We start from the raw sequence: 57,671 nt of genomic DNA on the forward strand, positions 1-57,671 counted from the left end.
GCGGCCTTCCTGGCCTGCTCCGGGGCGCCGGCCCAGGCGGCTCGGGTGGTGAGGGAACTGGTGACGGTCCCCACGCCCCCGAGGGCGGATCCGACGAATCCGGTGCGGTCCAGGGCCAGGGAGAGCGCGCGGCGGACGCGGACGTCGCCGAGCGGGCCCTTCATGTCGGTGATGTTGACGTTGACCGTGCTCAGTCCCTCGCCGAAGTACAGGGTGCCGGTCTTGCTGTCGCGCAGCCGGTCGTAGCTCTCGGTGGGGATCAGGTAGCCGCCGTCGGCCTCTCCGCTGAGAAAGGCGTTGGTGCGGGCGGAAGGGTCGGTCAGGAAGCGGAAGACGACCTTGCCGGACCTGGCCCTGGTGCCCCAGTAGCCGTCGAAGCGGTCGAGTTCGATCGACTCGCCCTTGTTCCAGGTGCCGAGCTCGAACGGGCCGGTGCAGTCGAGCCCGCCGGAGGTGCCGTAGTTCTTGCCCGCCGCCTCGACGCCGGCCTTGGAGGCCACCACGCCGGCGGCGGTCGCCATGTACTGGGGGAACTGGGAGTCGGGCTTCCTGAGCCTGACGGTGACCTGGAGCGGACCGGTCTTCTTGACCGAGGTGACGTTCTTGAACACGTCGGCCCACGCGGCGGCGTTGTGCGGGTCCAGTTGCCGGCTCAGGCTGAAGACCACGTCGTCGGCGGTCATCACCCCGCCGTTGTGGAAGCGCACGTGCGGACGGAGGTCGTAGACCCAGGTGGTGGGGTCGGGATTCGTCGCCTTCCGCGCCAGGCCGGGTTCGGTGGTGAGTCCGGGCGTCCAGCGCATCAGGCTCTCGCACACGTTGGAGAGGATCGTGTTCTGCGGATAGTCGAACGCCACGGTGTAGTCGAGTGTGGGCGGCTCGGCGTAGGTGGCCCAGGTGAAGGAGTCGATGTCCCCCTTGGCCTTGGGCGTCTGCCGGGAGAGGGTGAAGTCGCCGGAGGCGCCCCCGCCGTTCCTGGGCGGTCCGGAGCAGGCCGCGAGCAGAGCCACGCAGGACAGGACGGCCGTCGCGGCGGCGATCCGGCCGGTCATGACACGTGTGCGTCTGCCGGCGCGGGGTGGGGGTGTGGTCATCGTCGCGCTCTCTTTCCGTACGTGGTGGCCGTACGTGGATACGGGAGGCCGCCGGACCGCGGAGACGGTCCGGCAGGAGCGGGCGGTACGGTCAGGGGCCGGGCCTAGGCGAGGGGGCGGGCGGTGGGGATCTGCTGGGTGATGCAGTGGACTCCGCCACCGCCGAACGCGACCACAGGTGTCCGCACCCCGACGACCTTGCGGCCGGGATAGGCGGCGGCGATCACCGCGAGTGCGTCCTCGTCCTGCGGCACCCCGGCGACGGGGACGACGACGCCGCCGTTGGCGACGTAGTAGTTCAGGTACGACACCTCGACCTCGTCACCGGCCACCTCGGCGAAGGCCACCTGCGGGACGTCGATGATCTCCAGCGGCCGGCCCTGGGCGTCGGTGGCGGCCTCGAGCACGGCGCGGTTGGCGCGCATCCGCGCGTGGTCCGGGTGGCCGGGGTCCTCGGGCAGGGAGACCACGACCTTGCCGGGCGCCGCGAAGGCACACACCCCGTCGACGTGTCCGTCCGTCTCGGTGTCGAGCAGGCCGCCGTAAGGCAGCCAGACGATCTTGCTGACCCCGAGCCGGGACTTCAGCTCGGCCTCGATCTCGTCCCGGCTCAGGCCCGGGTTGCGGTTGGGGTGGAGCAGGCACTGCTCGGTGGTGATCAGGGTCCCCTCGCCGTCGACGGTGATCGCTCCGCCTTCGAGGATCATGTCGGAGTGGATGCGCTCCACGCCGAGGTGCTCCAGGAGCAGGGCACTGACCCGGTCGTCCGCGTCGTACGGGTGGTGCTTTCCGCCCCAGGCGTTGAAGCGGAAGTCGACTCCGGCGCGGCGGCCGTCGCCGTCGAGGACGAACAGCGGGGCGGAGTCACGGAACCAGGAGTCGTCCACCGGCAGTTCCACCACGGTGATCTCCGGGCCGCACCAGGTCCGGGCGTCGTCGCCGTGGCCGGGAGGGGCGACCATCGTGACCGGTTCGAACCCGGCGATGGCACGGGCGACGTTCGCGTACTCCTCCTTGACCTCGTCCAGCACGCTGCCCCACAGGTCCGGGCGGGTGGGCCAGGCCATCAGGCACCCCTCGTGCTCGGACCACTCGGCGGGCATACGGAATGCAGTCATCACGTCTCATTTCTTCTCGCCGGACGTACTCGTCGGCAGTCGACGACCGAGCACAAGGCCGGTTCAAGCCATGGGGCGAGTACGGGGGGTGTGGGGAATCCTCCTCTCAACTGAAAATTCAGTCAAGAGAAGCGGTGTGCGAAATCGCCGCCGGATCGACGACGCGGACCAGGCGTACGCACAGAGCGCGCCCGCTGCGCACACCGCTGTCAGCTCCGGCGCTCCGGCAGGGGCGCGGTCCTCATCGGCCATGATGAGGACCTGAGCGTGTATCCGTGAGGCGCCGAGGTCTGGCTCAGCGTGTGCCGGTGCTTCGTCGGCCGGCCGCGAGCCGTGGGGTGCGCGGCGGCTCCGTGCGGCGTCGCCCGGTCGCCTCGAAGGCTGCGGCGAGCCGGAGCAGCGTGTTGTCGTCGTAGGCGCGGCCCGCGAATGTCAGCCCGGCGGGCATGCCGGTGTCGGCCATGGTGCCCATCGGCACGGTCACGGTCGGGATGCCGAGGTGGCGCGGTACGAGGTTGCCGTTCGCGACCCACACGCCGTTGCGCCAGCCGAGGTCGGCGGAGGTCTCGTTCACGTCCATGTCGGCCGGGCCGACATCGGCGACCGCGGGGAACACCACGGCGTCCAGGCGCAGTTCGTCCATCCACGTCTCCAGGTCGATCCTGCGGGTCTCCTCAAGTCCGCGCAGCCCCTGCTCGACGTGCGGGATCTCGGTGAGCGACCCGTACGGCCGGTCGCGCACCAGCCGGGGGTAGTCGGCGATCACATCGTCGAAGCCGTCGTAGCGATCCGGTAGTTCGCCGGGATGCTTGGGCCAGATCCGTGCGCCGTCCACGTCGGCGAGGGACGGGAGCGCGGGGTCGGCGTTGGCGCGCAGGAAGTCGTCCCAGGCCCAGGCCGACAGGTCGAGGGCCTCGCAGGCGAGGAAGTCCTGCCCGACCAGGCCCCGGGTCAGGAGGGACGGCGCTCCGGGCCGGTCGGACTCGTAGTTGGTCACCACGGGGAAGTCGACCTCGACGACCTCGGCGCCGGCGGTCTCCAGGTCACGGCGGGCGTCCTCCCACAGGGCCATGACCGAGGCGCGTGTGTCGATCCGCTGCCCGGTCCGGCCGCCGATGCCGCCGTCGGGATTGGTCCCGGCCTCGGGGTCGGCGTTGATGTACATCCTGGGCACGCCGACGCGCTTGCCGGTGAGCGTCGCGCGCGCCGATGCCGCGTCCGCGGGGGCCAGCGCCGGATACGAGGCCGGGCGCACCCGGGACGGTGCGGGGAGCGGCACCCAGGGCTGGGACCGCCACAGGTCGCCGCGCGTCTCCGGGTCGTCGGCGACGATGACGTCGAGGAGTTCGAGGAGGTCGGCCATGGTGCGGGTGTGGGGGACCACGACGTCCATGGTCGGCACGAGCGGCCAGTTGCCGCGCACCGAGATCACGCCGCGGCTGGGGGTGTAGGCGCACAGCGCGTTGTTCGACGCGGGCGCCCGGCCCGAGGACCAGGTCTCCTCGCCGAGGCCGAACGCGGCGAAGGAGGCGGCGGTGGCGGTGCCCGAGCCGTTGGACGAGCCGGAGCCGTAGGCGCTGGTGAGCCAGTCGGCGTTGTACGGGCTTTCGGCGCGGCCGTAGACGCCGCGCTGCATGCCGCCGTTCGCCATGGGGGGCATGTTGGTCAGGCCGATGAGCACGGCCCCGGCGGCGCGCAGCCGCTCGATGGCGAAGGCGTCGCGGCGGGCGACGAGGTGCTCGAACGCGGGGGAGCCGGCGGCGGCGGTCAGCCCCTTGGCGAGGTAGCTGTCCTTGGCGGTGTAGGGGATGCCGTCGAGGGGGCCGAGGACCCGGCCGCGCGCGCGGCGGGCGTCGGAGGCCTCGGCGTCGGCGCGGGCGTCGGGATTCATCACGACGAGCGAGTTGAGCGCGGTGGCGGTGCCGGGCCGGTCATAGGCCTCGATCCGGGCGAGGTAGGCGTCGAGCAGGCCGACGGCGGTGGTCTCGCCCTTCTCCAGTGCCGAGCGCAGGCCGGCGATGCCTGTCTCGACGACGTCGAATGCGCGTGTCATGCGGGGTGCCTCCAAGGTGGCTGGTCAGACGGTGCGGTGCGAGGCGTGGGCCTCGAAGGGTGCGGTGCCGGGGCGGCGTCCGTGTCCGGCCGGTCCGGCGGGTTTCCCGGTGCGAGGCAGGCAGGAGGTCAGGGGGGCGAGAGCGAGGGGGGTGCCGTCCTGACGGGCCCGTGCGAGCCCGGCGGCGCTGAACAGCGACAGCCGGTCGCGGTCGCGCTCGGTGGGAGTCAGGGGCATGCCGGCCTCCGACCCACGTCACCGACGGACGCGTCGGTCCGAACCATGGTCTTCAGTCTCTCTCAGCGGTCCGTGTGGCCTGAAACAGCTTGGGCCCGGTGGAATCACTGTGACACTGACTGAAAAGTCAGTCAATAGACACGGCATGAAGACGCCGGGGCTCGCCGGGGCTCACCCACACCACGGACCTTCCGGGATCTGCTGCTCCCGGCGATCGAACGGGTGCCGTGTGCCGGGTGTCGCCAGGCGCCGGAGGGCCCCTGACGGATGCGCTAGATCTGCCCCAGGCGTGCCAGCTCGGCGTCGATGGCGCCGCGCATCAGATCACGGGCGTGGTCGATCCGGATCCCGCCGCTCAGCCAGCGCATGCTCAGGCCCTCCAGGAGGGCGGTGAGCCGCTCGGCGGCCGCGGCCAGCGACGAGGCGGACGCCATCGGCTGCACCTGGCCCAGCAGCGCGGCCACGTCCTGCACCCATGTCAGGGTCGCCCGGGCGAGGTCCTCGCGCAGCTCCGTGTCGAAGACGGCGCTGGCCCGCAGCTCACCCCAGGCCGAGCTGTTCTCCCGCACCTCGACGGTGTCCTGGAGTTCCAGCAGGAGTGTGTCGTCGAGTTCCTCGCGGGGGCTGGGCGGCGGGGCGTCCGGGTCGCGGCTCGTGGTGTAACGCTCGGCGCGGTTGTTGATGAACTCGAGTGTCTGGCGCAGGATCCCGGTGCGGTCCTTGAAGTGGTAGTAGATCAGCGCGGTGGACACACCCGCCTCGGCTGCGAGCTCCTCCACGCGCAGCCCGCGGACCCCGCGCCGGGCGATCACCCGGGCGGCCGCTTCGAGGATCTGAGTACTGCGTGAGGCCATGACGCGAACCCTACCGGCCCCTTGACGGCCTCACGTTGGCGGCCCGGGGGCCGGACGTTCGGGACGGGCCCCGGTTCCGGGCGGACGGCGACCGGGCATGCCGTGGAAGGCGTGCGGGCAGATCGGAGCAGTTCACCGCCGGTGTCGGTCCGAGCCGGAGGGCGGCGGGCGCGGACACGGTTCACTGCGTTCGGTAGTGATCCACCGCGACGGTGACGGCCCCGCTGCCGGTCGGGCCTTCGACGAGTCGCACGACGGCGATGTCCTTCCGGTCCGCGCCGCGGATGCAGAAGGGCCGCTCGTCGCCCAGGTCGCTGAACGGCAGTCTGGTCACCGGCTCGGTCTCGATGCCGCGGATGCAGTCGGCGAGGCTCAGATCGTCACCGGTCGAGATGAAGGCGTCGCTGTCGTCGGGCTGGACGAACCCTGTGGCGTCGCGCCCCAGGTACCAGGAAGACGACTCGGCGGGGACCACCTTTCCGGCCTTGAGATCGAATTCATACGAACTGTCCGGGAGGGTGAGTTCGGCGTCCGTGTAGTCGGACGTGTAGGCGGATGAAGGTGAGGGGGCGGTCGACCGGGACGGCCCGCCGGACGACCGGCCGGTGTCCCCGGGCGAACCTGCTCCCGTCTCGGGCGGGTGGTCCAGGCAGTACAGCATGGTGCCTGCCGACGCGAGTGCTGCGGCCGCCGCCACAGCCATCACGAGCAGGCGGCGGCCGCGCCGCCGGCGGACGGGCTTCGTCCGGACGCCGTCTTCCGGCCGCGGCCTCGCGACAGCCGGGGCCGTGAGGGTGGCCGCCCGGGAGTGGGACAGCACCGTCCGTGCATGGTCGGACATCTCGCTGCTGACCGGTCGGGGGAGCCAGCCGTCGGTGAATTCCGGACGCGGACCCACGAGGGGATGGTCGTGCACGGCCGCGATCAGATCCTCGGGTGCGGGCCGGCCCCCGGGGTCCTTGGCCAGGCACCGCGACAGCAGGTCGTGCAGGTCCTGCGGTACGCGGACGAGGTCGGGCTGCTCGTGGACCACTCGGTACAGCGCGGCGGATTCGGGTCCGGGCCCGAAGGGCGGCGCGCCGCCTGCCACGTACACGGCGAGCGCCCCGAGCGCGAAGACATCGGTCGCCGGTGTCACCGGCAGGCCCATCGCCTGCTCGGGCGCCATGAACGCCGCGGTGCCGATCCGCAGTCCCGTACCGGTCAGCGCGGTGGTGTCCGTCGCACGCGCGATACCGAAATCGATCACGCGAGGACCGTCGTCGGCGATCAGTACGTTGGCGGGCTTGAGGTCCCGGTGGACGACGCCCGCGCGGTGGATCGCCTGGAGGGCCTCCGCGATGCCCGCCACCAGCAGCAGCACCGTACGCAGGGGAAGCGGGCCGTGGCGCTGGACCACCTGTTGCAGCGACGGGCCGGGAACGTAGGCCGTGGCGAGCCACGGGGTGGGGTCGTGCACACCCGAGTCGACCACCTGTGCCGTGAACAGACCGTGGATGCGTCGAGCGCTGTCCACTTCCTGGGCGAAACGCCGCCGGAACTCCGGATCCCCCGCGAGCTCCTGGCGCACCGCCTTTAGGGCGACGGGGCGGCCGGCCGGTGTACGGGCCAGATACACCACACCCATGCCACCCGAGCCCAGCCGGGCGTCGAGACGGTAGCCCCCGATCTCGCGAGGGTCATCGGCAGACAGGGGCGCCTGAGCGGGCTGCCCACCGGGGGACTGAGCGGACATGCGGGGGCTCTTTCGGCGCGAGGGGGACGGGAGGGGGAGACCGACTGCTTCCGCGGGGCACGGACGAGACGACGGGCGACGGGCCGGCGGAGCGTCCGTGTGTCGAGCGGCTGCCGCCCTCCTCTTACTAACTAAAACTTCAGTCAATATATGGCACCATGGCCACGCACACCAACAGGGGGGATCGAGTGGCGACGGACCGCAGAACGGCAATCCTGGAAGGGGCTGCCCGGCTCATAGCCCGCCGCGGGGTGCGCGGCCTGCGGGTGGAGGAGCTGGCGACGGAGGCCGGCGTCTCCGCCGCACTGATCTACTACCACTTCAAGGACCGGGCCGGCATCCTGCTGCGCACCCTGGAGTTCATCGGTGACCGGGCGGAACGCTACACCGCCGAGCGATGCGACGGCAGCACGCCCGACCGTCGCAGGCGCGAGCTGGAGCAGTCCTTCCTGCTGGAGCTCCAGGACCTGCCCGAGGTGCGCGAGAACAGCATCGCCTGGGGCGAGCTGCGGGCCAGCGCGGTCTTCGACCCCGCGCTGCGGGGCGACCTGGCCCAAGCCGGTACGGCCTGGGCCCATGAGGTCGCGGGGCTTCTCGGCGCGGTGCTCCCTGTGGCCTCGGCGACGGCCCTCGCCGAGTCGGCCGAACGGCTCACCGCGCTGCTGGAAGGGCTCAGCATGCGCTGGCTGAGCGGCGTCTTGTCGCTGGAGCACGCCCAGGAGCTCATCGTGGAGGCGATAGCGGTGGAAACGGAGCGGCCGTCGGAGGGGGAAAATTGACTGAAATTCTAGTCAATGACACTGTGGTGGTCCGTGAGGGCTCGTATGCGAGCCCTCACGCCCTACCGCCTCGTGCCCCCCACCGGCCGGATGCCTTCGTCCCGCCGACCCACGATCGGAGTCCCCTGTGACGGCACTTCCTCCCTCCCGCCGTTCCGCCCTGCTGACGTTTGCCGGAGTCGGCGCGGCCGTTCTCGGCGTCTCGGCCTGCGATCCCGGCGAACTCGCGCAGAAGGGCGATGCTTCCGGCGTCCCGAGCAAGGATGCCGGGAGCGACGGTGTGCGGCACATGGGCGCCGAGTGGGAGAGCCACACGCGGACCTTCATGTCGTGGCCCGCGCTGGAGTCGGTCTGGGGAGAAGACCTGCCCTACGTACGGGAGGACATCGCGCGGGTGGCGCGTGCGATCGCCGCATACGAAGAGGTCGTCCTGATGGCCCGGCCCTCGCAGCAGGCCGCGGCCCAGAAGGCGTGCGGTTCCCAGGTCGAGGTCATCCCCCTGGAGGTCGACGACCTGTGGGCCCGTGACATCGTGCCCGTCTTCGTGAAGGACAGCGGCAAGGTCACAGGCGTCGACTTCAACTTCAACGGGTGGGGCAACAAGCAGGTGCACAGGAACGACGCCCGCGTCGGCCGCACCCTGTCGCAGAAGTACGGGATCCCCCGTGTCCAGGCGCCGCTGGTCGCCGAGGGAGGATCCTTCGAGAGCGACGGTGAGGGGACCCTGCTCGTCACCGAGAGCTCGATCGTCAACAAGAACCGCAACCCCGGCAGGACCCGGGACCAGATCGAGGCCGAACTCAAGCGGACCCTGGGCCTGCAGAAGGTGATCTGGCTGGCCGGAGTGCGCGGCGAGGACATCACCGACGCCCACGTCGACAGCCTCGTGCGGTTCGCCGCACCCGGTGTGGTCCTCTTGGACAAGGCGTTCCCCGGGATGCCCGCCGACTCCTGGTCGCGCTCCTCCGACCAGGCGAGGTCCGTGCTCTCCGAGGCCACCGACGCCCGGGGGCGGCGATTCCGGATCATCGACCTGCCGCAGCCCGACCTGGACAAGATCACGGGCCGGGGCGACAACTTCGTGTCGAGCTACGCCAACTTCTACGTCGCCAACGGCGCTGTGTTCATGCCCAGGTTCGGAGACCGCGCAGCCGACGACCGCGCCCGCGGGATCCTCCAGGAGCAGTACCCCGACCGCGACATCGTGCAAGTCGAGATCGACACCATCGCCTCCGGCGGCGGCGGTATCCACTGCTCGACCCACGACCAGCCCGGCAAACCCGCCGCCTGACAGGGCGACCCGCCGACGTCGCTTCACCAGGGGGAGGAACAGGCCAGGGCGGTGCGGCTGTCGGCACGGCAGCGGTGAGCAGCGGTCACCGCTGCTGGGGGGTGACCGCCCGGACCACGGCGAGTCCCAGCCCGGAGCCGCTGTCGCGGCGCTCCGTGCCTCGCTGGAACGGCTCGAATCGGCCGGCCGCAGGCCGAGGCCCGCCCGGGTACGGACGGCAGCGCCGCCACCATCTACCTCTAGCCGTCCCCCCGACCTGCTCACGGCACGCGCCGAGGCGAAGAACACCCTCACCGGCCTGGTCCTCGCCCTCGCTGCGGTCGCCGTGCTCGTCGGTGGCGTCGGCATCGCCGACACCATGGTGGTGGGTGTGATGGAGCGCCGCCGCGGCGACATCGGGCGGGCTGCGCCGCGCACCGGGCGCACGCGGCGGTCAGATCGCCGTCCAGTTCCTCCTGAAGGCCGTACTCATGGGTTTCATCGGCGGGATCGGCGGCCTGATCGTCGGCGCTCTCACCGTCTACGGCCACCCCCTCGCCGAGGGCCGGCCTGCTGGCAAGCACTGCTTCCAACTGGTCGTCAAGCGCCGCACGGTATGGGGCCGAGTGCGGTGGGTTCCCACGATGTCGTCCCACGCGGATCCGCCGAGCCACAAGCCGACGACGAGCAGGATGTCCACGGTGGTTCTCCCGAGGTGGGGGCGGATCGGGTTGCCGATCGACCGGAGCGCGACGGCGCTGGGCGTAGGCGGAGATCTCCTCCCCGCACTGCGCGCTGTTCCACGGCACGGACCACAGGAACCGCAGCCGAGTGTCCGTGCGGCGGGGGCAGGGCTGTGGAACGCCGCGTCGGGCTGCTGGCCGCCCGCGGGCGGGGAAGTGGCCGGGAAGAGGGGCGAACCGATGCGGCTCTGGACTTCGAGGAGGCGGGTCCGGTCCACGGTCCCGGCCGTATTCCGTCCGAAACCGGGACGGCCGGGCGCGCGGGGTCTAGCGTTCTCTCTCAGTGATCAGAGGGGGCGCCGGAATGCGGACGATGGCGTTGCGCAAGGGTGAGAACACGGGGCTGTCGGCGGAGCCGGTGGTGCTGACGGTGGCGGTGGCGGGGCTCGCCGCGGACGTCTCGGCGCTGCTGCTGGGCGCGGGCGGCACCGTACGGTCCGACGACGACCTGGTCTTCTACAACCATCCCGTGCAGGACGGCGTGTCGGTCGACGGGCCCGTGGTCACCGCCGACCTGGGGCGGACACCCGCGGACGTCGACCGTGTGCTGGTCGTGGCCAGCGCCGATCCGTTGCAGCCCGGGGCGGCCTTCACCCGGGCCCCGCGCCTGGTGATCACACAGCCCAGGACGCCTGTCCTGTCCTTCACCGCACCGGACTTCACGTCCGGGGAGACGGTCGTGGTGCTGGCCGAGCTGTACCGGCGGGACGGCGGATGGAAGGTGCGCGCCGTCGGCCAGGGCTACGCCTCGGGCCTGGCCGGGCTCGCCACCGACTACGGGGTCGACGTCGATCCCGAGCCGGAGGCGCCCATGGCCCCGGTGCCCGCGCGAGGACACCGGCACACGGGGGCCGCGGGCGGCCTGTCGACCGTCGAGCGAGTGGCACCCGGTCTGATGTCCACGGCACGCCGGGCGGCCGAGGCCCTCGCGGAACGGGGGCTCGCGCACCGGTCCGCCGCCGTGTACCTGATCCTCGACCACGACTGGTACATGGAGGAGCTGTACGAGTCGTTCGCCGTGCAGGCCTTCGCCGAGCGGGTGCTGGCGCTGTCGGCGAACCTCGACGACGACGGCACGGTGCCCGTGATCTTCACCGGCGGGGACCGGCCGTTCCTCCAGGAGATCGGCCTGGACAACTACCGGGGCCGTATCGGTCAGCTGCACACCCGGGTGGACTGGGGCTGGGGCAATGTCGCCGACGCCATGCGGCGCGCGGTGCGGCACTACCAGGAGTCCGGGGCCACCGACCCGGCCTTCGTGGTGACCCAGGTGGGCGACGAGCCCTGGGACAAGGCCGAGGTCCGCGCCCTGCTCCGCAACAGCGCGGCACTGGGGGTGTTCTGGCTGTTCGTCGGATTCGGCCGCGGGAAACTCGCCTTCTACAAGAATCTCGACACCTCCGCCTCGGCCGCTTTCCCCAACGTCGCCTTCTTCGACGCGGGCAAGAACCCGGGATCGCTGCCCGACGAGCACTTCTACTCCGGACTCGTCGACGCCTTCGCCGCCTGGCTCCGCCCGTGAACCGGCGCGGCGGGCATGACCGATGCCCGCCGGACACCCTCGGAGCACAGCTATGACCTCGGACGATCTGCGCCTGCGGCTGCGTGGCCTGATGGACCCGGACCTAGCGGTACGGGACCTGCGCGACTACTTCGGTGTCGGCGGAGCACCCGGAGCCGTCCGGTACACCGGGAGCCGTTTCGAGAGTCTCGGCGGCGGGGGTGACCGTCCGGAGACGGCGGACACCGTGACCGCCGAGGATCTGATCGCGGTGCAGACCCTGTCGGTCCGGGTCCCGGCGCCGGTCGCTCTCGATCTGCTGGAGGGCGAGCTGGGCGTGCGGATGTCCGGACTGCTGCGTGCGATCCCCGCCGGCCTCGACATGGCCGACGCCGGGACCACCCACCTGGCGGAGGGCTCACCGGCGGACGCGGCCTGGAAGCTGCTTTGCGAGCAGCCCCGGATCGGCTGGGTGACCGCGGGCAAGCTCCTCGCCCGCAAGCGCCCCCGGCTCCTGCCCGTGTACGACCAGGTCGTGCGATGTGTCCTGGGCGGGCCCGAGTCCGTCTGGCTCGGGCTGTGCGCCGCGCTCCAGGCCGACGAACGGGCGCTGCACCACGCATTGGCGGAGCTGCGGCAGCGCGCCGGACTGCCGGAACACATCAGCGTGCTGCGGGTCTGTGACGTGGTCCTGTGGATGCGGCACCGCAAGGAGCACCGGCGGACCGGCTGCACGGCGGTCTGACGTCCGGACGGCGACCGGACACGGAAGGACCGCCGCCTCCGGAGGGGGCGGCGGTCCGGTGTCTGGGGTGTTCTGCCTTGCGGGCGGAGCCGGGGTGCGGGTCAGGTTCCGTTCGAGTGGGACGGGCCGAGGAACTCGATCTCGGCGATGGAGACCTGCTTGTCGGGGCCGGGCTGGTAGGCGGACTCGATGGTGAAGCGGACGGCGATGACCTTGCCGAAGCGGAAGGCGCGGGGCTGGGGGCCCGGACCCTGGTCGAGGACGAGGTCGCGGGTGGTGGTCTTGCCGTCGGCCGTGGTGATCAGGGCCTGGACGCGGTGCGGGAGCGCGGACTTGGAGAGCTGGTCGGCGCGGGTGGACTGGCCCGGGGTGATGATGATGTTCAGCAGGCGCGTCGGCTCGTTGAAGTGCGCCTCGACCCACTGGCCCTGGCCCGAGTCGGCGACGCCCGGACCCCACCAAGTGTTGTTGATCTTGTCGAAGACCAGGTCGGGCTTGTGGCCCGGGTACGAGCGGGAGGCGCGGTAGCTGTCGGGGGCGACCGGGGCGCGCTTGGCGAAGTGGTCGCGGGTCGCCTGGACACCGCTGGGGATGTTCACGGCCGCCACGATCAGCAGGGTCACCACGATCGCCGCGCCCACCCAGGTCAGTACGCGGTCGAAGGCGCGGCGCAGCCGGGGACGGTCGCCCGCCCACGGCGCCTCACGGTCGCCGGCCCGCGCCAGCCGCCGCCACCAGGGCAGCCGTCCCGGGGACTGCCGGTCACCGGCCATGGGCATCGCGCAGCGCGTGCAGTAGTGCCGTTCGGGCCGGTTCCGGGTGCCGCACCAGGGGCAGGGGAGACCGCCGCCCAGGCCGAGGTCCTCGCCCGGGGCGCGGACGGCCTGCGGGCGCTGCGGGGCGGGGCGGCCGGGCAGTACCGGCGCCACGGCGGGCTCCGGGGCGGCCGGGGCCTGCGGGTCGGAGACCGGGATGAGCAGGCGGCGGGCCCGCTCCGCCGGGTCCTCGGGGGCGCCGTCGGGGAACTGCGCGGCGGGCGGCTGCGGGACGGTCGCCGCCGGGTCGCCCGCGAAGGGGGCGCCCTGGGGTGCGTAGGGCGCGGCCGGCTGGTGGTACGGGTCGTGCGAGGGCGGCGCGGCCGCCGGGTCCGGGATGATCCGCAGGCCCGGGAGCGTGTCGTCCTCCTCGGACCGGTCGGGACCGGGAGCGGCGCCCTGGGCGGGCAGCGGCCGCGGCTCCGGCGCGGTGCCCACGGCACCCTCCGAGGCCGAGGCCGAGGCCGAGGCCGGGGCCGGGGCGGCTGTGGCAGGGGCCGCGGACGGTCCGGACGGAGCGGGGTCGCGGACGGAGGTGTCCGCCGGAGCGTGACCGGAGCCGCCGGAGGACGCCGCCGGTGCCGCCGGTGCCGCGTCGGACGCGTCCTCGGCGCGGCCCCGCCGCGCCTCCGCCGACCCGGCGGGCGCGGGCACGCGGGACGCCGCGGGACCCGTCCAGCTCAGGACCGCCCCGCAGGCGTCGCAGAACGACTGGCCCGGCTCCGCGCGGGTGCCGCATTCGGCGCAGTTCTGGGGGGTCGTCATCTCTCGGGGATCCTTTCGGCGGGTTCGGCGGGTACGGCGGACTCGGCCGCGGACACCTGGACCGTGTACGGCATGTGGGCGGGGCGGGCGGCGGCGACCAGGGAGTCCAGGCGGTGCCGGTCCGCGGGGGTCGGGTCGGGCAGCCGCACGTGCACGTGCAGCCGGGGGCGCGGCTCGCCGGGGACCGGGCCCAGCGGGCGGGCGCTCCAGTCGGCGGCCCCGCTCTCGGTGATCTCCGGTTCCACGCCGAAGGCGAGCCGCACCGCCTGGGCGAGACCGCGCCGGGTGCCGCGGATCCGGTGCAGATGCGCGGCGGCGGCGACCGCGGCCCGCAGCAGCGGCTCGGCTTCGGTGCCGTCCGTCTCCGCGCCCACCCAGCCGGCCAGCCACTGGGTGAAGTCCTGCGGGGCGAGCGACGGCCGGAAGTAGGAGTCCAGGCAGTCGAGGACGCTCAGGATCGGCGCGATCACCTCGTCGAGACCGCCGACGAACCGCTGCGCGAGATCGTCGTCGGCGAAGACCGCGGGCAGCATCATGCCGATCGGCGCCGACGACCCCAGACCGTCGATGGAACCGCGCATCAGGCACCGTCCCCGATCACACGCACCCGGTGGTCGAAGGAGAAGACGAGGGACGGCGCGGACAGGTCGATGCGGTCGGTGGCCTCGCCGCGCTTGCCGGTCAGCGGGTCGGCCGCGTGCAGGACCACCTGGTCGACCAGTTCCACGCCCGGCACCCGCTGGAGCACGGCGAACACCTCGCCGGACTGCACGGGACGCCCGAACGGCCAGCCCGTGCCGTTCGCCCCGCCGGTCAGCGGATCCAGGTGCCGGTACAGGGCGTCGTGCGTCTCGCGCCGCACCCGGTCGGTGTCCACCCCGCGGAACGCGTGCACCGTCGCCACCACGGTCACCCCCTGGTAGTACGGCGGACCGACCGCCAGCCGGGTCCCGATCAGGCGCCGTTCGTCCAGGTGCCGGGTGATGCGATCCAGCAGCGCGTCGCCGGGCACGAGCTGCTCGAAGCGCAGCCGGCCGCCCGGGTCGGGCACCGCCTGCGGCACCACCAGCACCCGTACCGCGTACGCCCCGTGCTCGCCCTCCTCGCCCTCCAGGCAGGTGATCCGCGCCGTCTCCGGAGCGGCGCGGCGGGCCAGCTCCTCGTAGTCCCGCAGGGTCACCGCGCGCTCCTGGGCGCGCAGCGTGATCGGCGCCCTGACCTTCGCCTCCTCCACGGTCTCCCCGTCCACACCGCCGCGCGCCGCCTCGCGGTTGACGACCTCGGAGACGTACGGGATGGAGGTGCGCAGGATCTGCACCGCGCCGCGCGCCACGTTGCCCGCCCGGCCGCCGCCGGTGCGGTAGCGGCGGGCGCGGATCGGGGAGCCCTTGGGCGCGACCGTCCCGTACTGGCGCAGCGAGCCGTCCGGTTCGCGCACCGCCGGGCCGAAGGAGATCTCGCCGGTCGCGGCGTCCAGGGTGATGTGCCGGTCGCCGGGGCCGGAGGCCGCGAAGTTCGGCACCACCCGCCAGTCCGTCCAGCCGTCGTGCTCGGCGGTCTGGAGCAGCACCGGCGGATCGTCCCCGACGACCGGCGCGTGCGCGAGCCGCAGCCGCTGTCCGGGCAGCCCGGTGGACTCGCCGAGCGCCTCGTCGTAGACCGTCTCGGCGTGCACGGTGGCGGTGGTCCCGCCGATGGTGAACGCCTCGGCGGCGCGCACCGTGGGGGACGTGGTGTAGAAGGGCTGTCCGGGCTGCGGCTCGGTGACCCGGCAGCGCAGCCAGCCCGCCTCCTGGCCGGCGTTGCGGGACAGCACGTGCCCGCCGGGGATGTGCAGCACCACCTCACCGGGCCGGTTCAGACCACCGGTGCCGTCCCGGTCGACCTCGCACGGCTGCCAGCCGTCCGCCGTCCACGCCTCCCACACCAGCGGCGGCTGCCGCGGGTCCACGCCGACACCGTCGACCCGGCTGTCCAGGTCCAGGGCGAGCGCGTTGTGCGGCACCGCGGCCGACAGACCCAGCAGCATGCAGTCGCCCGGGTCCGGGGACTCCGCGAAGCAGAGCAGGTCCTTGTCCTCGGCGGCGAGGTCATGGGTGCGGTCGACCGCCGCCTCGCCCTGGTGCTGCACCAGGATGTGCCGCAACGAGCAGGGCACGACGGACAGTTCGCGCTCGGTGGCGAAGACCACCGCCTCCTCGCTCTCGGTGCGCACGGTCGCCACCTCGGTGCCGACCGGCACCGCCACCGGCTCCTCCTGCGGCGCGGACAGCCAGAACGTGACGTCCGTACGGGCCGCCGACGGCGGGAACAGCGTGATCCCGACCAGGTCGAGGAAGGCCAGGTGGTTCTTCTCCGGTACCCGGTTGAGCCGGTAGACGATCTGGTCGGCCATGTGGGCGACCGTCTCGACCAGGGTGACGCCCGGGTCGGAGACGTTGTGGTCGGTCCACTCCGGGGCGCGCTGCTGGATGTAGCGCTTGGCGTCGTCGACGAACTGCTGGAAGCGGCGGTCGTCGAGGTTGGGGGAGGGCAGGGCCATCAGCGATCGCTTTCCGGAGCCGGGGCGGTGTCCCCCGGCTCGTCGTGGGACGGAATGACGTAGAACGGGAAGACGAGGCTGCGCGGGTTGTTGGTGCCGCGGATCGCGTAGCGCACGTCGATGTAGAGGACGCCCTGGTCGCCGCCCGCGGTCACCTCGACGTCGGTGACCTCGATCCGCGGCTCCCAGCGGTCCAGGCTGATGTACACCTCGTGCTGGATGCGGCCCGCGGTCTGCTCGTTGACCGGGGCGAACACCAGGTCGTGGATGGCGCAGCCGAAGTCGGGGCGCATCGGCCGCTCGCCCGGTGACGTGGACAGCACCAGGCGGATCGCCTCCTCGATCTCGCGTTCCCCGCTGACCAGCGCGATCCCGCCGGTGGGCCCGATGCGCAACGGGAACGACCAGCCGGACCCGACGAACTGCTCCGCCATCACCACCACCCCCGCGTTCCCCGCACACTGCCCGCGCCCTCGGCGCCCTTCGCGTCGCGCACCCCGCTCGCGCCGAACACACCCATCACACCGCTCACACCGATCACGCCGGAATCACCATCACCGGCATGCCGTTGGAGGTGAGGACGCCCATGATGGGCACGGTGACGGCCCGGATGCCCACGTTGGCCACGGCGTTGATCTGCACACTGGCGAGCGCGCTCAGGTTCACGGCGGCCGCGGCCTTCATGTTCAGGGCGGCGCCCGCGTCCACCGACAGCACGCCCGTCGACTTGATGCCGACCACGGCGCCGCCGCGGATGTCGAGGGTGCCGCCGCTGTGGATGGACAGGTTGCGCCGGGCGCTCAGCTTCAGATCGGTGCCCGCCTCCACGCTCACCGAGCGGCTGCCCTTGATGCTGACCGAGCCCTTGCTGTCCACGATGATCTCGGTGTTCGTCCGGTCCAGGTTCACGGTGAGCTGCTTGTCGCCGGTCACCAGCCGCACGCCCTGCTTGCGCCCGCTCGTCTTCTGGCTGAGCAGGTCCATGCGGTTGCCGTCCCGGTCGGAGACGGTGTGCCGGCTGGCCTTCTTGCGCACGGTGTCGTGCAGCGGCACGTCACCGACCGTTGTCGGCTTGTCCCGCCCGTTGTAGAGCCCGCCGATGACGAACGGATGGTCCAGCGCGCCCCGGTCGAAGGCGACCAGCACCTCGTCGTTGACGTCCATCGGGAACACCCCGCCGCCGCCGAGGCCGCCCATCTGCACCGTACGCGTCCAGTCGCTGACATAGCTGTCGTCGAGCCACGGGAACTGCAACCGCACCCGGCCCTGCTTCAGCGGGTCGTTGACGTCGGTGACCAGCGCGTTGGCCACACTGGGCAGCCGGGGCGCGGTCTCCGTGCCGCCCGAGGCGAGCCCGTACAGCGAACGCCACTGCCGCCCGCTGACCGTCACCCACACCTCGTAGTGCTTGCCGTCGCCGAAGACGTGCCGCACCGACGTCACCGTGTACTTGCCCTCGAAGGGCACCCCGACGTCGGAGAGCGCCACCGGAACTCCCGGCCGCAGCTTGGGATTTCCGCGCGCGACGACCTCCAGCTCGGCGAACGCCCCGGTCACGTCGTCGGCCAGCGCGTCGGCCGCGAACTTCACCTCGTTCTGCTTGTCGTAGGGCGTGCCCGTCTCGACCAGCTTGGCCGTCTTGAACTTCCCGGCGGCCGCGCCCGGGGTGGTGCCGATGCTGACGGCCGGGTTGTCGACCGCGGGCGCGGTCGAGGTGAGCTTCTTCTTCGTCGTCACGTCCCAGCCGCGCGACTCGACCTTGCCGACCTGGTCGGCGGCGGTCACCGCGGCCCGCAGCCGCAGGATGTCGTGGCCCGCCTGGAGCACGAACGGGCTCTTGTCGCCCTCCGTGTGCGGCGAGGGCGCCCCCGAGGACGGCTTCGGCTTGGCGAACTGGAACTTCCCGTCCGCGTCGACCGACATCACCATCTCGTTCTCGTCGGCCAGCCGGGCGAGGAAGTCCCAGTCGGTGACGTTGGACTGGCTGATGAACTCGTACACCGTCCGCGTCGACTCGATCCGCCCGACGGGCACGCCGTCCTGGGCGGCCAGTTTGCGGGCGATGTCGGAGGCGCTCTGGTTGCGGTACGCGGCCACCCGGCGCTGGCGCAGCAGACGGTGCCCGAGGTCGTAGCCGCGGATCACGGTGAAGGTGCCGGTGCCGTCGTAGTCGGCCTCCAGGCCGGTGACCTCGCCGGTCAGCAGCGGATCCCCGGCGCCCTTGCCGTCGGAGACCGGCGCCAGCACCACCTTGGTGCCGAAGGTGATGCCCAGCTTGCCGAGCAGCTTGCGGTACGGGTCGCGGAAGGTCAGCCGGAACGCGGCCGGCACCCCGACGCCCTGGTCGACCGAGCAGTCCACCAGGGCACGGGAGAACTCGATGGGCAGTTTGGCGCCGCCGATCTTGACGTCGACGACGCTGGAGAGCGCGGGACGCACCATCAGGAACGCACCTCCTCGGCGGCGGGCAGCACCAGTTCCACACCGTTGGGCAGGGTGCCCGGGTCGTCGATGCCGTTGGCCTCGGCGATGGCCCGCCAGGCGGACGCGTTGCCGTACTCGCGCCAGGCCAGCGACTGGAGCGAGTCGCCCGCCACGACCCGGTGCACGCGCTGCGCGGTGAGCGCGCCGGAGGTCGGGTTCTGCCCCATGGTGGCGTTGGGGATCTCGTGCAGATGCAGCCGGCAGGTGGCCCGGATGGGCACACCGGTCGTCCCGAACAGCGTGTAGTTGGCCTCCACCGAGCTGACGTACGCCGCGAACCGGGCCGTCGAGAACGACCCCCAGCCGAACACCACCCACGGCGGCGACGGCTTCTTCGCGGCCCGGCTGGCGCTGGTCACCTCGCAGCAGTCCAGCAGTGACTCCACCTTCTTCAGCACCGTGTTGCTCGTCGGCTCGTCGGAGGAGTCCAGGAAGATCTCCACATTCATCTCCCGCGGCAGCGCGCCCATGAACTCCGGGAGCGGGCCGTCCCGTTCGATCTGCGCGGGGGTGGCCTTCCACTCGGCGCGCCGGGTCAGCGACAGCTGAGCGGGGTTGAAGTCGAAGTCGAACGTCTTGATGATGCCACCGGGTGACGTGCTGTCACCCACGGGGGGCTCGTGGATCGCGAGCGTGGCCCGCACCAGGCTCTTGCCCGCGCCGCTCTTGCCTTTGGCCATGTCGTCCTGTGCCCTTCAGTCCGTTCAGTCCGTGAATCCGTGGTGGGCGATCTCCAGGACCTCCGTCGCCACGGACGGGCTCGCCGGGTCGAGCGTCGGACCGGTCCAGCTCACCGGCAGCACCTCCAGCAGCCCCCAGCGCGCCACCACCGAACCGTCCGCGCGCAGCGCCGCGATGTGCGCGGTGGGCCGCTTGATCCCCGTCTGCACGGACGAGATCCACTTGGCGACCTTGGTGGTGTCGGCGGTGAGCGGACGGGTCAGCCGGATCGTGGAGAACGTGACACGGGTCGGCAGCTGCCAGACGAAGCCGTTGTTGCCGCCCTCCTGGCGGTGCTCGACCTCCACCTGGGACGACAGCCCCTCGCAGCCGTTGAAGTAGCCGAGGCTCTCGCCGTCGATGCTGAGGGTGAACCAGATGGTGGAGCCCGGGTCCTGGCGGGACATCGAGGGTGGGCCTTTCTTTCGTTGCTGTCGTGCCGGACGGTCCCGGCCGGTGGCCGCGCGAGGTGCGCCGGTCGCCGGTCAGTGGCGGGGGTCGCGGAGTCTGCCGATCCGCTCGCGGTCCATGCGGAGTTCGGTGCGGATCAGCCGGGTGATCCGGCCGATGATCCGGTGCACCAGCTCGTCCAGCTGGAAGTCGGTCAGCTCCCTCGGGTCGAACGCGCCCGCCGGGACCCCGCTGTACTCCGGGGGCGCCGACTGCGACACCGGTTCCGGTGCGGAGGCGGCGGCCGCGGTGGTGGCCGGGGGCGTGTACGGGGGCGGCGGGCCTTCGGCGCGGTGCGGCGGCGGCCTGTGCGGCAGCGTGTTCGCGACGGCGGCGGCCGCCGCCGGGGCGGAATGCGCGCTCGTGACCGAGCTGGCGGGGGCCGACGGCTTCGACGGTTTCGACGTCTTCGAAGGCTTCTTCCAGAAGCGCTGGACGACGGGCAGCGGGGCGAGGGCGGGGTCGGACGCGGTGGTGGGTATCGGTGCGGACATCGGTGCGGACATCGGCCCGGGGGTCGGTGCCGGTGCGGGTGCCGGTGCGGGTACGGGACCGAACGCCGGGGCCGGAGGTGTGGCGCCGGGCGCCGGTACCGGAGGCGGGAAGGGACGGGAGGCGAGGCGTGCCACCGGGAGGGGGCGGTCGGTGGGGACACTCGCGGGGGCCGGGGACGCGGACGCGGGCGCGGGCGCCGGTACGGCCCGGGGGGCGGCCGGTGGTGTCGGCAGCGCGACCGGGGTCGGTGCCGGTGCCGGGTGCCGGACGCTGCGCTGGACGGCGGGCGGCACGGAGCCGGGGAGGGGCGATTCCGTCGTCGGCAGCGGTACGGGCGGGAAGGGAAGGGCGGTCGCGGGCGGTGCGGGAGTGCTCGGGGCGCGCGGGGTGCTCGGGGCGCTGCTGACGGGCGCGGAGTCCGTGGGGAGCACGCTCATGGGCGCGCCGAGGGGCGAACGCCGTGCCGGTGCGGCCGGGGCCTGGGGAGCCGGGGCCGTTGCCTCGGGACCTCCGGGAGCGTCCGTCCGGGGCCGCGGGCTCGGCGGAGCGGCGGACCGTGACGACACGGGCGCGCCCAGACCCTGGCGGGCCGCACGGCGGTTGTCACCGCGCCGCTGGACGACCGGCGCGGGCGCCGGGCCACTCCCGCCCGAGGCGTCCGCCGGGCGCGGGGCGGTCACGGACGCGGTGGGCTGTGCGGCGGCCGTGGAGCCGGTGGCGGCAGGTGGCGTCGCACTCGCCGTGGTCCGCTGTACGGGGGTGTCTGTGGCTGGGGCGTGCGGGGTGCTGTCCCGGGTGGGTGCGGTGGCGGCGCGGGTCTCGTTCGCCCGGGGCGGCGCAGGGGTGTCGGCGGCCCGGGTGGGCGCCGGTGCGGGCGCGGTGGCGGACGAGGTGGCGGGGCGCTGCGGGGCGGTGGGTGCCGTCGCGGGGGCGCCGTGCAGTGGCGTACGGCCGCTCTGGGACGGCGACGTCCGGCGCTGTACGGCGCCCTGAGCACCCTGAGTTCCGCCCTGGCGCGGGGGAGTGGCCGCGCGGGTGGCCGGCGCCGAGGAGGTGGCCGACTGCTGGGCAGGGGCAGGGGCAGGGGCAGGGGCAGGGGCAGGGGTTGCGGGTGAGGACGAGCCCGATGCCGGGCCGGACGCCGCTCGCGGGCCCGTGGCGGAGGGTGAAGCGGAAGAGGAAGAGGGACCGGAAGCCGCTGCCGGACCCGGAGTCGGCGCGGATGCCGGGCCGGGAGCCGGTGCCGGACCCGGAGTCGGCGTAGGCGTAGGCGTCGAGGTTCGGTCCGGAGCCGTGGCCGAGCGCGCGACCGAGACCGGAGCGGGGCCCGAGGACGGAGCCGGGCCCGGTGTCCGGACCGCCCCCGTCGACGAGGCCGGAGCCGGAGCCGGAGCCGGAGCCGGAGCCGGAGCCGGAGCCGGAGCCGGGGCCGGGGTGTTCGCGCTGCTCGGCGCCGCGTTCGCCGCTGTCCGGCTCGGCCCGTCCGGGGCCGGTGCGGAGGCCGGTGTGCTGCCGGTGACGGGCGGGAGCGCGGGGGAGGCGGCCGACTTCTGCACCACGGGAGCGTGTCCGGCCGCCGGTGCGGGAGCCCCGGCCGTGTCACGGGCGGTGGCGCTGGAGGACGTACCGCCGGGGGAGGACGAGGACACGGAACGCCGCGCGGCCGCCGGTGCCGTGTCGTTGTGCTGGCTCGGCGCTGCGGCGGGTGCGGTCGGGTTCGGGGCGGACACCGGCGAACTGTTCCCGGCGGGCGCCCTCCGGGCCTCGGGGGCACCGCTGCCCGAAGGGGCGGTGTCCTGCCGGGCGACCGGGAGCGAGCGCCGCTGGACCGCAGGGCCGCTCCGCTGCGCCCGGGTCAGCGATCCCGGGCCGGCCGGTGCGTTCGAGGAGACGGGACGCAGCCGGGGACCGGAGACGGGCAGGGAAGGCGGCGCCGTGGCGGGTCCGGAGGACGGAGGCTGCGGCGACACCACGGGCACGGGGGCGGGCCCGGGCACGGGGGCGGAGGCGGAGGCGGAGTGCGGGGGCGCGGCAGCGGCGGGTGCGGATGCCGGAACCGAGGCCGAGGCCGGGTCGGTGGCTGCCGGTCGTCCCTCGTCGCCCGCCCGCTGCACCGCCGTAGCACCGTCGGCCGACGGCGCCCGGGACGTACCGGAGGACGCGGAAGCGGAACCGGAGGCAGCAGCAGAAGCGGCGGAAGCCGCCGGTGTCTGCGCGGCGGCCGGACGGGACCCCGCGCCGCGCCGCCGCCGTCGGCCCGGACCAGCCCGCTGCACAGCGGGCGCCGGGGCGGCGGGAGTCGCGGGCGCGGGCACGGCGGCGGAAGCCGGGCCGGAGGCGGACGCACCGGAGCCCCCCGGCGCGGAGGCCCCGGCCGAGGGGGAAGCGGAGCTGCCGGGTCGCCCCGGCACAGGAGCGCCCCGGACGGCCGAAGCCGTACGGGGAGACGTGCCGGGCGCCCCCGGCGGGGAACCGGCCGGTGCACCGGCCGAGTTGCCGCCCGGAGCAGCGCCCGGAGCACCCACCGGCGGCACGACCGGCGAGACGACCGAAGCACCGGCCGCGGACGACGGAGAAGACGGAGAAGACACAGACGCAGACGCAGAAGGAGAAGGCGACGTAGCGACGGGCACCCCCGCCGACCGCCCCGCACCGCCCGTCATGGACCCGCCGCGCGCCACGCCCCCCGGCGTGGCGCGCGCGGGCGAACCGGCCGCCGTACGCACCGCACCACCGGCCGCGACCGGCGAAGCGACGGACGCACCGGTCGTACCGGACGTACCGGGCCCACCCGGCCTGCCCGGCCCGCGCAGCCCGCCCGGCGTACGCGGCGGAAGGAACCGCAGCGGTACCGCGGGCGCCCGCTGCGCCACGGGTGACGAACCCGGGGCGGAGGCGGACGGCATGGCGGGCGCGGGGCGTTCCAGGCCGGTCACCGGAGAGGCCGGGACCGGGTGCGCCGCCGGGCCGCCGCCGAGGACGGCGCTGGTGCGGCCGTCCAGGACGGCGTGGGACACCGTCGCCGTGAACGACGGGTTCTGCCAGGTGGGCAGCCGCCCGCCGAACCCGGAGTCGGCCACGCCGCCCGGGTTCGGGCCAAGGGCTCGCTGGATCGCAGGCAGTCCGATCCAGGAGGGCGCCACCGCCGGCCGCGCGTCCGGCGCGGCCGGGGTCTTGTCGGCCGGCGGTGGCGCGGACGGTGCCGCCTGCGCCGCCGTGTCCGCCGCGGCGGTGACGCTCGGCACGCCCTTGCCCGCGCCGTCGCCGTCCGCGGCGGAACGCCGGCCGCGCAGCCGGTCCCGCCGGTCGAGCCGGTCCAGGAATCCCACGTGTCAGCCCTCCGCTCCGGCCCGCGTCACCAGGGACGCGATGGCCTCCGTGTACCGGCGGCGGTCGTGGTGTTCCAGATCCAGGATCTCCTCCAGGCTCCAGTGGAAGTGGTAGGCCACGTACGCGATCTCCTCCTGAAGCCGGTCGGTCGCGTACGTCACGATTCCCCCAGGCGGCTCCCGCCGAGTTCCACCTCGAAGGGCTCCGAGCAGTGCGGGCACCGCACGCCCGCCCTGGTGTGGCCCTCGGCGTTGATCTGCCGGTAGAAGTCCTGGAGGAACGCCAGGTCCGAGGCGAACATGTTCTCCACGATCCCGTCGTGCACCAGCGGCAGCGTGCCGAGCCGGGTGATGACCCGGCCCAGCAGCACCACCGACAGATACGCCGGGTTCTCCTGCACGCGCACGTCCCGCAGCGGGACGAGTTCGTCGCGGGCCGTCGACAGCCGCATCACACCGTCGCGGTGGACGGTGCCCGACTCGTCGACGTACCCGCGGGGCAGCTGGAAGGGGAACTCGGTGCGCAGCGGCTCCTGGAGCAGGGGCTGCTGGGGCGCGGACTGCTGCGGGGCGGGCTGCCGGTCCGGCGGCTGCTGGGCCGCCGGTTCCGGCGCGGGCTCCGCCGCGTCCTGGCCGGCCCACGCGACGGCACCGCCGGTCCGGCCGGCCGTACGCCGCATTATTCGATGACCAGTTCTTCGAACGCGATCGTCACGGTCTCGGTCAGCGCGGCGGCCTCGCCCGCCTTGACCGTGCTCGCGTCGATCTTGCTGCACCAGGCGTTGCGCAGGTGGTAGCGCTTCACCGGGTTGTTCTGGAAGTCCATCATGATGATCGAGGCGTTCTTGCGTGCCGTGGTCATCTGGCCGTTGATGGACTCGTTGATCCACTGGGTGAACGAGGCCGACTGGGTCATACCGCGGACGACCGTGCAGGTGCCGTTCTTCTTCACACCCGGCAGGTTCTTGACCACGTTCTGGCCGTTGGGGGTGTTCTGCTGGTAGGTGATGACGTCCTGCTCGATGCTCAGGCCGCTGACCTCGGCCAGGTACTCGACCATGACGCCGTCGATCTGGAGGCCGAAATTATGTGAGGTGAGGGCGTCACCCGGCTGGAGACTCATGTGTTCGCTGTCCTTGGAAGGGTGTGGAAGACGGGCTGGCGGCGGGGCGCGGGCGGTGCCGCGTCCTACTCCTCCAGCTCCCCGCTGCCGCTGGAGAACTGGGCCAGCCGGAAGATCACGAACTCGGCGGGCTTGACCGGCGCGATGCCGATCTCGCAGATGACGCGGCCGACGTCCACCGACTCCGGAGGGTTGGTCTCCTCGTCACACTTGACGTAGTAGGCCTCCTCGGGGCGCTGGCCGAACAGGGCGCCGTTGCGCCACTCGTTGACCAGGAACGCCGAGATGTTCCGCCGGATCCGGGCCCACAGGGCGTGGTCGTTCGGTTCGAACACCACCCACTGGGTGCCGATGAGGATGGACTCCTCCAGGTAGTTGAAGTACCTGCGGATGTTGAGGTAGCGCCACGCCGGGTCGGAGGAGAGGGTGCGGGCACCCCAGACGCGGATGCCCCGGCCGGGGAACGCGCGGATGCAGTTGACGCCGATCGGGTTGAGCAGGTCCTGCTCACCGCGGGTGATCTGGGTCTCCAGGTCCACCGCACCGCGCACGACCTCGTTGGCGGGCGCCTTGTGCACACCGCGCTCGGAGTCGTTGCGGGCCCAGACACCGGAGACATGGCCGCTCGGCGGGATCAGCCGGGTCTGGCCGCTGGCCGGGTCGAACGTCTTGATCCACGGGTAGTACAGGGCCGCGTACTTGGAGTCGTAACCGGCCGTCTCCTGGCGCCACACCCGGATCTGACGGGCGTTCAGGCCGGGCGGCGGGTCGATGACGGCGACGCGGTCGCCCATCAGCTCGCAGTGCGCGATCAGCCCGAGCTGGACCGCCTTGACGGCCTCCAGGTCGATCGCGCCGCGCTGGTAGGCGGCCATCAGGTCGGGCACCGCGACCATGGAGATCTCGTCGACGGCCTCCAGGCCGCCGAAGCCGGTGCGGTCGGCCGAGTCGCCGAGGTACTGGGCCGGGCCCGGGTGGGGCGCGACGGCCTCCTGGGCCTCGGGCACGACGGGAGCCGGAGCGGCCGGCGGGGCCGGGAGGGCCACCGTCTGGTTCTCCGGGCGGACCAGCTGCGCGGCCGGCGCGGCCTCGGCCACGGTGATGAGCTTGGAGCGCTCCTTCACCTGGGTGACCACGTAGTTGCGGCCGCCCTTCTTGGCGGTCACGTCGAAGGTCTCCACGGCCTTGTCGCCGTCCTTGACGACGAGCCGGAAGCGCTCGGCGGGGCCCTCGCCCTCGGGGTCGGCGACCTCGACGCTCAGGCCGCCCTTGCCGCCGGAGGCGAGGGCGGTCACGGTGAACGTGCCGAGCTGGCGCGGCTCACCGGCGGTCAGCGCGGCCGGAGCGGCGGAACCGCTCACCGCGGCGGGCACCTGGCCGTTGCGGGCCACGGCACCGCCGGAGGCGTCCTCGGCGGAACCGCCGACCCGCACGACATAGGCGGCGGTGCCGCCGTTCTGGAAGAACCCGTAGACCGAGTGGGCGAGGTAGTACCCGTCGGTGAACTCGCCGAAGGACGCGACGTACTGACTCCAGTTGGTCACCAGGGTCGGCTCGTTCAGCGGCCCGGCCGGCGCGAGGCCCACGAAGGCCGCCACCGAGGTGCCCACCCCTTCGATCGGACGGGAACCGCTGGCCACCTCCTCGACGTAGACGCCGGGCGACAGGTAGGACGGCATGCTCTGCTCTCCTCGGGGTACGAGACAGGAACGGGATCCAGCCTCACGCGCGAAGCGCGCTGGCCGAAACGTCCTGGGGTACCTCTTCGCGGGCACCCCGGTTGCCCCGACGGGCAGCCCGGCTTCCCCGCGTGCCCGCACGGCCCGGCCCGCTGCCCGCGCGACTGCCCCCATGTCCCTTCCGGCCTCCCGCGCGCGCGGGCGACGCTGGTGTCCGCCGACGGCGGAGGGGAGCGCGCGGTGCGCGTGCGTGACGTACGGGACGCGCGAGTACGGCATGTGCCGTACGGACGCGGGACGTACGGCAGGACACGACGGCGGGGCGGACCGCCGGGACCGCCTCTCCCGGAACACGGAATCCGGAACCCACCGGGTCACCGGGTCACCGGGTCACCGGACCACCGGGCCCTCCGCAGACCGGCAGCCGTGTCGTCCGCCGACGGCGCCCTCGTCGAGTACCACGCCACCGAGATCCCGGAGCAGTGACCTGACAGATGAGCCTTTGGACCTCTCTGGAACCCGCCTCCGCGACCGTCGACCCGGGTGGCAGCACACGCGTGCGGCTGCGGTTGCGCAACACCGGTGACGTCGTCGACGAGTACCGCTTCGAGCCCGTCGGCGACCTCTCGCCCTGGACGGTCGTGGAGCCGCAGACGCTCCGGCTCTACCCGGGCACGACCGGCACGGTGGAGCTGACCTTCTCGCCGCCCCGCACCCCCGACGCCACCGCGGGACCGAACCCGTACGCGGTGCGCATCACGCCCACCGAGCACCCCGAGGCGGTCACCGTCCCCGAGGGCAACCTGACCATCACGCCCTTCACGGAGGTGCGGGCCGAACTGGTCCCGGCCACCGTCAAGGGCCGCTTCCGCGGCCGCCCCCGCCTCGCCGTCGACAACCTCGGCAACACCAAGGTCACCGCCTCCGTCAGCGGCAGCGACACCGGCGACCAGCTCTCCTACGACCTGCACCCGAGCAATGTGCAGATCGAGCCGGGCCGGGCCGCGTTCGTCAAGGCCACCCTCAAGCCGCGGAAGATCATCTGGTTCGGGCCCAAGGAGCGGCGGCCCTACACCCTGGCCGTGCAGCGGTCCGGGGCGACGCCGGTGCCCGTGGAGGGCACCTACCTCCAGCGCGGTTTCCTGCCCCGCTGGCTCGCCACCTTCTTCGGGGTGCTGCTCGCGCTGAGCGTCACCTTCGTGATGCTCTGGATCGCCTACAAGCCGGCGGTGCGGAGCGGGGCCACGGAGAAGGTCGCCGAGGCGGGCACCACCCTGGCGCCCAGCCCGTCGACGGCCCCGGCCCTGTCGCCCGCGCCGCCGCCCCCGCAGCCCTCGGTGCCGCAGCAGCCGACGCAGCCCCAGGAGACCGGTGGCGCCAAGGGCGGCGACAGCGGCGGTGGCGGCGGCGCGCCGCAGAAGAAGAAGCCGAAGGGCCCGGTCCTCAAGAACGTCCTGCTGTACAACATCACGACGAAGAAGTGCGCGGACATCCCCGGCTACGACAAGGGCGAGTCGGCCGGCCCGGTGCGCGAGTACAGCTGCGACGGGACCTCGAACGACAACCAGCTGTGGGACTTCGAGATGCGGTACCCCAAGGGCGGTCCCGGCGGTGTGCCCCTCTACCAGATCCGCAACGTCAAGGACAGGTTCTGCATGGACCTGACCGGCTATGGGGCGGTCGACCTGAGGTCCCCCGTGATGGAGTACACCTGCGACGGCACCACGTCCGACAACCAGTTGTTCTGGCTGGACAAGCAGGAGGACGGGGCCTACTGGATCCGCAACGCCGCCAGCGACAACATGTGTCTCGACGTTGGCGGCTCCGGTGACGGCGGCAACGACACCCCGCTGCTGGTCTTCCGTTGCTCCCTCACCGACGACCACCTGTGGCTGATCAAGCCGCAGAAGCCGGACGGCGAGTGACGAAGAGGCAGCCAGGTACGGGGAAGGGGGGTGGACCCGCGGGTCCACCCCCCTTCCCCGTGTACGGAGCTACCAGGAGCCCTCGTCCGGCAGCAGCCGGCCCGCCTTGCGGTACTCGCGGCGGGCGCCCTCCAGCACGTCGGCCGAGGTGACCTGGCCGTCCCGGCCGGCGGCGAGATAGGCGGCGGTCACCACCGCGCTGCGGATCGAGCCGCCCGCCAGCTCGAAGTCGCCCGCCACCCGGTCGAGTTCGACGCCCTCGGCGCACGGCACGTGGGACAGGCTGTGCCGCCACAGGGCCAGACGCTGGCGCGGGTCGGGGAACGGGAAGTCGACGACCAGGTCCAGGCGGCGGGTGAACGCCTCGTCGATGTTGGCGCGCAGGTTCGTGGTGAGCAGGGCGATGCCGTCGAAGGACTCCAGCCGCTGGAGCAGATAGGCGCTCTCCATGTTGGCGTACCGGTCGTGCGAGTCCTTCACCTCGGACCGCTTGCCGAACACCGCGTCGGCCTCGTCGAAGAGCAGCACCGCGTCGGTGCGGTCGGCCTCGGCGAAGATCCGCTCCAGGTTCTTCTCCGTCTCGCCGACGAACTTGTCGACCACCGAGGACAACTGCACGACATAGAGGTCCAGGCCCAGTTCGGCGGCGACGACCTCGGCCGAGAGCGTCTTGCCGGTGCCGGACTCGCCCGCGAACAGACCGAGCACGCCCCGGCCGCGCCCGCCGCCCGCGCTGAGCCGCCAGTCCCCGAGCACCCGGTCGCGGTGCCGGGCGCGCAGGGCCAGTTCGTGCAGCTGGGTCAGCGGGCGCTCGGGCAGCACCAGGTCGGTCCAGTCGACGGCGGGCCGGATCCGGCGGGCGTGCCGCTCCAGACCGGACGCCGACTGGCGGCGCGCGGCGACCCGCAGATGCGCGGCGGTCAGCGGCGTACCGTCGAAGACGGCGAGGGCCTTCGCCGCGCGGGCCGCGCGCGCGATCCGGTCGGCCGCCAGGTGGTACGGCGCCACGGTCGCGGCCAGGTCGAAGCCCGGCTCCTCGCCCAGCGCCGCCGCCCAGGCGCGCACCGCCCCGGCCCGGTGTCCGGGCACGTCCAGGACGAGCGGGTCGGCGGCGCCGTGCTCCGACCAGTGCGGGTCGTAGGGCTGGGAGCCGGTGATCAGTACGGGTACGTCGGTGGCCGAGGTCAGCTCCCGTACCAGGTGGGCGGGGTGCTCGGGCAGCGCGGAGACCACGACAGCGGAGCCGCTGAGCCGGGCCTCGCGCAGCAGGGCGGGCACCAGGTCCTCGGGCCCGGCGAAGTGCAGGGCGGCCAGGCCCGCCGTGCTCAGGGCGGTGGCGGCGCAGGTGAGCGCCTCGCCCTCGCGGCCCTCGCGCAGATACACGGTGGGCGGCGCACCGGTGCTCAGCCGGGCGGCCAGCCGCCGGGCGAAGCCGGTGAACTCCGTGCCCTCGCCGCCCTCGCCGCCCTCACCACCCTCTATGCCCTCTTCGGCGTTGCCGTCCCGGTCGTCCCCGTCGGTGGCGGCCGGGGCCGCCGGGGGCAGCGCGCGCAACTGGCCGGCGAGCGCGGCGTCCGGGGTGTCGTCGCCCAGGAGATGGGACACCAGCCGGTCCGGCACGCGCAACGACCGGCTGAGGAAGGGGCGTTCGGGCTCCTCCACGGTGAGCAGGCCGAGCGCGGACAGCGGGGCCCCGGGGTGCAGCCGGGCCCGCGCGGACGCCGAGTGGACGGGGACACCGCACAGGTCGAGGGCGAGAGCGACGGTGGCGCGGCGGCGGCTCACGTCGTCGTTGAGGTAGCCGTAGAGCGGTTCGAAGGAGCGGTCCAGGTCGGGGGCGAGGGCGACGAGGAGCAGGGCGGTGTCCAGCTCGCCGAGCCCGAGCCGCGCGGCCAGCCGGGCCAGCCGGTCGTCCCGGCCCCCGGGGCCGGACCGGCCGCCGGGGCCGCCGGGGCCGTCCGGGCAGTAGGGACTGTCCGGGCCGCCGTCCGTGAGCGCCGGGGCGGCGGAGCCGTCGCCGTGGGCGTCCGCGGGCTCCGCCGCCGGAGGGGCCGGGTGCAGCAGGTGCCGTACCGCGTCCTGCGACAGGTACAGGCCGCGCAGCGGGTCGTCGGCCGTGGGATCGTCGGCGGAGCGCCGGCCCACCAGCAGGGCGACCCGGTCGCGCAGCGCGGCCAGCCGGGTGAGGAGCGCGTCGGCGGGAGCCACCGCCGTGAGCGTGTCCGCCGGGTCCGTCACGGTCACAGCGCGCCGCCCGTCCCGCGGCCGCGCCGGGCGGCCCGGCGCGCGTCACGGACGGCGGCGACCTGGCGCGGCCGGTGGGCGCGTTCCTCGGGCCCGGTCGGGGTGTCGTCCAGGGTGCGGACACGGACCGCGGCGCCCTCGGTGACCGGCGGCCCGGCGTCGTACTCGGGGTACGCGGGGAACGGCGCGGTGATCACCACGTCCAGGGACGGCTTGAGCTCACCGCCGAGCGCGGACCAGATCTCGGCGAGCGAGCGGGACTCGGTCTGGGTGCCGGCCACCGACACGGGGACGGACATGCCCAGGGCGCCCAGCGCGCCGGGGAGTTCGCCGGGCGCGAGCACCTCGCGCGGGATCAGGGTGGCCAGCGCCGCGGACAGCAGCCGGTGTTCGTCCTGCGGCTGCCGGGTCCACGCGGTCACCAGGTACGACAGCCGGAACCAGCGCGGCGGCTGACGCCGTTTGACGACCACGTCCCTCTCGTCGTACACCGGGACATGGCCGCGCTGACGGCGGTTCACGTCCTCCCGGATGTCGTACAGATACGCGTTGATCGTGGGCGCGTTGCGCCGGGCGGCCCAGTCCCGGGTGGGCGCGTCGAGCACCACGTCGATGCCGGAACCGGCCAGCGCGCCGCCTCCGAGCAGGGATTTGAGGACCTCGTCCACCTCGTGGATCACCGTCGTGCTCCTGCCCTGCCGTGCTCGCTCGTGCTCGGTCGCGCGTGACCCGTGCCCGGGTCCCGCCCGGGAGGCCGTTGTCCGGCCCGGCCCGCCCGGCGGCCGCCGGGGTCCGATCCTGCCGTGCGCCCCGGGCCGCGGCGCAGGCGTGCCGGGGCCGGGGCCGGGGCAGAGCGCGCTGCCCCGGGGGCCGGTCCGGGCTGCCTGTTCGGTCAGATGTAGCCTTCCCGGAGGGCATGGGCCACGGCATGCGCGCGATTGCGCAGATGCAACCGGGTGGTCAGCCCGTGGATGACGTTCTTGACGGTCCGTTCGGAGTAGGACAACTTGCCGGCGATCTCCCCGGTGTCGAGCCCCTCGGCGACCAGACGCAGTACGTCGACCTCGCGCGGTGTGAGCCCGGAGCCGGGCGCACCCGGCCGGCCGGCCGCGTTGCGGTGCAAGGTGCCCACCTGGTCGATGAGCCGGCCGAGCAGATCGGCGGGCAGGTCGCCCTCGCCGCGGGCGGCGGCCAGCACGGCCTGCACCAGGCGGTGCGCACCGGCCTCGTGGCGCCACACGATGGCGCCCACCCCGCACTCGATCACATCGAGCAGTTCGGCCTCGCGCAGCGTGCTGACGACGAGCACCGCCCGCGCGCCCTCGCTGCGCACCACCCGGCGCAGCCGGGTCAGCGCGGCCTCGTCGAGCATGTCGTCCACGAGCAGCGCCACCGTGCCGGGACCCGAACCGGCCTCGTCCCGCAACTCGACCTCGGGGAACCGGCGCAGCTGGCTCAGCACCCCCTCGCGCAGGATCGGGTCCGTGGCGTGCACGGCGACCGGGATGCGGTCTGCGGTACCGGCCGAGCCGGGGCGCGTGGTCCGCGATGAGCTGAGCAACGGTTTCCCCTATGTGCACGGGCCCGTCACCTCTGTGGGGGCGGTGGCGGGCGTGTGCTGTTCACACTCCTGCCGGGGGAGTGCCCCGCGCAATCGTGGAGCACCACGAGCCGGACCACGAGAACAGCCTTATGTACACCACGAGGGTGACCGTCCGTCCGGTTCCGTCGGCCCGCCGGACGGCCTTGGTGGGACTTGTCACGTCACCGAGGGCCCCTGGGGACCGTCCTCGTGTGCGGAGGTCGTCATGTCCGAGCGAGGAGGCAGGAATGACAGGGATGGCAGGGGTGCCGGGACCGGGGCGGGACCGTCCGTGCGGCCGGCTGCGCGCACGCCCGACCGATCACCTCGTGGAGCGCGACCGCCCCGCCGGCCTTCCGGCGGACCCCGCGACCGGTGGCGGCGGCGCGGCTCCGGCCGACCGGACGGCCGCGCGGGCCGCTGACCGTCCGGCCGCCCGGCTGCCCGAACAGCCCCCCGCGCACCTGCCCGGACAGCCCCCGGGGAATCTGCCCGGCCGGTCCCCGGCCGAGCTGCCCGGCCGTCCCCTCACGGAGCTGCCCGGCCGGTCCCCGGCCCCGTCGCCCGGCCGCGCCGTCGAGCGCGTACCCGAGCAGACGTCCGGTGACGACATGCGGTACCGGGCGGCTGACGACGCGTCGGGTCCCGTCTTCGGCCGTGCCTCGGGCCGCCCCGCCGGGCCCGCGTCCGATCCGGCCTCCGGTCCTGCGCCGGGACGGCCCGCCGACCGGGTGGCGGCGCAGTCGGCGGAGCACCTGTTCGCGCTGCTCTCGGCGCGGGTGCCCGGCCAGTACTCCTCCGGCCGCGGGGCCGAGCGGTCTCCCGGCGGCCCCGCCGCCCGGACCGGGGACCGGGGCGGCGACCGGGGCGGGGAGCACCCGTGCGCCGCGCCCTCCGGGCACCCGGCCGACCGGCCCGGCGGCCCGGCCGACCGGCCCGGCGGCCCGGCCGTCCGGCCCTCGGGGCACGTCTTCGCCGATCAGCCCGTCCGGCCGGGGTGCGAACTGCCGCCGGAGCACCGGGAGGCCGCCGCGCTGCTGGCCGACGGCGCCGAGCGGGCCCGGTCCGGGATGGGCGGCCTGGTGCTGCTGCGCGGCGCCACCGGCACCGGCCGCACCACCGTCCTGGAGGCCGCCGCCCGGGACGCGGCGGCGCACGGCATGCGGGTGCTGCGCGCCCGCTGCGCCCCCGGGGACGGCACCGTCCCGTACGCCACCGCGCTCCAGCTCCTCGGCCCCGTACCCGGACTCGGCGGTCCCGGCGAACCGGGGGCGCCCGGCGGCCCCGGCGCGGCCGGGGACGAGCGCGAGCCGGCCGAACTGCTGCGCCGCGCCCTGCACGCGTACGCCGCCCGGTCGCCGGTGCTGATCGCCGTGGACGACGTCCACCTCGCGGACGGCCACTCCCACCGCTGGCTGGTGGAGACCGCCCGGCACCTGGACCGGTTAGCCCTGCCGGTCCTGCTGGCCGTCACCGAACGCAGCCAGTACGACGTCGACACACCCCGGCCGGGCTTCACGCACACCCTCTCGCCCGCGCTGACCCGCACCCACACCCTCGCCCCGCTCACCCCGGGGGCGGCGGGTGCGCTGGTGCGTGCCAGGTTCCCGGCGGCCACCCGCACCTGGGCCGAGAACTGCGTACGGGCGGGCGCGGGCAGCCCGCTGCTGCTGCGCGCCCTCCTGGACGACCTCGGCGACCCGGCGCGGCACCCGATCGTGCCCGAGACGGCGGCGGCGCTCTACCCGGGCGCCTACCAGGCGGCCGTCTCGTGGTGGCTGGACAGCGCCGGGTCCGGCACCGCCGAGGTGGCGCGCATCCTCGCCGTCCTCGACGACGGCTGGAGCCGCCCGGGGGCGGCGGGCGGCGCGGACCGGCCGGGCCCGGGGGCCGCCGACGCGCCCGGCGTCCGGCCCGCCGCGGTGCCCGGACCGCGGGCCGCCGACGGCCCGGCCGTGCTGCTCGCCGAACTGTCCGGCGCCGACCCGGTCCGGGTGACGGGCTGGCTCACCGCCATGACCGGCCTCGGACTGCTGCGCACCGGCCCCGGCGGGCGGCCCCGCTACGCCCACCCCCTGCTGCGGGACGCGGTGCTCACCGGCGTGCCCGAGTCCCGGCGGCGGGCCACGCACCTGGCGGCGGCCCAGGCGATGCTGCACCGCGGCGCGTCCGCCGAGACGGTGGCCCGGCATCTGCTCCTGGCCGGGCCGGTCGGCGCCTCCTGGACGGCGGGCGTGCTCCAGGACGCGGCGTCGCTGGCGCTGCGCGAGGGCCGGCCGCAGGACGCCATGGCGTTCCTGCGCCGGGCCCTGGACGAGCCGCTGCCCGGCGCGCGCCGGCAGCGGCTGCTGACCGAGCTGGGCTCCCTGGAGTGCGCCGCGCACGAGTCCGCTGCCGGGATCCCCCGGCTCACCGAGGCGTTCGGCCTGCCGGGCGGCCCGCAGGACCGGGTGCGCGCCGCCGTCGCCCTGGGCACCGCGCTCGCCGGGAGCGGCCGTCCCCGGGCCGCCGTGGAGGTGCTGTGCACGGCGGTCGGGCAGCTCCCGGACCGGCCGGAGCTGGTGGCCGCCCTGCACAGCGCCTCCGCGCTGCTGTCCGACCGGGACCAGACGGTCCGCCGCGAGGTGTACCGGCTGCTGCGCGACACCGCCGAGCGCTCGTCCGAGCCGGTCGGCACCGTCGTACGGGCGCTGTTCGTGCGGCACGCGGCCACCGCCGGGCGCACCTCGGCCGCCGACGCCATGCGGCGGGTGCGCGAACTGCTGGCCGAGCCCGCCGATCCGCTGACCGAGCCGTTCCTGCTGGGCACGACCGCCGCGGTCGCCCAGTGGGCCGACGAACTCGACGAGGCGGACCGGCTGGTGGACCGCGGTCTGGCCGGGCAGCGGCCCGGACTGCTGCACCCCATGCACGAGGCGCTGCTCAACACCCGGGCCGACGTCGCGGCGGCGCGCGGCACCCACGGGCGGCTCCCGGCCGAGCCGCCCGGCGTGCATGTCACCGGGCCCGGCAACATCCACGCGCACATCCTGCTCGCCCTGGTCGAGCAGGGCCGCACGGCCGAGGCACGCCGCCTGGCGGACGGCTTCGACCTGCGGACCGTGCCCGGCTCCTGGGAGCTGAACCGGTTCCTGTACGCCCGGGGCGTGCAGCGCGCCGCCGCCGGGGACACCGCCGGGGCGCTGCACGACTTCCTGGAGTGCGGCCGCCGCCAGTCGGCCCGGGAGGTGATCAGCCCCGTCGTCACCCCGTGGCGTTCGGCCGCCGCCGAGTGCAGGCTGGCCCTCGGCAGCCCGCTGGAGGCGCTCGAACTGGCCGAGGAGGAACTGCGGTTGGCCCGCGTCTGGGGCACCCCGCGCACGATCGGCCGGTCGCTGCGCGTGCTGGGCGCGGTCACCGGCGGGCGCCGGGGCCTGGAGCTGGCGGAGGAGGCCGTACATCTGCTGCGGCAGGCGCCGCCCGGGGCCGCGCCGGAACTGGTCTCCGCGCTCCTCGCCCAGGGGCGGCAGCTCACCGCCGCCGGGGAACTCGTCCGCGCCCGTGCCTGTCTGCGCGAGGCCGCCGAACGCGCCGAACGCCTGGGCGCGCCCCGGCTGTGGACGCTCACCGAGCAGGCGCTGCGCGCGGGCGGCGCGCGCCGCACCGCCGGGGCCCGCACCGGCTCCGGTTCGCTCACCGGCAGCGAGCGCCGCATCGCCCAACTGGCCGCCGACGGACGGACGAACACGGAGATCGCGGCCCTGCTGCATCTGGCCCGGCGCACCGTGGAGACCCATCTGACGAGCACCTACAAGAAGCTGGGCATCAGGCGGCGCGGCCAGCTGCGGGAGGCGATGGCGGGGGAGTGACCCTCTTTTTGAACACGTTCAACAGGCGGCGTACGCTCCTCCCATGAGCGACAGAGCCGCCCTGCTCAAGGGCATCCGCGTCCGGCTGGTTCTCTTCGTCGTCTGCCTGGTCCTCAGCGGGGCCACGGCCTTCCCGCTCGTCCACGAACTGCACGGGCTGGAGAGCCTGTTGCGCGCGCTGTCCGTGCCCGAGCACCTGCCCGCCCTCATGGAGTGGATCGAGCGGGTGCGGCGCGGGCTCGACACCGCCGACGCCGACTATCCGTTCCTGCTGTACGGCACGGACTGGCTGGCCTTCGCGCACCTGGTCATCGCGGTCGCCTTCTACGGCCCCTACCGCGACCCGGTGCGCAACATCTGGGTCGTGGAGTTCGGGATGATCGCGTGCGTGGGCATCGTCCCGCTGGCCCTGGTCTGCGGGCCGCTGCGCGGCATCCCGCTGTGGTGGTCGGTGATCGACATGTCCTTCGGCGTGTTCGGGATCCTTCCGCTGTACGACGTGCACCGGCGCATCCGGCGCCTGGAGTCGCTGAGCGTGAACCCGCCGGTACGGGCGGCCATCTGACGGTCCGTCGGCGGAACGGCGGAAGAACCTGTGGCCAGAGGAGCGATTATCCGTAACTGATCCTGGGCAATGCTCTCCAAGCCATCGCGTGTGATCTTCACGGGCTCTCCGGATCCCGGCCACGGAGCATCACGTGCCACGCCCAACAGGAAGGAGTCAGCCATGAAGCTGCTCTTCGCCGTCCGCAACAAGGTCTCGGCCCGCAAGAGCCTCAAGGCGAGCGCCTGGTACATCTGGTACTGACCGGCCCCGCCCGCCCCCGCCGGGCGGAACCGGGACATCGTTGTCCTGCGCGCGGCCTGTGCCCGCGCGCCCGGACCGCGCTGCCCCACCGCCCGGCGGGGGCGACCCCGGCCTCCCTTTCGCTGCCCCTTCGCTTCGGCTTCGTCCGCACCGCCGCCGCGCCCCTCCCGCCGGAGAAACCCCATGCCCCTGTCGTCCGTGCCGCGCACCCGCACCACCGTCTTCGCCCCCCGGCTGGCCGCCCTCCTCGACGACCACCTGGGCCAGGACGTCTTCCGGCTCGAACCCGACACGGTCGGGGTCGCCGGACCCGAGGTCGCGGACCGGATCCTCGCGGCCCGGCGCGCCACGGAGACCGAACGCCCCACGTTCAAGCCGCTGCACGGCCGGTCGATCTCCCGCACCGAGGCGTCCTCGGTGACCCGCACCATCGGCAGCGACGTCCGCGAGGCCCTGAAGCGGCCGCTGCCCGAACACGTCGACCTGACCGGCCCCTGGCCCCTGACCGGCCACCTCTTCCTGCGCGACCTGATCCTCGGTCAGGACCCGTACCGGCTGCGCCTGCTGATGAGCCGCAACCTCGAACTGACCACCAAGCTCACCTGGTCCGTCATCGCGCTCGGCGCCGCGCTCCCCGGCTGGCCGCGCCCCGGCACCGGCCGGCTCACCGCGCTGGGGGAGCGGGCCGCGAGTGCCACCGGCTACCAGGAACGCCGGTACGCGATGGGCATGTACCGCAGGGCCGCCGCCCCGGTGTGCTTCACCATCTCCACGCTGGTGGCCAACGCCCTCTGGCTCGGCCATCCCTTCGCCGAGGGCATGTCCAACCGCAACATCATCCACGAGTCCCTGCGCCTGCTGCCGCCCTCGTGGAACATCCTGCGCAACGCCTCACCGGAGTACCCCGCCCTGGACGACCGGATCGGCGCGGGTGACGACGTCCTGCTGCTGCCGCTGCTCTCGCACCGCGACCCCGCCCTGTGGGACGAGCCCGACGCCTTCCGCCCCGAGCGCTGGGACACCCTCGACCCGGACACCGCACCGGGCTACCTGCCCTTCGGCCACTCCTCCGAACGCTGCTGGGGGCGGCACATGGTCATGCCCCTCGCCGAGCTCCTCCTGGACCTCGTGCGCGGCGCCGGCCTCGTCGTCGACCCCGCCCAGCACACCGGCCACGTACCGCTGCTGGGACTGCTGGGCGTGGCGGACGTACGCCTGGTCAAGCCGTCCTGACCCGCCGCGGCCGGGCCGCGCCCGTCACCGGCCGCGCGGCCCGCGCAGCAGGTCGACGCGGTTGGTCGTGATCGAGTCGACGCCGATGCCGAGCAGCCTGCGCTGGCTGCGGCGGGTGTCGGGGGTCCACACGGACACCAGGCGGCCGCCGCGGTGCACGCGCTCCACCAGCTCGCGGTCCACCAGGCCGAAGCGGTAGTTCAGCCACCTGGGCCGCACCGCCTCCAGCACCCCGGCCCGCGGCGGGGCGAGCGACGTCCAGGTCAGGGCGATCTCGGCGGACGGGTCGGCCGCGCGTACCGCGAGCATCGCCTCGGCGCCCGCGCAGTAGTACACCCGGTCCTCGGCCCCGCAGTCGCGGACCGCACCGACGATCCGCGCCACCGCCCGCGCGCTCGGGCCGCCCGGCAGGTCGATCATCACCCGGCCGCCCTCCGTCGCCGCGAGCGCGTCGGCGAGCGGCGGCACCCCGCCGCCGGTCAGCTCGCGCACCTCGTCCGCGGTCAGCGACCGCAGCGGCCGGTCGTGCCCCCACAGCCGACCGAGCGTCTCGTCGTGCAGCAGCACGGGCACGCCGTCCCGGGTCAGCCGTACGTCGATCTCGACCGCGTCCGCGCCCCGGGCGAGCGCGGAGCGGAGCGAGTCGAGGGTGTTCTCACGGAAGCGATAGGGGTCGCCGCGGTGCGCCACGGCGGTCACGGTCTGCATGGCCCCATTGTCCCCGGTCAGGGCGCGAGCCACCGCGCGGTGTAGGCGTCGATCTCCTCGGCGATCCGCGTCTTGCCCGCCTCGTCGAGGAAGGAGGCGTGCACCGCGTTCTTGGCCAGCTCCGCGATGCCGCGCTCGTCCAGGCCGAGGAGCCGGGCCGCCACCGCGTACTCGGAGTTGAGGTCGGTGCCGAACATCGGCGGGTCGTCGGAGTTGACCGTGACCAGGACACCGGCCCGCACGAACTCCTTGATCGGGTGCTCGTCCAGGGTGCGCACCGCCCGGGTGGCGATGTTGGAGGTCGGGCACACCTCCAGCGGGATCCGGTGCTCGGCCAGGTGCGCGAGCAGCTTCGGGTCCTGGGCCGCGCTGGTGCCGTGGCCGATCCGCTCGGCCCGCAGCTCGGTCAGCGCGTCCCACACCGTCCCGGGCCCGGTGGTCTCCCCGGCGTGCGGCACGGAGTGCAGCCCGGCGGCGACGGCCCGGTCGAAGTACGGCTTGAACTGCGGCCGCGGCACCCCGATCTCGGGCCCGCCGAGCCCGAACGACACCAGTCCCTCGGGCCGCAGCCGGTCGTCGGTGGCCAGGCGCAGCGTCTCGTCGGCCGAGACCAGGCCGGCCTCGCCGGGAATGTCGAAGCACCAGCGCAGCACGGTCCCGAAGTCGGCCTCGGCCGCCTTGCGGGCGTCCTCGATCGCGTCCATGAAGGCCCGCTCGTCGATGCCGCGCCGGGTGGACGAGAACGGCGTGATGGTCAGTTCCGCGTACCGCACCTGCTGGCAGGCCATGTCCCGGGCCACCTCGTAGGTGAGCAGCCGGACGTCCTCCGGGGTGCGGATCAGGTCGACGACCGACAGATAGACCTGGATGAAGTGGGCGAAGTCCGTGAACGTGAAGTAGTCGGCCAGCGCCTCGGGGTCGGTGGGCACCTCGGAGTCGGGGTGGCGGGCGGCCAGTTCCGAGACGATCCGCGGGGAGGCGGAGCCGACGTGGTGCACATGCAGTTCGGCCTTGGGCAGTCCGGCGATGAACGCGTGCGGATCGCGGGGTGCGCGCTGGTCGGTCAAGGTGTCCCTCCCCGGGAACGGCACCGGCGGCCTCCGGTGCGGGGCGCGGTGCGGGTGATCGGCTGATCGATGAGCACGGCCATCGTAGGCGGACGCGCGGACGGCGTGCCCTGCGGATCCGGACGGGGAGGGGGCAAGCGCGGTGCGTGGGGTGCGGGGCGTGGGGCGTGAGGTGTGGGGCGTGAGGTGTGGGGTCCGGGGCGCGGCGCGGGGGCCGACCGTGCGGAGCCGCGTGGTGCGTGCCGCGCGGGGGCGGGCATGATCCGCCGGACCGGCTGTCGGTGGCAGGCCGTAGCATGGCGGGACGATCGACCGAGGGGGACTCGACAGCATGACGGACGCGACACGGGCGGGCGGCGACGCCGGATCCGGCGACAACCCGTGGGCGCCGCCCGAGAGCGGCCCTTCCCTGGAGAAGCGGCCGCCCGAGGCCGAGCAGCCCCCGGCGCCCGCGCCGCCCGTGCACGACCAGGCCACCGTGGCGGCGATGCCGCCGCCCGGATTCCCGCCGCCCGCGCCGCCCGCTCCGGCGGACGCCGTGCCGCCCGCCTTCCCGCCGCCCGGCCAGGGCGGCCCGGCGGACGTGCCGCCCGCGCCCGCCGGTGACTTCCCCGTGCCGCCGCCGCCCGTCGCGCCCACCGGTCCCGCGCCCGCCGCCGGCCCCGGCGGCTACGGCTACCCCGGCTACCCGGCGCAGCCCGCCTACCCCGGCTACCCGGGCTACGGCTGGCCCGGTGTGCACCCGGCCCCGCAGAACGGCCTGGGGGTCGCCGCGCTGGTGCTCGGCATCCTGTCCTGCTGCCTGTTCTGCCTCTACGGCGTGGTCTCCCTGGTGCTCGGCATCCTCGCCGTGGTCTTCGGTGTCAAGGGGCGCCGCCGGGCCGACCGGGGCGAGGCGAACAACCGCGGCCAGGCCCAGGCCGGGTTCATCACCGGCGTCATCGGCATCGTCCTCGGCGTCGCGGTGATCGTCCTGCTGATCATCGGCATCTCGGTCGCCGTCCACAACTCCGACGACTCGGACCCGTACTACTACGACGGCGCCCTCCGGCCGGCCGCCACGGTCCTCGCCGACCGCTGATCCCCGGCCCCGACGCGATCCGGTCCCGGGGGCGCGGCGGGGCGCCCGGCCCGGTCCGGCTCGGTCGCGGGACGGTCTTCGCCGACCCCGCCCACCGCGTGGATCAAGGGCATTACGATGCCTTGACTGTCAACGGAGGGGAATCCAGCCATGTCCAACACCCAGCCCGCACCAGATGGTTTCGGGCCGCCGCAGCAGCCCCCGCAGCCGCCGCAGCAGCCGGGGGTGCCGCCCCAGCCCCCGCAGCAGCCCGCGCCGGGCTACGGCTACCCGCAGTCGAACCCGGACTACGGCTACCCGCAGTCGGCCCCGGGCTACCCGGCCGCGCCGCCGGTGGGCTACCCGCAGGCCTATCCGCAGGCCCCCGGTTACGGCATGCCCATGCAGCCGAGCAACGGCATGGGCACCACGGGCCTGGTCCTGGGCATCATCGGCGTGGTGTGCAGCCTGACGTTCTTCCTGTGGTTCTTCGGGATCGTCCTGGGCATCCTCGGGATCATCTTCGGCGCCATCGGGCGGGGCAAGGCCAACCGCGGGGAGGCCACCAACAAGGGCGCCGCCACGGGCGGCCTGGTCTGCGGCATCATCGCCACGGTGGTCCTGCCGCTGCTGGGTCTGCTGATCTTCGCCAGCATCATGGGCGGCGCCAGCACCTTCTGACGGCATCCGCCGCACGGCGCGGGCCGGCCACCACGACCGGCCGGCCCCGCCCCGGCACCCGGGCCCCGCCCCGGCACCCGGGCCCCGCCCGTGCCCGCATCCGCGCCTCACCGGGCCCGCGCTCGCCCGCCGCACGCTCGCCCCGGCGCCCGCGCCCGCGCCCGCGCCCGCGTCCACCCCGCCCCGGACACCGGCCTCCGCCCCGGCCCAGGCGCCCCGGTCCAGCCCCCCCGGCGCCTAAGCTCCGGCCCCCGTCCGCAGCCGCTCCCGCGCCGCCATCAGCGCGAAGCCCAGCAGATTCGGCCCCCGCCAGCGCTCCGGGTCGGACGCCGCCTCGTCGGCCGCGGCGAGACCGATGCCCCACACCCGGTCCACCGGGGACGCCTCCACCAGCACCCGGTCGCCCGTCGCGAGCAGGAAGTCCCGCAGCGCGGGATGGGCGGCGAACTTGTGGATGCTGCCCTCCACCACGATCCCGAAGCGCTCCCGCGCCCATATCGCGTCGTCGAAGCCGCGCACCAGCCGTCCGGCCTTCTTCGCCTGCGAGGGATGCCCGGCGGCCAGCACCCGCCGCTCGCCCTCCGCGTCACCGAAGAGCCGGGCCTTGCCCGCCATCATCCAGTGCTCGGCGGTCGCGTACGCCACGCCGTCCACGGTGAACGGCGACGGCCACCACTGGCTGAGGCAGCTCGCCCCGACCCGGCCGTCCGGGTGCGGACGGTGTCCCCAGAAGTGCAGGTACTTGATCACCGCCCCCGTCCGGACCGCGCTGACCAGGGCTTCCCGCGAACCGATCTCCACCATGCACGCGAGTGTGGCACGCACCACTGACACTCCGTCCCGCCTTTTCCGTGCCGACTCGACACCTGGTCGACAGATTCCGTCGCGTAACCAAAAGGCAACTACGGAATCACTTGTTGGCGACCCGGTGCTCTGTCAGGATCGGCACTCAAATCGAGCCGGAGCTACGCCGTCCGTCGCTGAACAGCGGCGCCGGCGGAGGAGAGCGACATGCACCACCCGGACACCGCCACGCAGGACAGATTCCCTGCTCAGGACCGTTTCGCCGACGGCGCCCAGTACATCGCCGGACGGCCGGCGCACGGCACGTCCGGCCGCACCCACACCGTGCTGGATCCGGCCACCGGCGGCGCGGTCCTCACCTACGCGCTGGCCGGGACCGAGGACGTCGACGCCGCGGTCGCCGCCGCCCGTGACGCCTTCCCCGGCTGGGCGGGCGCCGCACCCGGCGAGCGCGCGGACGTGCTGCACCGCTTCGCGGCCGTGCTCGCCGAGCGCGCCGAGGACTTCGCCCGCGCCGAGTCCCTCCAGTGCGGCAAGCCGCTGAAGCTGACCCGCGAGTTCGACGTGCCGGGCACCATCGACAACACCGCGTTCTTCGCGGGCGCCGCCCGGCACCTGGAGGGCCGGTCGGCGGGCGAGTACTCCGGCGACCACACCTCCTACGTGCGCCGCGAGCCCATCGGTGTCGTCGGCTCCATCGCGCCCTGGAACTATCCCCTCCAGATGGCCGCCTGGAAGATCCTCCCGGCGATCGCCGCGGGCAACACCATCGTCCTGAAGCCCGCCGAGCTGACCCCGCTGACCTCGCTGATGTCCGCGCGGGCCGCCACCGACGCGGGCATCCCGGACGGGGTGATCAACATCGTCACCGGCACCGGCAAGGAGGCCGGCGAGCACCTGGTCGGCCACCCCGACGTGGTCATGACCTCTTTCACCGGCTCCACGGGCGTCGGCAGGCGGGTCGCCGAGATCGCCACCGCCACCGTCAAGCGCCTCCACCTGGAACTGGGCGGCAAGGCCCCCTTCGTCGTCTTCGACGACGCCGACCTGGACGCCGCGGTCAACGGCGCCGTCGCCGGTGCGCTCATCAACACCGGCCAGGACTGCACGGCCGCCACGCGCGCGTACGTGCAGCGCGCCCACTACGAGGAGTTCGTGGCGCGCACGGCCGCCCTCATGGAGACCGTGCGGCTCGGCGACCCGTTCGCCGCCGGGACCGACCTGGGCCCGCTGATCTCGCACGCCCAGCGCGACCGCGTCGCCGGTTTCGTCGACCGGGCACGTGCCTACGCGCGCGTGGTCACCGGCGGCGAGGCACCGCAGGGCGAGCTGAAGGACGGCGCCTACTACCGGCCCACGCTGGTCGCGGACGCCCCGCAGGACAGCGAGATCGTCCAGTCGGAGATCTTCGGCCCGGTCCTGGCCGTACTGCCCTTCGACACCGACGACGAGGGCATCGCGCTGGCCAACGACACCCCGTACGGCCTGGCGGCCTCCGCCTGGAGCCGGGACGTCTACCGCGCCAACCGCGCCACCCGCGAGATCAAGGCGGGCTGTGTGTGGGTCAACGACCACATCCCGATCATCAGCGAGATGCCGCACGGCGGCTACAAGTCCTCCGGCTTCGGCAAGGACATGTCCGCCTACTCCTTCGAGGAGTACACCCAGCTCAAGCACGTCATGTTCGACAACACCGCGGTGGTCCGCAAGGACTGGCACCGCACCGTGTTCGGAGACCGATAGCCGAAATCCCGGCCCGCCAGCGGGCCGGATCCTCCGGAAAGGGCACACGCGCATGGAGCAGTACGAGCCCGACCGCCCGACACCGGCCCGGCCGGAGCCCGCGGGGCGCGGCCGGCGGGGCGGCGGGGCCGTCCTCGGCCGCCGTTCGCTGCTGCGCGCCGGTGCGGGCGGTGTGTTCGCGGCCGGCGCACTCGGGGCGCTGAGCGCCTGCGGGATCCCCGCGGCCGGCAAGACCCAGGGCGGCACCGCGACCGAGGACCACTCGGCGCAGGAGAAGACGGTGAACTTCTCCAACTGGCCCGAGTACATCGACGTCGACGACAGCGGCAAGCACCACCCGACGCTGGAGGCGTTCACCCGGCGGACCGGCATCCAGGTCAAGTACACCGAGGACATCAACGACAACAACGAGTTCTTCGGCAAGATCAAACCGCAGCTCGCCGCGGGCCAGGACACCGGCCGGGACATCATCGTGCTCACCGACTGGCTGGCCGCCCGGGTGATCCGGCTCGGCTGGGTGCAGAAGCTGGACCCGGCCAACCTGCCGCACGCCTTCGCCCGCCTCGCCGAGCAGTTCCGCAGCCCGGAGTGGGACCCGGGGCACGCCTACTCCTACCCCTGGCAGGGCGTGTCCACCGTCATCGCCTACAACAAGAAGGCCCTGGACGGCATCGAGGTCCGCTCGGTCTCCGACCTGCTCGACAACGCCAGGCTCAAGGGCCGGGTCGGCCTCCTGTCCGAGATGCGCGACAGCATGGGCATGACGCTGCTGGACATGGGCAAGGACCCGGCCAAGGTCACCGCCGACGACTACGACGCGGCCGTCGCCCGCCTCCAGAAGGCCGTCGACAAGGGCCAGATCCGCCGCTTCACCGGCAACGACTACACCTCCGACCTCACCAAGGGAGACCTCGCCGCCTGCCTCGCCTGGGGCGGCGACGTCGTCCAGCTCAAGGCGGACAACCCCGACGTCGGCTACCTCATCCCCGAGGCCGGCTACATGGTCTCCACCGACTGCATGCTGATTCCCAACAAGGCCCGCCACAAGACCAACGCCGAGCGCCTGATCGACTTCTTCTACGAGCCCGAACAGGCCGCCGCGCTCGCCGCCTACGCCAACTACGTCACTCCGGTCGACGGCGTGAAGCCCTACCTCGCCAAGATCGACGAGGCGGCGGCGGACAACCCGCTGATCATTCCCGACAAGGCCACGGCGGCCCGGTCCCACGCCTTCCGCGCGCTCGGCGAGAAGGAAGAGGCGGCCTACGAAGAGAAGTTCGCGAAGCTCACAGGGGCGTGACCACCATGAAGACGACACCAGAGACGACGGACCCCAGCGGGGACGTCCGGCTGACCCGGATCAGCAAGCGCTACGGCTCCTTCACCGCCGTGCACCCGCTCGACCTGACCGTCCCGCAGGGCTCCTTCTTCGCCCTGCTCGGCGCCTCGGGCTGCGGCAAGACCACCACCCTGCGCATGATCGCCGGCCTGGAGGAGCCCACCGGGGGCACCGTCCACCTCGGCGACCAGGACGTCACGCATCTGCCGCCCTACAAACGCCCGGTGAACACGGTCTTCCAGTCCTACGCCCTCTTCCCGCACCTGGACATCTTCGAGAACGTCGCCTTCGGACTGCGCCGGCGCGGCATCAAGAGCGTCAAGAAGCAGGTCGAGGAGATGCTCGACCTGGTCCAGCTCGGCGAGCAGGCCCGCAAGAAGCCGCACCAGCTCTCCGGCGGCCAGCAGCAGCGTGTCGCCGTGGCCCGCGCGCTGATCAACCACCCCAAGGTGCTGCTGCTCGACGAACCGCTCGGCGCCCTCGACCTGAAGCTGCGCCGCCAGATGCAGCTGGAGCTCAAGCGCATCCAGACCGAGGTCGGCATCACCTTCGTGCACGTCACCCACGACCAGGAGGAGGCCATGACCATGGCCGACACGGTCGCCGTGATGAACGCCGGACGCGTCGAACAGCTCGGCTCGCCCGCCGACCTCTACGAGAACCCGCGCACCACGTTCGTCGCCAACTTCCTGGGCACCTCCAACTTCATCGAGGCCGAGATCGACTCCAGGAGCGGCGACGAGATCGTCCTCCGGGCGGGCGGCGGGCGGCTCACCCTGCCCGGCGCGCGCTGTCCGGCCCAGACCGCCCCCGGCGGCAAGGTGCTGGCCGGCGTCCGCCCGGAGAAGATCTCCCTCACCCACGCCGACGACGCGGACGCGGTGCCCGCGGGCCGCAACCGCATCACCGGCCGCATAGCCGACTCCAGCTTCATCGGCGTCTCCACCCAGTACGTGATCGACAGCCCGGTCTGCTCCGGCTTCGAGGTCTACGCCCAGAACATCGACCGCGACCCGCGCCTGACGCCCGGCGCCGAGGTCGTCCTGCACTGGAACCCGGCGCACACCTTCGGTCTCGACGCCGCCCAGGACATCGACGCGGGTGCCGGACCGGTCGAGGAGGAGGCCGCCTGATGACCGCCGTCACCGAGGCGCCGCCCCCGCTCGCGCCCCCCGCCCCCGAGGCGAAGCCGCCGCGCCGAAGGGGCCGCCTCACCCCGTACTGGCTGCTGCTGCCCGGCATCCTGTGGCTGGTCGTCTTCTTCGCCCTGCCGATGATCTACCAGGCGTCCACCTCGGTGCAGACCGGCTCCCTGGAGCACGGCTACAAGGTCACCTGGCACTTCGTGACCTACTGGGACGCCCTGTCCGAGTACTGGCCGCAGTTCCTGCGCTCGGTCCTCTACGCGGCCGCCGCGACCGTCCTGTGCCTGCTGCTCGGCTATCCGCTGGCCTATCTGATCGCGTTCCGCGCGGGCCGCTGGCGCAATCTGATCATGATCCTGGTGATCGCGCCGTTCTTCACCAGCTTCCTGATCCGCACCCTGGCCTGGAAGACCATCCTCGCCGACGGCGGCCCGGTGGTCGGCGCCCTCAACGCGCTGCACGTCCTGGACGTCACCAACTGGCTCGGCTGGACCTCGGGCGACCGGGTGCTCGCCACCCCGCTCGCGGTGGTGTGCGGACTGACGTACAACTTCCTGCCGTTCATGATCCTGCCGCTGTACACCTCGCTGGAGCGGATCGACGGACGGCTGCACGAGGCGGCCGGCGACCTGTACGCGCGGCCCTTCACCACCTTCCGCAAGGTCACCTTCCCGCTCTCCATGCCCGGCGTGGTCTCCGGCACCCTGCTGACCTTCATCCCGGCGGCGGGCGACTACGTCAACGCCGACCTGCTCGGCTCGACCGACACCCGGATGGTCGGCAATGTCATCCAGTCGCAGTTCCTGCGGATCCTGGACTATCCGACGGCCGCCGCGCTCTCCTTCATCCTCATGGCCGCGATTCTCGTCATGGTCACCGTCTACATCCGCAGGTCCGGGACGGAGGATCTCGTCTAAATGCTCTTCGTCACCTGGCTCAAGCGCCATCTCGTCGTCATCGCCGGACTGCTGACCCTCGGCTATCTGCTGCTGCCGAACGTCGTCGTCACGGTCTTCTCCTTCAACAAACCCAAGGGCCGCTTCAACTACGAGTGGCAGCATTTCTCCACCGACGCCTGGAAGGACCCGTGCGGCGTCGCCGGAATGTGCGGCTCGCTCTCGCTCAGCCTCCAGATCGCCGTCTGGGCCACCCTGGGCGCCACCGCGCTCGGCACGATGATCGCCTTCGCCCTGGTCCGCTACCGCTTCCGCGCCCGCGGGGCCGTCAACTCGCTGATCTTCCTGCCGATGGCGATGCCCGAGGTCGTGATGGCCGCCTCGCTGCTCACCCTCTTCCTCAACATGGGCGCCCAGCTGGGCTTCTGGACCATTCTGATCGCCCACATCATGTTCTGCCTCAGCTTCGTCGTCACCGCCGTCAAGGCTCGTGTGATGTCGATGGACCCGAGACTGGAGCAGGCCGCGCAGGACCTCTACGCCGGCCCGTTCCAGACGTTCTGGCGGGTCACCCTGCCCATCGCGGCACCCGGAATCGCCGCGGGCGCGCTGCTCGCCTTCGCGCTCTCCTTCGACGATTTCATCATCACCAATTTCAACGCGGGCTCCACCGTCACCTTCCCCATGTTCGTCTGGGGCTCGGCACAGCGCGGCACACCCGTTCAGATCAATGTCATCGGCACGGCCATGTTCGTCCTCGCCGTACTGTTCGTGCTGGTCTCCATGGTCATCGGAAACCGCCGCGCCCGGAGCAAGGCGTGACATCCGCCCGGAGTTCTCTGCTTCTCCGTCTCTCCTGAATTCCCCGGGAGAACCGCACCACCCGCTTTTCCCGCACCACCGAACGACTCTGTAGGGAGTTGAAATCATGGCCCCGAGCGCCATGACCCGCTGGACCGATTCGCTCCGTGAGGCGCAGCCCGCGCCGTACTGGCTGGACGACCCCGGCCGCCCCCGCCCCGAGCCCGCCCTGACCGGCACGGCCACCTGCGACCTGCTGGTCGTCGGCGGCGGCTACAGCGGACTGTGGACCGCGCTGATCGCCAAGGAGCGCGACCCCGGCGCCGACGTGGTGCTCGTGGAGGGCCGCGAGGTGGGCTGGGCCGCCTCCGGCCGCAACGGCGGCTTCTGCGCCGCCTCCCTCACCCACGGCCTGTCCAACGGCCTCGCCCGCTGGCCCGACGAGATCCACGAACTGGAACGGCTGGGCGCGCGCAACCTCGACGCCATCGAGGAGACGATCGCTCGCCACGGCATCGACTGCGAGTTCGAGCGCACCGGCGAGATCGACGTGGCCACCGAGCCGTACCAGGCCCGCGAACTGCGCGAGTGGCACGCGGAGCTGACCGACAAGGGCCTCGCCGAGGGCATCGAACTGCTCGACCGGGACGCGGTGCGCGCCGAGGTCGCCTCGCCCACCTTCGAGGCGGGCCTGTGGGACCGCCGGGGCGTCGCCATGCTGCACCCCGCCAAGCTGGCCTGGGGCCTGAAGCAGGCGTGCCTGCGGCTCGGCGTCCGCGTCCACGAGCACACCCCGGCGCTCACCCTCAGGCCGTACGGCACCGGCATGAGCGTCACCACCCCCTACGGCCGGATCCGGGCCCGCCGGGTGGCCCTCGGCACCAACGTCTTCCCCAGCCTGGTCCGGCGGGTGCGCCCGTACACCGTCCCGGTCTACGACTACGCCCTGATGACCGAGCCGCTGAGCGCCGAGCGGCTCGACTCCCTCGGCTGGAAGAACCGCCAGGGCCTCGGCGACTCCGCCAACCAGTTCCACTACTTCCGGCTCTCCGCCGACAACCGGATCCTGTGGGGCGGCTACGACGCCGTCTACCCCTACGGCGGCCGGGTGCGCGCCGAGTACGACGACCGGCCGGAGACCTACGCGCGCCTCGCCGGGCACTTCTTCACCTGCTTCCCGCAGCTGGAGGGCGTCCGCTTCACCCACGCCTGGGGCGGGGCCATCGACACCTGCTCGCGCTTCTCGGCGTTCTTCGGCACCGCCCACCAGGGCAAGGTGGCGTACGCGGCCGGGTACACCGGCCTGGGCGTGGGCGCGACCCGGTTCGGCGCCGAGGTGATGCTCGACCTGCTCTCCGGCGAGCGCACCGAGCGCACCGCGCTGGAGATGGTCCGCAGGAAGCCGCTGCCGTTCCCGCCCGAACCGCTGGCCTGGACCGGTATCGCGCTCACCAAGTGGTCGCTGGCGCGCGCGGACGCCCACGACGGCCGCCGCAATCTGTGGCTGCGCACGATGGACCGGCTGGGCCTCGGCTTCGACAGCTGACGCACCGGCCGCGGGACCCCCCTTCCGGGAATGTGACCCGGTTCACTCCAACGAGGGACCCGAACCCGCGTAATGCCTGATGGGGACCTCCCTCTCCCTCGTGGACGCGACTTCCCGCGTCCACGGCGAAGAGGGAGGTCTTTCCATGACCGGGACGAAGACGGCGGTCGAGTGGCTGGCATCGGTCGCACCGGACCCCCGGGCCTGCCGCAGGGAGTGGGAGCGCAACCCGCGCGGCGTCGCGCTGCTGCCCGCGGGCAAGGCGTGGGACGTGCTGTTCCTGCCCGGCGAACTCGGCTATCCGACGCTCGACGTGCTGAGCCGGGTGCTCGACCAGCTCGGCCCGGTGCTGGCCGACTTCGGCGACCAGCGCCTGGGCTTCCTCGTGCCGCCCGGCACCGCGGCGCGCTGGATCGGCACCGGCGTCCGCAGCGCCGGGGCCGGCACCTGGATCGTCGTGCCGTACCCCGGCCGGACCGCCGGGACGCTGCGCTGGCTGGTCCCGCCGGACGGCTCGGGCACCCTCACCGACCCGGCGCTGCTGGAGCTGGCGATGCACGAGGCCGCCGCGTATCTGGCGACGGGGGACGACACCCGGTGAGGCGCCGCGGCGCGGGCGCGGCCGGGTCCGGCGCGGTGCCGCGAGCGGTGCGCGCCGGGCCCGCGGACGCGCGCCGGAGTGCCGCGGGCCGTCAGAGGTCTTGACAACCCAATTGGTCTGGACCAAATTGGGCGCGCTCCTCCACCCTCCAAACTCCCCCTGCCCGGAGGCACTTGTGGAACGCGACAGACGACACCGACCAGCGACGCGCCGGCTGCTCGCCGGACTCACGGCCACACTCCTGGCCGTGCCCGGCGTCACCGCGCTCTCGTCGGCCGCCCGTGCGGCCGACGCGGACCTCGCGCGCAACGGCGGCTTCGAGTCCGGCCTCGACGGCTGGACCTGTACGGCCACCGGCAAGACGGTGGCCACCCCCGTCCACGGCGGCACGGCCGCGTTGCAGGCGACCCCGGCCGGCAGCGACAACGCCCAGTGCGCCCAGACGGTGTCCGTCCAGCCGAACTCCCAGTACACGCTGTCCGGTTACGTCCGGGGCTCCTACGTCTACCTCGGCGCGAGCGGCACCGGCACCACCGACACCTACGCCTGGACCCAGTCCGCCGCCGACTGGCAGCAGCTCACCACGAGCTTCCGCACCGGCGCCGACACCACCAAGGTCACCATCTACACCCACGGCTGGTACGGCACCGGCGCCTACAACGCCGACGACATCTCCCTCACCGGCCCCGGCGGCACCCCCGGCCAGCAGCCGCCCGCCACCCCCGCGGGCCTGAAGACCACCGCCGTCACCGCCACCAGCGTGGCCCTGTCCTGGTCACCCGCCACGGGCGCGACGGGCTACGCCGTCTACCGCGACGGCACCAAGGTCCAGACGGCCACCGGCACCACGGCGACCGTCACCGGCCTGAACCCGTCCACCGCGTACAGCTTCCAGGTCGCGGCCGTGAACGACGCGGGCGAGTCGACGAAGTCGGCCGCGGTCGCCGCGACCACCGCCGCCGACCCGGGCGGCCCCGGCAACGGCGACCCCGGCCTGCCCACCCACGCCCTCGTCGGCTATCTGCACGCCAGCTTCGCCAACGGCTCCGGCTACACCCGCATGGCCGACGTCCCCGACAGCTGGGACATCATCGACCTGGCCTTCGGCGAACCCACCTCGGTCACCTCCGGCGACATCCGCTTCAACCGCTGCCCGGTCACCGAGTGCCCCGGCGTCGAGAGCGACGCCGACTTCAAGGCCGCCATCAAGGCCAAGCAGGCCGCCGGCAAGAAGGTCCTCATCTCCATCGGCGGCCAGAACGGCCAGGTCCAGCTGACCACCGCCGCCGCCCGGGACACCTTCGTCTCCTCCGTCTCGAAGATCATCGACGAGTACGGCCTCGACGGCCTCGACATCGACTTCGAGGGCCACTCCCTGTCCCTGAACACGGGTGACACCGACTTCAAGAACCCGACGACGCCGGTCATCGTCAACCTGATCTCCGCAGTGAAGACCCTGAAGGCCAAGTACGGCGCCAAGTTCGTCCTCACCATGGCCCCGGAGACCTTCTTCGTGCAGATGGGCTACCAGTACTACGGCACCGGCAAGTGGGGCGGCCAGGACCCGCGCTGCGGCGCCTACCTCCCGGTCATCTACGCCCTGCGCAACGACCTGACCCTGCTGCACGTCCAGGACTACAACTCCGGCTCCATCATGGGCCTGGACAACCAGTACCACTCCATGGGGGGCGCCGACTTCCACATCGCCATGACCGACATGCTGCTCACCGGCTTCCCGGTCGCCGGCGACACCGGCAACATGTTCCCGGCGCTGCGCCCCGACCAGATCGGCATCGGCATGCCGGCCTCCACCCAGGCGGGCAACGGCTACGTCGCCCCCGCCGAGGTCACCAAGACCCTCGACTGCCTGACCAAGAAGACCAACTGCGGCTCCTACGCCACCCACGGCACCTGGCCCGCCCTGCGCGGCCTGATGACCTGGTCGATCAACTGGGACCGCTTCAACGGCTATCAGTTCCAGAAGAACTTCGACGCGTACTTCGGCTGAGCACCGCCAGCAGCACCGTCCCCAGGCACCAGGCGGCGACCACGTCCAGCGGCCAGTGGTAGCCGCGCCTGACCAGTCCGTAGGAGACGGCGAGCACCAGCACGACGCCCCCGGCGACCGCCAGTCGCCGGGCCCGCGCGGTCCGCAGCCACGGCCGCAGCACGACCACCGCACCCCCGTAGGCGACGACCGCCGTCGCCGTGTGCCCCGAGGGAAAGTACCCCGTCCCCGGCGGCACGGCGGGGGTGCCCGGCCGCGCGGTCCACTCCTTGAGCGGCACCAGCAGCGCCGGGACCGCGGCCATCACCAGCAGCGCCAGCAGCGGCGCCCACCACCAGCGCCCCAGCCCTGCGGCGCGCCCCCGCCACGCCGCGTACCCGGCGACCACCAGCAGCACCGGCACCGCCACCTGCACGTTCCCGAGGTCCGAGAGCAGCTCCGAGGCCCGGTCCGGGTGCACCAGGCCCCGGCTGGCCCACCGGTCCGCCCGCAGCAGCGGCCCGTGCGCCACGACCTGCCAGGTGATCACCACGAACAGCGCCGGCACCGCGAACGCCGCGAGCACCGCGAGCACCGTGCGCCAGGCGACCGGCACTCCGGCCGTCCGACTCACCCGACCTCTTCGACCCGTACTCACGGGGACAGCCTCCCAGACCCGTGACATGCCGAAGGGCCGGCGCGGAGGGGGGGTTCCGCGTCGGCCCTTCGAAGACGGCCGTCCATGCGAGTGCGGCCGTCCGACCGGAACGTCGCGCGCCCCGGGGGGTTTGGGGCGAGCGACCGTCCGACCGGTGAGGAGACCCGGAGCCCGAGGGCCCCGGTGGTGTGCGCGAGGCACGAACCAGGTCGAAGCTGGGGAGGCTACGGCCTGATGTCGCCCACAGTCCCCTGTGGGCGGGGTGTATCTCTCATCTGGAAGAGAACCTACGGCAGCGCGGGGACCGGGGACAGCCGGATCGGTGAGCTGCCATCCACCTCGCACACCTTCTTCACACGGTCTGCCGCCCGCCGTCCCACCTGTGCGGATGCGCCGCTCAGATGCGCGCGAACGCCTGCTCGATGATGTCGAGGCCCTCGTTCAGCAGGTCCTCGCCGATCACCAGCGGGGGCAGGAAGCGCAGCACGTTGCCGTAGGTGCCACAGGTCAGGACCAGCAGGCCCTCGGCGTGGCAGGCCTTGGCGACGGCCGCGGCCACCTCCGCCGCGGGCTCCTTGGTGGCGTGGTCCTTGACCAGCTCGACGGCGATCATGGCGCCGCGGCCGCGGACGTCGCCGATCACGTCGAACTTCTCCTGCATGGCACCGAGGCGGGCCTTCATGACCTCCTCGATGCGCTTCGCGCGCGCGTTGAGGTCCAGCTCCTTCATCGTCTCGATCGCGCCGAGCGCACCGGCGCAGGCCACCGGGTTGCCGCCGTAGGTGCCGCCCAGGCCGCCCGCGTGCGCGGCGTCCATGATCTCGGCGCGGCCGGTGACGGCGGCCAGCGGAAGGCCGCCCGCGATGCCCTTCGCGGTCGTGATCAGGTCCGGCACGATGCCCTCGTCCTCGCACGCGAACCACTGGCCGGTGCGGCAGAAGCCGGACTGGATCTCGTCCGCGACGAACACGATGCCGTTGGCGGCGGCGAACTCGCGGATCGCCGGGAGGAAGCCCTTGGCCGGTTCGATGAAGCCGCCCTCACCGAGCACCGGCTCGATGATGATGGCGGCCACGTTGTCCGCGCCGACCTGCTTGCTGATCTGGTCGATGGCCTGCGCGGCGGCCTCCGGGCCCGCGTTCTCCGGGCCGGTCGGCCAGCGGTAGCCGTAGGCGACCGGGACGCGGTAGACCTCGGGCGCGAAGGGACCGAAGCCGTGCTTGTACGGCATGTTCTTCGCGGTCAGCGCCATGGTCAGGTTGGTCCGGCCGTGGTAGCCGTGGTCGAACACGACGACCGCCTGGCGTTTGGTGTAGGCGCGGGCGATCTTCACCGCGTTCTCGACGGCCTCGGCGCCGCTGTTGAACAGGGCCGACTTCTTCGCGTGGTCGCCCGGCGTCAGCTCGGCCAGCGCCTCGGCCACGGCCACGTAGCTCTCGTACGGCGTGACCATGAAACAGGTGTGGGTGAAGTCGGCGAGCTGCGCGGAGGCCCGGCGTACGACGGCCTCGGCGGAGGCGCCGACGCTGGTCACGGCGATACCGGAGCCGAAGTCGATGATGCGGTTGCCGTCGACGTCCTCGATGATGCCGCCGCCGGCGCGCGTGACGAAGACCGGCAGCGTGGAGCCCACGCCCTGCGCGACCGCGGCGGTACGGCGGGCCTGCAACTCCTGCGACTTCGGGCCGGGGATGGCGGTGACGACGCGGCGCTCCTGCTCAAGTGCGGTCATAGAGGGCTCCCTGAAGAGATCATGCGTTGGGGGCTTGGGCTGTGCTCGAAGCTCTGCGCGGTGCTGTGCTGTGCTTCGGGGCTTGGCCGAGGGTGGCGTTCCGTGGACGCCTTTCCCTCTTTTCTCGCAGGTTAAGACGGCAGAAGGGGGGCGGGCATGCTCCATGTGGGCGTTGTCGGCGGTCGCGGTTGTCCGCCGTGGACATAGAAGTGGACAGAGAAGAACAGAGAAGAGGGGAGCGGGGAGGGAGGGGGCCGACGAGGGCGCCGGGGCGGGCGTCGGCGCCGGATGCGCGCGTCGCGCCGTGCGGACGGTGAACTCCCTTGTCCGGGGGTTAGATTGACTCGCTGATGTGACGGTGCACGGAACGGCTGGTCGGGGAGCGACGGCGATGGACGACGGCGGGACGCAGGACGCGCGGGGCACGCATCCGAAGCGGTCGGACCCGGTACCCGGGCCGGGCGCCCCGGCACCCCAGCGGCACCCCGGCGCGGTACCGCGCCCGGCCATGCCCCGGCAGGCCCCGCCGATGCCGCCCCGGCCACCGGCGGCGCCGGGCGCGCGGACGGGGCAGGGCGCGCAGGGGGCGTACACGCCGGGTACGGAGGGTGCGGCGGGCGCGGCGAGTGCGGCGAGTGCGGCGGCGGCCTCCGGTACCGGCCCCCGCTCCGCCGTCGCCGCCTGGCTCGACACCCCCCGGCCCGCCGCCGCGCCCGGCATCTGGCGGTTCGGCCACCGGCCGCCCAAGGGCAGCGAGCCCGCCGCGGGCCGGCTTCCCGCGATCACCGCCGTGGGACTGCTGATCCCCCTGGTCGTGGCCCTGCTCGTGTGGTCGCTGTGGCGGCAGGGCGCGGTGCCCTACGAGTCGGCGCCGCTGAAGCTCTTCACCCCCGAAGACTGGTGGTGGGGGGGAACGGTGTCCCCGAAGGGGTGGCAGGGGCAGGAGGCCAGGGTCGTCTACGACGGAATCTTCTTCGCCGTCCTCGTCTACGCCGTCGGACACCTGGGCAGCTGGCCGGAGGTCGCGCGGCACTTCGTGGGCCGTCGCCCGCAGCCCGCCCGCGCCCTGTTCGCCGCCGTCGGCGCGCTCGGCGCCCTCAGCCTGGTCTTTCCGGAGGCGGTCCCGCTGGCCGGGTGGGACCCGGTGCCGATCGTCGATCCGCTGTTCTCCCTGGTGGCGTTGATCTCGGGCAGCTACGACCTGTTCGGCTCGCGGCTCTTCACCGATGCCCTCTACACACTGATCACCCTGTTCGTCCTCTGGCCCTTCGCCCGCCTCGGCGGCTGGCTGCCGTACGGCCGGGAGCTGCTCGCGCGCCGACGGGCCGCGGCCGACCCCACCGCGCCGCCGCCCGCCGACCTGCCCCGCTCGCAGTGGCCCGAACTGCGCCACGCGGGCCAGCACCAGGCCGCCGAACTGCTCACCGCCGAGGTGGCCGCGGACCGGATGAACGACGTCGACTGCGTCCGGGTGGAGGGGGCCTGGGGCGAGGCGCGGCGCGCGGCGGGGCTCGCGGCCTTCACCGACACCGTGCTGCGGCAGGGCGCCGCCGCCTGGACCCACCCGTCCGGCGCGCGCGACCTGCCGGGCCGCGCCGCGGCCCACGACCTGCTCACGGGACAGGTGCGGCTCGGCCGGTGGGTGCCCGGGGAGCGGACCCCGCGCGCCTACCACGGGGCCGGTGCCGCCGTCGGAGCCGAGCAGCTCGCCACCTCGCTGCTGCTCGTGGGACCGTCCGGCTCCGGCAAGACCCGGCATGTCGTCGAGCCGCTCACCGAGGGGCTGGCGCTGCGGGCACTGACCGGCCGGTGCGCGGTCGTCGCCGTCTGCGCGGCCGGTACGCCGCTCGGCCGCGACGGCGCGTACGACGTGGTGGTCCGGATCGGCGACCCCGCCTCCGCGCACGACCTCGACCCGTACGCCGAGTCCGACGACCCCGACGAGGCCGCCGCCCTCCTGGCCGAGGCTCTGGTCGGCGATGTGGCCGCCGTGGGCACCCAGAGCGCCGCCACCGCGCTCGCCCAGCTCCTCGGCCCCTACCGCGCGGTGCACGGCCGCTTCCCCTCCCTGCCGGTGCTGCGCGAACTGCTGGAGGGCGACCCGGGGGCGCTGGCCGCCCTGCGGGCGGGACTCGCCGCCGACGACCGGCACGCGGTGATGCGCCGCGAGCTGGACGCCCGGATGCGGCAGTCGGGCGGCGCGGCGGACGCGGGCCCGGCCCTCGCCGACCGGCTGGCCCTGCTCGACCGGCCGGTCTTCGCCGACTTCTTCGGCGGCGGCCACGGGGGAGCGGGCGCCGGAGCCCGGCCGTTCTCGCTGCGCGCCGTCGCCCACCATCCGCTGCGGGTCCGCATCGACCTGCCCGAACGCGGGCACGAGGAGGCGTCCCGGATCATCACCCGACTGGTCCTGGCCCAGTTCCACACGCTCGTACGGGACACCCGGCGCCCCCACTTCGCCTGCCTGGTCCTCGACGACGCCACCGGCGCCGTGACCCCCGAGTCGGTGCGCCGCGTCGGCAGGCTGCGCTCGCAGAACGCCGGGGTCGTCCTCGCGCTCCGCTCGGTCGCGGACGTGCCCGAGGCCCTGCACGGGCCGCTGCTGGGCGCGGTCGGCTGCCGGATGGCGCTGTCCGGGGTCACCACCTGGGACGGCACCCGGTTCGCGCACGCCTGGGGCACCGAGTGGGTGGAGACGAAGGAGGTCGCCAAGCACACCGTCTTCGCCGACC

46 protein-coding genes (2 of these 46 only partly in view) are annotated in these 57,671 nt (G+C 73.5%); 20 read left to right on the top strand and 26 right to left on the bottom strand.

Going from position 1 to position 57,671, the window contains the following annotated elements; genetic code table 11:
* The 6 genes from ACWDYF_RS24370 to ACWDYF_RS24395 all read right to left on the bottom strand — a co-directional run.
* A protein-coding gene (locus ACWDYF_RS24370; protein ID WP_389470415.1) for an ABC transporter substrate-binding protein crosses the window boundary here: on the bottom strand, positions 1-1,094 show its 5' portion. Its footprint begins 568 nt before the window's first position; only the first 1,094 of its 1,662 coding nucleotides appear in the window; it begins with the start codon at positions 1,092-1,094; its stop codon lies off the left edge, out of view.
* A 104-nt stretch (positions 1,095-1,198) separates the two neighbouring features.
* On the bottom strand, positions 1,199-2,212 hold the full coding sequence (locus ACWDYF_RS24375) for an agmatine deiminase family protein (RefSeq protein WP_389470418.1): 1,014 nt from the start codon (positions 2,210-2,212) through the stop codon (positions 1,199-1,201).
* Between the two features lie 295 nt (positions 2,213-2,507).
* A complete protein-coding gene (locus ACWDYF_RS24380) occupies positions 2,508-4,265 on the bottom strand; it encodes an amidase (RefSeq protein WP_389470421.1) in 1,758 nt (585 codons plus the stop codon).
* Positions 4,266-4,289: 24 nt separating this feature from the next.
* On the bottom strand, positions 4,290-4,502 hold the full coding sequence (locus ACWDYF_RS24385) for a hypothetical protein (RefSeq protein WP_389470424.1): 213 nt from the start codon (positions 4,500-4,502) through the stop codon (positions 4,290-4,292).
* Between the two features lie 272 nt (positions 4,503-4,774).
* Positions 4,775-5,356, bottom strand: a complete 582-nt coding sequence (locus ACWDYF_RS24390; RefSeq protein WP_381741246.1) for a TetR/AcrR family transcriptional regulator — start codon at positions 5,354-5,356, stop codon at positions 4,775-4,777.
* A gap of 181 nt (positions 5,357-5,537) precedes the next feature.
* Positions 5,538-7,091, bottom strand: a complete 1,554-nt coding sequence (locus ACWDYF_RS24395; protein WP_389470428.1) for a serine/threonine-protein kinase — start codon at positions 7,089-7,091, stop codon at positions 5,538-5,540.
* 158 nt (positions 7,092-7,249) lie between these two features.
* Here ACWDYF_RS24395 and ACWDYF_RS24400 point away from each other — a divergent pair, with 158 nt between their 5' ends.
* The 4 genes from ACWDYF_RS24400 to ACWDYF_RS24415 all read left to right on the top strand — a co-directional run bounded on the left by ACWDYF_RS24400 (position 7,250) and on the right by ACWDYF_RS24415 (position 12,129).
* On the top strand, positions 7,250-7,870 hold the full coding sequence (locus ACWDYF_RS24400; protein WP_389470431.1) for a TetR/AcrR family transcriptional regulator: 621 nt from the start codon (positions 7,250-7,252) through the stop codon (positions 7,868-7,870).
* 127 nt (positions 7,871-7,997) lie between these two features.
* A complete protein-coding gene (locus ACWDYF_RS24405; protein ID WP_389470434.1) occupies positions 7,998-9,161 on the top strand; it encodes an agmatine deiminase family protein in 1,164 nt (387 codons plus the stop codon).
* 1,035 nt (positions 9,162-10,196) lie between these two features.
* A complete protein-coding gene (locus tag ACWDYF_RS24410) occupies positions 10,197-11,405 on the top strand; it encodes a VWA domain-containing protein (RefSeq protein ID WP_389470437.1) in 1,209 nt (402 codons plus the stop codon).
* A gap of 52 nt (positions 11,406-11,457) precedes the next feature.
* Entirely contained in the window at positions 11,458-12,129 is a 672-nt protein-coding gene (locus ACWDYF_RS24415; RefSeq protein ID WP_389470439.1) for a DUF6308 family protein, read from the top strand.
* A gap of 101 nt (positions 12,130-12,230) precedes the next feature.
* Here ACWDYF_RS24415 and ACWDYF_RS24420 read toward each other — a convergent pair whose 3' ends face one another.
* From ACWDYF_RS24420 to ACWDYF_RS24475, 12 genes are all read right to left on the bottom strand, one after another.
* Positions 12,231-13,709 carry an NADase-type glycan-binding domain-containing protein gene (locus ACWDYF_RS24420; RefSeq protein ID WP_389470442.1) on the bottom strand — a complete coding sequence of 493 codons (1,479 nt, stop codon included), beginning with the start codon at positions 13,707-13,709 and terminating at the stop codon, positions 12,231-12,233.
* Positions 13,706-14,290, bottom strand: coding sequence for a phage tail protein (locus ACWDYF_RS24425; RefSeq protein ID WP_381741258.1), 585 nt, complete (start codon positions 14,288-14,290; stop codon positions 13,706-13,708). The genes ACWDYF_RS24420 and ACWDYF_RS24425 overlap by 4 nt, the downstream gene beginning before the upstream one ends.
* Positions 14,290-16,251, bottom strand: a complete 1,962-nt coding sequence (locus tag ACWDYF_RS24430) for a putative baseplate assembly protein (protein ID WP_381741259.1) — start codon at positions 16,249-16,251, stop codon at positions 14,290-14,292. The genes ACWDYF_RS24425 and ACWDYF_RS24430 overlap by 1 nt, the downstream gene beginning before the upstream one ends.
* Complete coding sequence (locus tag ACWDYF_RS24435; RefSeq protein WP_026252564.1) at positions 16,251-16,685, bottom strand: GPW/gp25 family protein; 435 nt, start codon at positions 16,683-16,685, stop codon at positions 16,251-16,253. The genes ACWDYF_RS24430 and ACWDYF_RS24435 overlap by 1 nt, the downstream gene beginning before the upstream one ends.
* A 103-nt stretch (positions 16,686-16,788) precedes the next feature.
* Complete coding sequence (locus ACWDYF_RS24440; RefSeq protein WP_389470447.1) at positions 16,789-18,693, bottom strand: VgrG-related protein; 1,905 nt, start codon at positions 18,691-18,693, stop codon at positions 16,789-16,791.
* Complete coding sequence (locus ACWDYF_RS24445) at positions 18,693-19,415, bottom strand: CIS tube protein (protein ID WP_064535501.1); 723 nt, start codon at positions 19,413-19,415, stop codon at positions 18,693-18,695. Before ACWDYF_RS24445 ends, ACWDYF_RS24440 begins: the two co-directional genes overlap by 1 nt.
* A gap of 24 nt (positions 19,416-19,439) precedes the next feature.
* The gene (locus tag ACWDYF_RS24450; protein WP_381741260.1) at positions 19,440-19,862 is read right to left on the bottom strand and encodes a phage tail protein; all 423 of its coding nucleotides are present in this window, start codon (positions 19,860-19,862) and stop codon (positions 19,440-19,442) included.
* A 78-nt stretch (positions 19,863-19,940) separates the two neighbouring features.
* Complete coding sequence (locus ACWDYF_RS24455) at positions 19,941-20,399, bottom strand: extensin (RefSeq protein WP_389470451.1); 459 nt, start codon at positions 20,397-20,399, stop codon at positions 19,941-19,943.
* A 3,333-nt stretch (positions 20,400-23,732) separates the two neighbouring features.
* Positions 23,733-23,891, bottom strand: coding sequence for a DUF6760 family protein (locus ACWDYF_RS24460; RefSeq protein ID WP_018568006.1), 159 nt, complete (start codon positions 23,889-23,891; stop codon positions 23,733-23,735).
* Positions 23,888-24,409 carry a hypothetical protein gene (locus ACWDYF_RS24465; RefSeq protein ID WP_381741264.1) on the bottom strand — a complete coding sequence of 174 codons (522 nt, stop codon included), beginning with the start codon at positions 24,407-24,409 and terminating at the stop codon, positions 23,888-23,890. Before ACWDYF_RS24465 ends, ACWDYF_RS24460 begins: the two co-directional genes overlap by 4 nt.
* Positions 24,409-24,852 (bottom strand): phage tail protein, encoded by a 444-nt coding sequence (locus tag ACWDYF_RS24470; protein WP_381741265.1) that lies wholly within the window; start codon positions 24,850-24,852, stop codon positions 24,409-24,411. Before ACWDYF_RS24470 ends, ACWDYF_RS24465 begins: the two co-directional genes overlap by 1 nt.
* A 65-nt stretch (positions 24,853-24,917) precedes the next feature.
* On the bottom strand, positions 24,918-26,531 hold the full coding sequence (locus ACWDYF_RS24475; RefSeq protein ID WP_381741266.1) for a phage tail sheath family protein: 1,614 nt from the start codon (positions 26,529-26,531) through the stop codon (positions 24,918-24,920).
* A gap of 494 nt (positions 26,532-27,025) precedes the next feature.
* On the opposite strand from ACWDYF_RS24475, the gene ACWDYF_RS24480 reads away from it, so the two are divergent.
* Positions 27,026-28,456, top strand: a complete 1,431-nt coding sequence (locus tag ACWDYF_RS24480) for an RICIN domain-containing protein (RefSeq protein WP_381741268.1) — start codon at positions 27,026-27,028, stop codon at positions 28,454-28,456.
* Between the two features lie 69 nt (positions 28,457-28,525).
* Here ACWDYF_RS24480 and ACWDYF_RS24485 read toward each other — a convergent pair whose 3' ends face one another.
* The 3 genes from ACWDYF_RS24485 to ACWDYF_RS24495 form a co-directional block, all read right to left on the bottom strand.
* Positions 28,526-30,700, bottom strand: coding sequence for an ATP-binding protein (locus tag ACWDYF_RS24485; protein ID WP_389473258.1), 2,175 nt, complete (start codon positions 30,698-30,700; stop codon positions 28,526-28,528).
* On the bottom strand, positions 30,697-31,380 hold the full coding sequence (locus ACWDYF_RS24490) for a DUF4255 domain-containing protein (RefSeq protein WP_018568013.1): 684 nt from the start codon (positions 31,378-31,380) through the stop codon (positions 30,697-30,699). Before ACWDYF_RS24490 ends, ACWDYF_RS24485 begins: the two co-directional genes overlap by 4 nt.
* A gap of 212 nt (positions 31,381-31,592) precedes the next feature.
* A complete protein-coding gene (locus ACWDYF_RS24495; protein WP_018568014.1) occupies positions 31,593-32,261 on the bottom strand; it encodes a response regulator transcription factor in 669 nt (222 codons plus the stop codon).
* A gap of 1,025 nt (positions 32,262-33,286) precedes the next feature.
* Between ACWDYF_RS24495 and ACWDYF_RS24500 the strand changes: the two genes are divergently transcribed.
* The 4 genes from ACWDYF_RS24500 to ACWDYF_RS24515 all read left to right on the top strand — a co-directional run bounded on the left by ACWDYF_RS24500 (position 33,287) and on the right by ACWDYF_RS24515 (position 38,171).
* Positions 33,287-36,130: an AAA family ATPase gene (locus tag ACWDYF_RS24500; protein ID WP_389473358.1), complete on the top strand. Its 2,844-nt coding sequence runs from the start codon at positions 33,287-33,289 to the stop codon at positions 36,128-36,130.
* 43 nt (positions 36,131-36,173) lie between these two features.
* Positions 36,174-36,695 carry a hypothetical protein gene (locus ACWDYF_RS24505; protein WP_389473260.1) on the top strand — a complete coding sequence of 174 codons (522 nt, stop codon included), beginning with the start codon at positions 36,174-36,176 and terminating at the stop codon, positions 36,693-36,695.
* 90 nt (positions 36,696-36,785) lie between these two features.
* Positions 36,786-36,938, top strand: coding sequence for a tryptorubin family RiPP precursor (locus ACWDYF_RS24510; protein ID WP_158679200.1), 153 nt, complete (start codon positions 36,786-36,788; stop codon positions 36,936-36,938).
* Between the two features lie 183 nt (positions 36,939-37,121).
* Positions 37,122-38,171: a cytochrome P450 gene (locus ACWDYF_RS24515; protein WP_018568017.1), complete on the top strand. Its 1,050-nt coding sequence runs from the start codon at positions 37,122-37,124 to the stop codon at positions 38,169-38,171.
* 24 nt (positions 38,172-38,195) lie between these two features.
* Here the strand turns inward: ACWDYF_RS24515 and ACWDYF_RS24520 are convergent, their stop codons facing one another.
* The gene (locus ACWDYF_RS24520; RefSeq protein WP_389473263.1) at positions 38,196-38,879 is read right to left on the bottom strand and encodes a glycerophosphodiester phosphodiesterase; all 684 of its coding nucleotides are present in this window, start codon (positions 38,877-38,879) and stop codon (positions 38,196-38,198) included.
* Positions 38,880-38,896: 17 nt separating this feature from the next.
* On the bottom strand, positions 38,897-39,946 hold the full coding sequence (locus ACWDYF_RS24525) for an adenosine deaminase (RefSeq protein WP_389473265.1): 1,050 nt from the start codon (positions 39,944-39,946) through the stop codon (positions 38,897-38,899).
* Positions 39,947-40,277: 331 nt separating this feature from the next.
* Here ACWDYF_RS24525 and ACWDYF_RS24530 point away from each other — a divergent pair, with 331 nt between their 5' ends.
* Positions 40,278-41,027: a DUF4190 domain-containing protein gene (locus ACWDYF_RS24530; protein WP_389473267.1), complete on the top strand. Its 750-nt coding sequence runs from the start codon at positions 40,278-40,280 to the stop codon at positions 41,025-41,027.
* Between the two features lie 150 nt (positions 41,028-41,177).
* A complete protein-coding gene (locus tag ACWDYF_RS24535; protein WP_389473269.1) occupies positions 41,178-41,687 on the top strand; it encodes a DUF4190 domain-containing protein in 510 nt (169 codons plus the stop codon).
* Between the two features lie 237 nt (positions 41,688-41,924).
* On the opposite strand, the gene ACWDYF_RS24540 is transcribed toward ACWDYF_RS24535, so the two are convergent.
* Positions 41,925-42,491, bottom strand: a complete 567-nt coding sequence (locus ACWDYF_RS24540) for an NADAR family protein (RefSeq protein ID WP_389473271.1) — start codon at positions 42,489-42,491, stop codon at positions 41,925-41,927.
* Between the two features lie 207 nt (positions 42,492-42,698).
* On the opposite strand from ACWDYF_RS24540, the gene ACWDYF_RS24545 reads away from it, so the two are divergent.
* The 8 genes from ACWDYF_RS24545 (at position 42,699) to ACWDYF_RS24580 (ending at position 52,570) form a co-directional block, all read left to right on the top strand.
* Positions 42,699-44,234: a gamma-aminobutyraldehyde dehydrogenase gene (locus ACWDYF_RS24545; RefSeq protein WP_389473273.1), complete on the top strand. Its 1,536-nt coding sequence runs from the start codon at positions 42,699-42,701 to the stop codon at positions 44,232-44,234.
* Positions 44,235-44,286: 52 nt separating this feature from the next.
* On the top strand, positions 44,287-45,534 hold the full coding sequence (locus tag ACWDYF_RS24550) for a polyamine ABC transporter substrate-binding protein (RefSeq protein ID WP_018568024.1): 1,248 nt from the start codon (positions 44,287-44,289) through the stop codon (positions 45,532-45,534).
* A 5-nt stretch (positions 45,535-45,539) separates the two neighbouring features.
* The gene (locus ACWDYF_RS24555) at positions 45,540-46,706 is read left to right on the top strand and encodes an ABC transporter ATP-binding protein (RefSeq protein ID WP_199790766.1); all 1,167 of its coding nucleotides are present in this window, start codon (positions 45,540-45,542) and stop codon (positions 46,704-46,706) included.
* Entirely contained in the window at positions 46,706-47,635 is a 930-nt protein-coding gene (locus tag ACWDYF_RS24560) for an ABC transporter permease (RefSeq protein WP_381741280.1), read from the top strand. The genes ACWDYF_RS24555 and ACWDYF_RS24560 overlap by 1 nt, the downstream gene beginning before the upstream one ends.
* Positions 47,636-48,436: an ABC transporter permease gene (locus ACWDYF_RS24565; protein WP_389473276.1), complete on the top strand. Its 801-nt coding sequence runs from the start codon at positions 47,636-47,638 to the stop codon at positions 48,434-48,436.
* Positions 48,437-48,542: 106 nt separating this feature from the next.
* The gene (locus ACWDYF_RS24570; RefSeq protein WP_389473278.1) at positions 48,543-49,961 is read left to right on the top strand and encodes an NAD(P)/FAD-dependent oxidoreductase; all 1,419 of its coding nucleotides are present in this window, start codon (positions 48,543-48,545) and stop codon (positions 49,959-49,961) included.
* Positions 49,962-50,106: 145 nt separating this feature from the next.
* Entirely contained in the window at positions 50,107-50,562 is a 456-nt protein-coding gene (locus ACWDYF_RS24575; RefSeq protein ID WP_381741284.1) for a hypothetical protein, read from the top strand.
* A 175-nt stretch (positions 50,563-50,737) separates the two neighbouring features.
* Positions 50,738-52,570, top strand: coding sequence for a chitinase (locus ACWDYF_RS24580; RefSeq protein ID WP_389473281.1), 1,833 nt, complete (start codon positions 50,738-50,740; stop codon positions 52,568-52,570).
* Here the strand turns inward: ACWDYF_RS24580 and ACWDYF_RS24585 are convergent.
* On the bottom strand, positions 52,524-53,165 hold the full coding sequence (locus ACWDYF_RS24585) for a phosphatase PAP2 family protein (RefSeq protein WP_389473360.1): 642 nt from the start codon (positions 53,163-53,165) through the stop codon (positions 52,524-52,526). The two genes, ACWDYF_RS24580 and ACWDYF_RS24585, sit on opposite strands and share 47 nt — an antisense overlap.
* Positions 53,166-53,604: 439 nt before the next feature.
* A complete protein-coding gene (gene gabT / locus ACWDYF_RS24590; RefSeq protein ID WP_389473283.1) occupies positions 53,605-54,939 on the bottom strand; it encodes a 4-aminobutyrate--2-oxoglutarate transaminase in 1,335 nt (444 codons plus the stop codon).
* Positions 54,940-55,330: 391 nt separating this feature from the next.
* On the opposite strand from gabT, the gene ACWDYF_RS24595 reads away from it, so the two are divergent.
* A protein-coding gene (locus ACWDYF_RS24595) for an ATP/GTP-binding protein (protein WP_389473285.1) crosses the window boundary here: on the top strand, positions 55,331-57,671 show its 5' portion. 209 nt of this gene lie beyond the right edge of the window; 2,341 of the gene's 2,550 nt are visible here — the first part of the coding sequence; it begins with the start codon at positions 55,331-55,333; its stop codon lies beyond the right edge, outside the window.

It is taken from the genome of Streptomyces sp. NPDC003284 (assembly GCF_053589675.1).

What these genes read in the sequence shown, in the direction of transcription:
- ACWDYF_RS24445 (WP_064535501.1), bottom strand. Translation starts at nt 19,415, where the DNA reads ATGGCCAAAGGCAAGAGCGGCGCGGGCAAGAGCCTGGTGCGGGCCACG.
- ACWDYF_RS24415 (WP_389470439.1), top strand. Translation starts at nt 11,458, where the DNA reads ATGACCTCGGACGATCTGCGCCTGCGGCTGCGTGGCCTGATGGACCCG.
- ACWDYF_RS24520 (WP_389473263.1), bottom strand. Translation starts at nt 38,879, where the DNA reads ATGCAGACCGTGACCGCCGTGGCGCACCGCGGCGACCCCTATCGCTTC.
- ACWDYF_RS24555 (WP_199790766.1), top strand. Translation starts at nt 45,540, where the DNA reads ATGAAGACGACACCAGAGACGACGGACCCCAGCGGGGACGTCCGGCTG.
- ACWDYF_RS24560 (WP_381741280.1), top strand. Translation starts at nt 46,706, where the DNA reads ATGACCGCCGTCACCGAGGCGCCGCCCCCGCTCGCGCCCCCCGCCCCC.
- ACWDYF_RS24465 (WP_381741264.1), bottom strand. Translation starts at nt 24,409, where the DNA reads ATGCGGCGTACGGCCGGCCGGACCGGCGGTGCCGTCGCGTGGGCCGGC.
- ACWDYF_RS24385 (WP_389470424.1), bottom strand. Translation starts at nt 4,502, where the DNA reads ATGCCCCTGACTCCCACCGAGCGCGACCGCGACCGGCTGTCGCTGTTC.
- ACWDYF_RS24430 (WP_381741259.1), bottom strand. Translation starts at nt 16,251, where the DNA reads ATGGCCCTGCCCTCCCCCAACCTCGACGACCGCCGCTTCCAGCAGTTC.
- ACWDYF_RS24475 (WP_381741266.1), bottom strand. Translation starts at nt 26,531, where the DNA reads ATGCCGTCCTACCTGTCGCCCGGCGTCTACGTCGAGGAGGTGGCCAGC.
- ACWDYF_RS24515 (WP_018568017.1), top strand. Translation starts at nt 37,122, where the DNA reads ATGCCCCTGTCGTCCGTGCCGCGCACCCGCACCACCGTCTTCGCCCCC.
- gabT (WP_389473283.1), bottom strand. Translation starts at nt 54,939, where the DNA reads ATGACCGCACTTGAGCAGGAGCGCCGCGTCGTCACCGCCATCCCCGGC.
- ACWDYF_RS24375 (WP_389470418.1), bottom strand. Translation starts at nt 2,212, where the DNA reads ATGACTGCATTCCGTATGCCCGCCGAGTGGTCCGAGCACGAGGGGTGC.
- ACWDYF_RS24470 (WP_381741265.1), bottom strand. Translation starts at nt 24,852, where the DNA reads ATGAGTCTCCAGCCGGGTGACGCCCTCACCTCACATAATTTCGGCCTC.
- ACWDYF_RS24420 (WP_389470442.1), bottom strand. Translation starts at nt 13,709, where the DNA reads ATGACGACCCCCCAGAACTGCGCCGAATGCGGCACCCGCGCGGAGCCG.
- ACWDYF_RS24550 (WP_018568024.1), top strand. Translation starts at nt 44,287, where the DNA reads ATGGAGCAGTACGAGCCCGACCGCCCGACACCGGCCCGGCCGGAGCCC.
- ACWDYF_RS24455 (WP_389470451.1), bottom strand. Translation starts at nt 20,399, where the DNA reads ATGTCCGCACCGATACCCACCACCGCGTCCGACCCCGCCCTCGCCCCG.
- ACWDYF_RS24570 (WP_389473278.1), top strand. Translation starts at nt 48,543, where the DNA reads ATGGCCCCGAGCGCCATGACCCGCTGGACCGATTCGCTCCGTGAGGCG.
- ACWDYF_RS24435 (WP_026252564.1), bottom strand. Translation starts at nt 16,685, where the DNA reads ATGGCGGAGCAGTTCGTCGGGTCCGGCTGGTCGTTCCCGTTGCGCATC.
- ACWDYF_RS24565 (WP_389473276.1), top strand. Translation starts at nt 47,636, where the DNA reads ATGCTCTTCGTCACCTGGCTCAAGCGCCATCTCGTCGTCATCGCCGGA.
- ACWDYF_RS24535 (WP_389473269.1), top strand. Translation starts at nt 41,178, where the DNA reads ATGTCCAACACCCAGCCCGCACCAGATGGTTTCGGGCCGCCGCAGCAG.
- ACWDYF_RS24410 (WP_389470437.1), top strand. Translation starts at nt 10,197, where the DNA reads ATGGCGTTGCGCAAGGGTGAGAACACGGGGCTGTCGGCGGAGCCGGTG.
- ACWDYF_RS24480 (WP_381741268.1), top strand. Translation starts at nt 27,026, where the DNA reads ATGAGCCTTTGGACCTCTCTGGAACCCGCCTCCGCGACCGTCGACCCG.
- ACWDYF_RS24390 (WP_381741246.1), bottom strand. Translation starts at nt 5,356, where the DNA reads ATGGCCTCACGCAGTACTCAGATCCTCGAAGCGGCCGCCCGGGTGATC.
- ACWDYF_RS24450 (WP_381741260.1), bottom strand. Translation starts at nt 19,862, where the DNA reads ATGTCCCGCCAGGACCCGGGCTCCACCATCTGGTTCACCCTCAGCATC.
- ACWDYF_RS24380 (WP_389470421.1), bottom strand. Translation starts at nt 4,265, where the DNA reads ATGACACGCGCATTCGACGTCGTCGAGACAGGCATCGCCGGCCTGCGC.
- ACWDYF_RS24530 (WP_389473267.1), top strand. Translation starts at nt 40,278, where the DNA reads ATGACGGACGCGACACGGGCGGGCGGCGACGCCGGATCCGGCGACAAC.
- ACWDYF_RS24400 (WP_389470431.1), top strand. Translation starts at nt 7,250, where the DNA reads ATGGCCACGCACACCAACAGGGGGGATCGAGTGGCGACGGACCGCAGA.
- ACWDYF_RS24395 (WP_389470428.1), bottom strand. Translation starts at nt 7,091, where the DNA reads ATGTCCGCTCAGTCCCCCGGTGGGCAGCCCGCTCAGGCGCCCCTGTCT.
- ACWDYF_RS24575 (WP_381741284.1), top strand. Translation starts at nt 50,107, where the DNA reads ATGACCGGGACGAAGACGGCGGTCGAGTGGCTGGCATCGGTCGCACCG.
- ACWDYF_RS24540 (WP_389473271.1), bottom strand. Translation starts at nt 42,491, where the DNA reads ATGGTGGAGATCGGTTCGCGGGAAGCCCTGGTCAGCGCGGTCCGGACG.
- ACWDYF_RS24440 (WP_389470447.1), bottom strand. Translation starts at nt 18,693, where the DNA reads ATGGTGCGTCCCGCGCTCTCCAGCGTCGTCGACGTCAAGATCGGCGGC.
- ACWDYF_RS24505 (WP_389473260.1), top strand. Translation starts at nt 36,174, where the DNA reads ATGAGCGACAGAGCCGCCCTGCTCAAGGGCATCCGCGTCCGGCTGGTT.
- ACWDYF_RS24425 (WP_381741258.1), bottom strand. Translation starts at nt 14,290, where the DNA reads ATGCGCGGTTCCATCGACGGTCTGGGGTCGTCGGCGCCGATCGGCATG.
- ACWDYF_RS24545 (WP_389473273.1), top strand. Translation starts at nt 42,699, where the DNA reads ATGCACCACCCGGACACCGCCACGCAGGACAGATTCCCTGCTCAGGAC.